This window comes from Nocardia albiluteola, from assembly GCF_018860155.1.
Lineage (GTDB): Bacteria > Actinomycetota > Actinomycetes > Mycobacteriales > Mycobacteriaceae > Nocardia > Nocardia albiluteola.
The window spans coordinates 686,753-743,387 of sequence record NZ_JAHKNI010000002.1; the positions used below are offsets into that span (position 1 = coordinate 686,753).

A 56,635-nucleotide genomic window follows, 5' to 3' on the forward strand; every position below is an offset into this window, starting at 1 on the left:
AGGCCCAGATGATGGCCTGGCTCACCTCGGCGGGCGTGCGCGAGGTGATCGACTCGGCCAGCCGCAGCCCGACCAGGGCGCCGTTGCTGTCGACCTCGACGCTCACCTGGCCGTCCTCGGTGGTGAACCGCCCGCGTACCTGCCCGAGCCCGTACAGCGCCGCCTCGAGCGCCTCGAGCTTGTCGGTCGCCGCCGCGACCAGGGCGTCCATTTCTGCGCTCATACTGGCCTCATCCAGCTAGTGGGTCCGGTGTCCTCGTCGTCCATGCGGTCCAGTTCGTCCACCGCGGCCTGGCGGGTGGGCAGGCCGAGCTTGTCCAGGATCTCGACCGGCATCCCGGATTCGGCCAGCACCTCGCGCCGACGGGCCTTGGCCACGATCGCCGAGCGCTTGGTCAGGCGCAGGATCTCCGCGGCCAGGGCCTGTGCGCCGTAGCGATACTCGCTGCGCTCGAACTTGATCTCGACCGGCATGCCCTGGTCGGTGGCCCGCACGCTGATGGTGCCCGAGCGGTTCGTGCTGGCGGCAACCGTGACGTTCGGTATCTGCTGCTGCTTGGGATCAGTCATGGGTGGGCCTGTAGAAGCCGTGGAAGTTCATATCCATGTTGGTAGTCCTTATCGGATCTATCTGGACCGGATCGCCGGCCTCGATCATCTTTCCGTTGCCGACGACCATCGCGACGTGGCCGTCCCAGATGGCCAGATCGCCGGGCTCCACATCGCCCGCGTTGATCTTCGTCGCGCCCTGGCTCTGATCGCACGCCAGGCGCGGCAGATCGACCCCGGCCTGGCCGTAGGCGTATTTCGTCAGCCCGCTGCAATCCAGCCCCTGGCCCGGGGTGTTGCCGCCCCAGACGTAGGGCGTGCCGAGGCACTTGATCGCCGACTTGACCGCCGTGGCGGCCTTCTGGTTGGGCGCCTCGACCTGGGTGCCGTCGGGCAGGGTGATCATGACGCCGCCGTGCTTACCGGGCTTGTCGCTGGTATTCGAGGCCGCTGCCACCTGGGTCGCCGACTTCGAGCCGTTGCTCGCCAGCGAGGTGAGGGCCGAGCCGCCGCTGGAGGCGACCCCGCTCAACAGCGAGGAGGCCGTGTCGACGCCGCTGCCGAGCTGGGAGACCAGCGAGGCGGTATTCACCGGGGTGCCGACCGTGGACGGGGTCGACGGTGCGGGGGTGAGCTGGGTCATCGCGGAAGTGTGCGTATCCAGATCCGAGCGCACCTGCCCGACCACGCCGACCGCCTGGCCGAAGTGGTCGATCGCGGTGCCGACCACCGTCGTCAGACCCATCGGGGTGGTGGCGGCGGGACCGAGCACGTTCACCTGGTGCACGAAGTCCTTCAGGATGCCGGCCAGCTTCTGCTGCCCGGTCTGCACCGTGGAGGCGGCCTGGGTGACCACGTCGGCCATGCTGTTGCCGCGATCGGAGATAGTGGCCGTGGACGTCTGCACCTGCATCGCCTTGTCCATGGCGGCATCGCCGGCACCGCCGTTCCAGGCGTTGGTCATCTGGTTGATGCCGGAACTGCCGGCCTTGTGGATGCCGTCCATCGTGTTGGAGGTCTGCCGCAGCGCATCGGACGGGCCGCCATTCGGCAGCACCCCGGTACCGAAGCTGGCCACCAGATCGACCAGCGGCTTCGCCAGCGCGTCGAGATCAATCCCCATCACGCTCATGCCTCCACCTCGCTGGCGCTCGGCTCCGGCATGAGCGTGATCACGGCTGCGTCTATCGGTCGCTCGCTCATGCCTGCAGCCTCTCCTGCGCCTTCTGCATCGCCGCGACGCGATCGGCATCGGATTCGGAGTAGCTGACCGCGGCGCCCGCGGCGGCGGTGCCGAGCGTGCCCATGACGGCGGACAGCTGGCTGATCGAGGCGACGTGCCCGGCATGGGCGGCGGAATATGCGGTGACGAAATCGCCGCCGACGAGGCCGAAGATGGGGCCCAGCAGCACCGGGTCCGCGGCGACCGCGGCGGCCGCTGCGGAAGCGAGCTCTCCGGCCAGGCCGCCGGCCGTCGCGCTGTAGGCGCCGACGCCCTCGGTGTCGACCGAGATCTTGGTCATCACTTCCCCCATCGTGCTCGTCTGCTGGCAGATTACGTCATCCGAGTACTTTGACGCAGGCACCGCGAGTACGGTTCCACCCCTCGGACGAGAAAATCATCCGCGGGTGCGGATTACGAACCCCTACAGACCTTATCGTTCCCTCATGCGAACGCACATCGTAGACCATCCGCTCGCCGCCGCCCTGCTGACGACCATGCGCGACGCGCGCACGCCCAACCCGGCGTTCCGCGGCGCCCTGCGCGATCTCACCGGAATCCTGATCTACGAGGCACTGCGGGAGGCGCCGCTGGCGACGTTCGAGGTCACCACGCCGGTCGCGATCACCCAGGGCGCGCGGCTGGCGCACCCGCCGCTGCTGGTGCCGGTGCTGCGGGCCGGGCTGGGCATGGTGGACGCGGCCAGCGAGCTGATCCCCGAATCGCGCGTGGGATTCGTCGGCATCGCCCGCGACGAGCAGACCCACCAGCCGGTCCCGTACATGGAGTCGCTGCCCGAAAGCCTCGCCGGGCTACCGGTTTTCGTGCTGGACCCGATGCTGGCCACGGGCGGCTCGATGCGGCACACGCTGGAGCTGCTGGCCGCGCGCGAGGCCACCGACATCACCGCGGTCTGTGTCGTCGCCGCGCCCGAGGGAGTGGCCGCGCTGGAACGGTCGGGGCTGCCGGTGCGCCTGGTTACCGCGGCCGTGGATGCCGGACTGAATGCGGACGCCTACATCGTCCCGGGTCTGGGGGACGCGGGCGATCGCCAGTTCGGGCCGCGCTGAGCGTTCCCGCCCCGAGGTGTCCGGTCCGGATGGACAGGCGGGCCGCCACGTGGCGATACGGGCTGCGTCCCGCAGCCGTGCGTCGGGAGGCACAGCGGCAGCTCAGAGGTTCTCGAAATACTTGCGGAGCTCCGATAAGCGCTGTGCGGCAATTCGTTTCGCCTCGGACAGCGCCTCCCGTGACGAAACCTGTTCCACCACTTCCAGATAGCACTTGAGCTTCGGCTCGGTGCCCGAGGGGCGGACCACGATCCGCTGTGCGGCCCCCTCGAAGATCAGTGCGTCCGTGCGCATCGCGCCGCGCACCTGCCCCATATCGGTGCAGGTGACCGGCTCACCGGCGATGCTCTCCGGCGGGGTCTGTCGCAGCCGCGCGACCACGGCCGCGGCGGCGGCCTGATCCGCCAGCCGCAGCGCGACCTGATCGCCCGCGTGCAGGCCGAATTCGAGGGCATAGTCGTCGAGCAGGTCCAGCGGGCCCCGGCCCTGCGCGCGCAGCCGGGCGACGAGCTCGGCGGCCGCGACGGCCGCGGAGATGCCGTCCTTGTCCCGCACCGCGGCCGGGTCGACGCAGTGGCCGATCGCCTCCTCGTACGCGTACACGAGCCCATCGCCCGCTCGCGCAAGCCATTTGAAGCCGGTGAGGGTTTCCGCGTAGCGGGCGCCGCGCGCCGGGGCCAGCTTGCTCAGCAGCCGCGACGAGACGATCGTCGTGGCCGCCAGCGCGTTCGCGGGCGCGCCGCGCAGCACGAAATCGCCCAGCAGCGTGCCGGTCTCGTCGCCGCGCAGCATCCGCCAGCCATGCGGGCCGCGCACGCCCAGCGCGCACCGGTCGGCATCGGGGTCCAGCGCGATCGCCAGGTCGGCCCCGGTCCGCTCGGCCAGCGCCAGCAGCAGATCCGACGCCCCGGGTTCCTCCGGATTCGGGAACGCGACCGTCGGAAAGTCCGGATCCGGCGCGAACTGCTCGCTCACCACGTGCACGTCCCCGAATCCGGCCGCGGCCAGCGCCGCCACGGCGAGCTCGCCGCCGACACCGTGCATCGCGGTGAGCGCGATCCTGAGATCGTTGCGCCGCACGGTCGCCTCCCGACCGCCCAGACGCTCGGGAAGCGAGGCGACGCGGGCGAGGTACCGGCGCACGATCTCCTCGCCGAGATCGTCCACGGAGGCATCGGCGGGCAGCGCGAGCGCGCTCGGAGCGGGCGCGGTGGGCAGGGGATCGGCGCGCGGAATCGGTTCGCGCACAGCCTCGATGCACTTCTCGATCTCGGCGTCGGCGGGCGGGATCAGCTGCGATCCGCCGTCGAGGTACACCTTGTATCCGTTATCGGTGGCGGGATTGTGCGAGGCGGTGATCTGCACCCCGGCCACCGCGCCCAGCTCGCGCACGGCGAACGCGACGACGGGTGTCGGCAGCGGGCGCGGCAGCGGCAGCACCGAGAATCCGGCCGCGGCAAGCACTTCCGCCGCGGCGTCGGCGAAATCCACCGAGCCGTGCCGGGCGTCGCGCCCGACGATCACCAGCCCCCCGCCCAGGCAACGTCCCCGCAGCCATTCGGCCAGCCCCGCGGTCGCCCGCGACACCGTCTCCACGTTCATCCCGTCCGGACCGTCCCGCAGCGGACCCCGCAGACCGGCTGTCCCGAATCGCAGCATCGGTATCTCCCTTCGACGAGAACAGCTTCCGGTGGTCGCATCCCAGCCGGAGATCCGCACCCGCGGAGTTCCGACGTCTCGCTCCGATGAGAACGCGGCCGGTCCGGACGACCTGGCGAACCGGACGCGCGTCGCGTCAGATGCGTTCCAGCACACCGCGCAGCAGCTTGCCCAGCCGCGGTGCGGCCGCGTGTCCCTCGGCGAGTACCTCCGCGTGCGAGAGGTGGGCGCCGGTGACCCCGGCGGCCAGGTTCGTGACCAGCGAGATGCCCAGCACCCGGGCGCCCAGGGCGCGGCAGGCGATCGCCTCGAGGACCGTGGACATGCCGACCAGATCTGCCCCCATGACGCCGAGCATGCGGATCTCGGCGGGCGTCTCGTACTGCGGTCCGGTCAGGCCCGCGTAGACGCCCTCGGTCAGCGCCGGGTCGACTTCCCGCGCGAGCGCGCGCAGTTCGGGATCCCACGCGTCGACCAGGTCGACGAAGGTCGCGCCGGTGAGCGGGGTGCGCCCGGTCAGATTGATGTGATCGCCGATCAGCACCGGCTCACCGACGCGCAGGCCGGGACGGATCCCTCCGGCCGCGTTGGTCAGCACCACGGTGTCCGCGCCGGCCGCGACGGCGGTGCGCACTCCATGCACCACCTGCGCCGGCTCATGACCCTCGTAGAGATGCTGACGGCCCATCATCAGCAATACGGGCGAATCGTCCACCGGCACCGAGTGCACAGTGCCCAGATGCCCCTGGGCGGTCGGCGTGTCGAAGCCCGGCAGCTCGGCCATCGGCACCGTCGCCACCGGATTGCCGATCTCGGCGGCCGCCTCCTGCCAGCCCGAGCCGAGCACCACCGCGATCCGGTGGCGTGCAACTCCCGTACGTTCGGCGATCGCCGCGGCGGCCTGTTCGGCAAGCATGCGGCCAACGATAGTGCGCCCGCGCCCGTCCCGCGCGCCCGGCCGACCCCGTGCACGGCTTACGACACGGCCGGCCTAGCGCCTGTGCACGGCTTACGACACGGCCCGGCCGAGCGTCCGTGCCGGGCCTGCGACACGCTCCGGCCGAGCACCCTCGCCCGGCCTACGACATGGGCCAGGCCGAGCACCCACGCCCGGCCTGCGGCATGGGCCAGGCCGAGCACCCGTGCCCGACCTGCGACTCTGCCCGGCTTGCGGCCGGGCCCGGCCGAGCGCCCGTGCCCGGCTTGCGGCACGGCCCGCCCGGCCGCGTGTCCGGCCTCCGACGCCGCCCGGCCGTGTGTCCGGCCTGCGACGCCGCCCGGCCGTGTGTCCGGCCTGCGACGCCGCCCGGCCGTGTGTCCGGCCTGCGACGCCGCCCGGCCGCGTGTCCGGCCTGCGACGCCGCCCGGCCGCGTGTCCGGCCTGTGGCACGGCCCGGCCGCGCGCCCGTGCCCGGCCTGCGACATAGCCCCGCCGCGCGCCCGTGCCCGGCCTGCGACATAGCCCCGCCGCGCGCCCGTGCCCGCCTGCGACACCGCGCGGCCGAGCGCCCGTGCGGTGTCGCAGGCCGGTTCGCGTCGCCCCGGCCTGGTACCGTCGCGCTGGCCCGGATGGACCGCGGGCGAAAGCACTACCGGAATGCGGGGGAGAACAATGAGATCGACACCCGCGCTACGGTGCACGGAGCGCGTCGTCCGGGCAGGGATGTCCGGCTCGGTCCGCATCGTGCGGGCGCTCCACCCCGGCGCGCGCCCGGCCGCCCGGCGTCGATCGGTCGCGCGCGGGAGCGACAGGTGAATGCGGCGCGAGAGCTCGTCGTGCTGGGAACGGCGAGCCAGGTGCCCACCCGCGAGCGCAACCACAACGGCTATCTGCTGCGCTGGGATTCGGAGGGGGTGCTGTTCGATCCCGGTGAGGGCACCCAGCGGCAGATGTCTTTCGCGGGCGTCGCCGCCAATTCCGTCACCCGGATCTGCCTGACCCACTTCCACGGCGATCACTGTCTCGGCCTGCCCGGGGTGCTCGCCAGGCTGAATCTGGATCAGGTCGCGCACCCGGTCGACGTGTGCTTCCCGGAGTCGGGCCGCGAGTTCTACCTTCGCCTTCGCGACGTGGTGCCGTGGTTTCCGGGCCTGCGGGAGGGGCCGGTCGCGGCCCCGGGCCCGATTCCGCTGCCCGGCATGCCGTTCGAGCTCGAGGCGGTGCGGCTCGATCACCGCATCGATACCTTCGGCTACCGGATCGTCGAACCGGACGGCCGCCGGATGCTGCCGCGCAGGCTCGCCGAATTCGGCATCGCCGGCCCGGATATCGGCCGCCTGCAACGCGAGGGCGCGCTGGTCGCTGGAGGCCGGACCATCACCCTCGACGACGTCTCCACCGTGCGCCGCGGCCAGCGCTTCGCCTTCGTGATGGATACCCGCATGTGCGGCGGCGTAGAGGAATTGGCGCAGGACGCGGACATGCTGGTGATCGAGGCGACCTTCCTGGACCGCGATGCCGGGCTGGCCCGGGACTACGGCCACCTCACCGCGGCCGAGGCCGCCCGGGCGGCGCAGGCCGCGGGCGTGCGCACCCTGGTGCTGACGCACTTCTCCCAGCGCTACGCCGACCTGGAGGGACACCGGCTCGAGGCCGCGAAATACTTCGACGGAGAGCTGGTGATCGCGCGGGATCTGATGCGCGTCCCGGTACCGACCCGTCGGTAACTTATCCTCGGGCTATGCCGCATTTGGAACGTGACGGGGACGTATTCGTCCTCTACCTCGGCAACGAGGGTCAGACCGACACCGAGAACCGCTTCCACCCCGACTGGATCGACACCTTCCACGCCCTGCTGGACGAGGCCGAGGCCAGCCAGGGCCCGGCCGCGCTGGTAACCGTCTCGACGGGCAAGTTCTACAGCAACGGCCTGGACACCGACTGGCTGTTCGGCAACTTCGACAGGAACTGCTGGTACCTGGACCGGGTGCACAGCATGTACAGCCGCCTGCTGACCTTCCCCATGGCGACCGTCGCCGCGGTGAACGGCCACGCCTTCGGGGCGGGTGCCATGCTGGCCACCTCGCACGACTTCCGGGTCATGCGCGCGGACCGCGGCTACTGGTGCCTGCCGGAGGTGCATCTGGGCATGCCCTTCACGGTCGCGATGAACGCGCTGGTCACCGAGCGCCTGACGAATCAGGTGGCGGTCGAGGCGATGACCACCGGCCGCCGCTACGCCGCGAACGACGCGATCGCCGCCGGCATCGTCGACGCGAAGGCGGACGCGGACGCGTTGCTGGGCACCGCGGTGGAGCGGGCCGCCGCGCTGGCGGCCAACCGCAAGCCGAACCTGCCGGTCATCAAGCGCGCCCTGCACGGCCGGGCGCTGGCGGGCCTGGCGGTGGAGACAACGCCGGAGAATCTCGCGTTCGCCCCCTGATCGCCCGCCGCCCTTCTCACCGTTTCCGGTGGTTGGTGCCAGACTAGGTGCCATGTCCAGCAACGGCGACGACCGACAGCCGGATCTCGCGGGTCCGCCGACAGGGGAGTCCGTCCGGGCGGCGGCCCCGGCGCTGACCGCCGCCGCCGACGCGGGAATCACCGCGGCCGCCGCGGAACTGATCGATCTGTCGCACTCGATTCACGCCGAGCCCGAACTCGCCTTCGCCGAGACCCGCAGCGCCGCCAAGGCCCTGGCGCCGCTGCGGGCGCGCGGCTTCGCGATCGAGGCGGGCATCGCGGGTCTGGACACCGCGTTCGTGGCGACCTACGGCAGCGGTGAGCTCGTGGTGGGAATCTGCGCCGAATACGACGCGTTGCCAGAGATAGGCCACGCCTGCGGGCACAACATCATCGCCGCCGCGGCGGTGGGCGCCGGACTGGGCCTAGCCGAGGTGGCCGATGCGTGCGGGATCACGGTGAAGGTGTTCGGCACACCAGCCGAGGAGAGCGGCGGAGGCAAGGTGCTCATGCTCGAGCGCGGCGTATTCGACGGGGTTGGGATGGCGATGATGGTCCATCCCGGCCCGTTCGACATCGTCGGCGCCCGCTCGCTGGCGCTGGCCGATCTGTCCATCACCTACCGCGGCCGCGCGGCGCACGCCAGCGCCGCCCCCGAGCAGGGCCGTAACGCGGGCGATGCGGTCACCGTCGCGCAGGTTGCCCTAGGATTGCTGCGTCAGCATCTCGCTCCCGGACAGCAGCTGCACGGTATAGTCAACTCCGGCGGCGTAGCCCCCAATATCGTGCCCGACCACGCGGAACTGCTGTATTACCTACGGGCAGCCGACTCCGCATCCCTCGGCGATCTGATGCAACGCGCATCGGCTTGTTTCGAGGCTGGAGCACTGGCGACCGGCACCACCCACGACATCCGGACGCTTGCGCCCACGTATACCGAGCTCACGCCGGATTCGGCGGTACTGTCTGCCTACCGGGAGCAAATCCAGGGCATCGGGCGAGTGCCGCTGTCCCCGGAGCTGGAGGCGGTTCGGCCGCTGGGCAGCACCGATATGGGTAACGTCACCAATGCCATTCCGGGCATCCACCCGGTTATCGGCATCGATGCCGCGGGAGCGGTCACTCATCAGCCGGAATTCGCCGCGGCATGCATTACCGCGTCGGCGGATCTGGCGGTGATCGACGGCGCGACGGCATTGGCTCGTACCGCAATACAGATCGCGGGCGATCAATTACAGAGGGAACGGTTGTTGGAACGCAGCGTTCAGCGACAGGAGGAATTTCGGTGAGTGCACAGGGCCGGGTCCCGGCGTCTTCCACGGAGGACGCCGCGGGTGAGCCGTCGCCGGAGGCGGCGGATACCGGGCGTAAGGCTGTGGAGGCGTGGCTTCGCGAGAATTCGGACGACCTCATCAGCTGGCGGCGCCACCTGCACGCCAACCCCGAGCTGTCCCGCATCGAGTTCGCGACGACGGAATTCGTCGAGACCTGGCTGGTCAAGGCCGGGCTGCAACCGCGCAAGCTCCCCACCGGCACCGGCCTGATCTGTGACATCGGTCCCGAGGGCCCGCGCATCGGGCTGCGCGCGGACATGGACGCGCTGCCGCTGCAGGAGTTCACCGGCCTCGAGTTCGCCTCGAACGTCCCGGGCGTGGCACACGCCTGCGGGCACGACGCGCACACCGCCGTGCTGCTCGGCACGGCCTCCGCGCTGGCGCAGGTGCCTGATCTGCCGGTCGGCGTGCGGCTGGTGTTCCAGCACGCCGAGGAGGTCATGCCCGGCGGCGCCATCGACATGGTCGCCGCGGGCGCGATGGAGGACGTGTCGCGGATGTTCGCGCTGCACTGCGACCCGCGGCTCGAGGTCGGCCGGGTCGGCGTGCGGGTGGGCGCCATCACCTCGGCCGCCGATACCGTGGAGCTGGTGCTGGATTCGCCGGGCGGGCACACCTCGCGCCCGCATCTGACCAGCGATCTGGTGTACGCCATCGGCACCGTCATCACCGGTCTGCCCGGCCTGCTGACCCGCCGGATCGATCCGCGCACCGGCACCGTCATGGTGTGGGGTGCGGTGTCGGCGGGCAAGGCGCCCAACGCGATTCCGCAGACCGGGATGCTCACCGGCACGATCCGCACCGGCGACCATGCCACCTGGTCGATGCTGGAGCCGCTGGTGCGCGAGATCGTCGAGGGTCTGCTCGCGCCGACCGGCGTGCGGTATCAGCTCAACTACAAGCGCGGCGTGCCCCCGGTGGTCAACGACGAGCACGCCACCCGCATGTTCGAGGATGCGATCCGGCTCCTGGGCCCCGACGCGCTGGCCGACACCCCGCAGTCCGGCGGCGGCGAGGACTTCTCCTGGTACCTGGAAGAGGTGCCGGGCGCGATGGCGCGCCTGGGCGTGTGGCCGGGCCGGGGCGATCAGCTCGACCTGCACCAGCCGACCTTCGACATCGACGAGCGCGCCCTCGCGACGGGCGTGCGCGTCATGACGAACCTGGTCCTGAACGCGCGCTAGTCCGAGTGTCAGGCGGCCGCATCCCTGGAGGTGCGGCCGCCGTTCTATCCCGCGCCAGGTCCGACGTTGCGGGAGTTGCGGGTACGCAGGGCGTGCACGTATTCGGCTGGGGCTCCGGCCTTTTCGGCGGCGTCGGCGATGACGCCGATGTACCGGGCCGAGGGCAGCCCGCCCTCGTAGGCGTCCAGCACGTACAGCCAGGCCAGCACCGGCTGGGTACCGGTACCCGAACCCGGGGTCACGCGCAGCCGGATCTTCTTGTGGATGCCGAAATCCGAGCCCTCCCAGCGGTCCAGGCTCACCTCGTCCTCGTCGGGCACGTCATACAGCACGACGAACACCCGGGCTCCGGGATCCTCGACCACCGTCGCCAGCGGTCCCTCCCAGCCGATGTCGTCTCCGGCGAAGGTCAGGCGCCAGCCTTCCAACCAACCGGTTCCATACACGGGGGAGTGCGGACAGCGCTTGAGCATCTGCTCCGGATCCATATTGGATCCGTAGGCGGCGTATATCGGCACCAGGCAAGAGTATCGAATGACCGCGCGGACTCACCCCCATCCCGCCCATTAGATGCGCAACACTCGGCGGAATGCCGCTTCACCGCCCGCGCGCGCCCTGGACAATCGGGTCCGACGCGATTCATCACGGCAATCCGGCACCGTTAGGCTTTGCCAGTACCGGAGATCCCGGTTCGACTGCATGACAGCGGAGGTATCCATGACCCGCATCGCAATCATCGGCGGCGGCCCGGCCGGGTACGAGGCCGCGCTGGTGGCCGCCCAGCACGGCGCGTCGGTCACCGTGATCGACAGCGACGGTGTCGGCGGTGCGTGCGTGCTGTGGGACTGTGTGCCGTCCAAGACCTTCATCGCCTCCACGGGTGTGCGCACCGACCTGCGCCGGGCCCGGGATCTGGGCATCACCCTGCATCAGGCCCAGGCGCAGGTGCGGCTGTCCGAGGTCAACTCCCGGGTGAAGGCGCTGGCGCATGCGCAGTCCTCCGATATCCGGTCCAAGCTGCAGGCCGCGGGTGTGGACATCCTCAACGGCACCGGTGAGCTGATCGACCAGATCCCCGGCCTGGCCACACATCTGGTGCGGGCCAAGCTGCACGACGGCGGCGAGCGGGTGCTCGAGGCCGAGGTGGTGCTGATCGCGACCGGCGCGAGCCCGCGCGTGTTGCCCGGCTCCGAGCCCGACGGTGAGCGCATTCTGAACTGGCGTCAGCTCTACGACCTCGAGAAGCTCCCGGAATCCCTGGTGGTCGTCGGTTCTGGCGTCACCGGCGCGGAATTCGTCTCCGCCTATACCGAGCTGGGCGTGAAGGTCAAGGTGCTCTCCAGCCGCGATCGCATCATGCCGAGCGAGGACGCCGACGCCGCGCTGGTGCTCGAGGATGCCCTCGCCGAGCGCGGTGTGGAACTGGTCAAGAAGGCGCGCGCGGACAAGGTGGAGCGCACCGCCGATGGCATCGTGGTCAAGCTGTCCGACGGACGCACGGTCACCGCCTCGCACGCCCTGATCACGGTCGGCGCCACGCCCAACACTCAGAACCTGGGCCTGGAGCGGGTCGGCATCGAACTGGACAAGGGCGGCTACCTGCGCGTGGACCGCGTCTCGCGCACCGCGGTGTCGGGCGTGTACGCCGCGGGCGACTGCACGGGCCTGCTGCCGCTGGCCTCGGTGGCGGCGATGCAGGGCCGCATCGCGATGTACCACGCACTCGGCGAGGGCGTGCAGCCCATCCGGCTCAAGACGGTGGCCTCGGCGGTGTTCACCCGTCCGGAGATCGCCACGGTCGGGGTGAGCCAGACCGCGATCGACGCCGGCGAGGTGCCCGCGCGCACGGTGATGCTGCCGCTGAACACCAATCCGCGCGCGAAGATGTCGGGGCTGCGTCGCGGCTTCGTGAAGATCTTCTGCCGCCCGGCCACCGGCGTGGTGATCGGCGGCGTCGTGGTCGCACCCATCGCCTCGGAGCTGATCCTGCCCATCGCGATGGCGGTGCAGAACAACCTGACCGTCAACGATCTCGCCCAGACCTTCTCGGTGTACCCGTCGCTGTCCGGTTCGATCACCGAGGCCGCGCGTCAGCTGATGCGGCACGACGACCTCGGGTAGCGGTGTGCGCCGAGGGGTGGAGCGTCACCACGCGGGCCCTCGGAACCTCGCCGTGAAATTGCCGCTCGAGCTGGACTGACCCGGGATTGCCCGCACTCTCGAACACAACCGTCCGGAACGCCGAGTATCGATGCGGCGGTGAGTATTCGATACGTGTTGCCTGAATCCTGTTCGTGTGGTTCACTTCCGGCAGAGATGCGAGTGGCGGGTGGTTGGTCGGTTTCGTGTGCGGGGGGATTTGCCTTTCCCGGACCGGAATTCGCTGACGGTCCGTCAGGGTCGTGAGTTCGACCCGGCATCGATGAGGGACAACTGGAGAGCGGCCGCCATCACACGATGCGTGGCGGTCGGGCTCGGGAAAGGGAACGAGCAGTGAAACATCGTCAGCCGAATCGTGTCCAGCGAGCGGTGGTCACCACATCGCTGCCGTTGGCCACCGCCGCCGCCGTCGCAACACTCCTGGCCGCGCCCGCGGGTGCCGCCCCGGTGCCGGTGGATGTGCCCACCACCCCCGCCGCGCCGCCCGCACAGGCGCCCGCGCCCGCCAACGACAACACCGGTCCCACCACCCAGAGCCCCGCTCCGGCCAAGCCGGGCAGCACGACGCAGCCCGGCGTCACCCAGGCCCAGCCCGGTGTCACCACCCCCAATACCGGTGCGCCGCAACCGGATCAGAACCTCGCCGGTCCCGTGCAGCCGGGTGTCACCTCTCCGCGCGTGGCGCCGCTGCCGGTGCCGGGTGAGGGTCCCGCCCAGCCGGTCATCATGCCGCAGCCGGGCCCGACCCCGAACCAGCCCGTCCCGCCACAGGCCGGCCCGGACGCCTCCCAGCCCGGCCAGGGCAACAACTCGCCGGCCCAGATGGGCACCGGCCCCGCCCAGCCGGTGCAGCCGACGCAACCGAGCTGGAGTTCGCCGAGCCTGCGGTCCGCGCCGGCCGCGCCGATCATCCACATGACCGGCCCGCACACCGAGGTCGGCGCGAACGTCGACGGCGGCCCGCTGGCGCCGGGCTACGTGGCGAACACGCACCACTTCAACAACGCCCAGGGCTACGTCGGCACCGTCGGCTACCGCACCCCCACGGGCACGGGCGATGCCGGTGTGTCGGTCGAGTACATCGAGCCCAACCGGATCAAGGTCACCACCTACACCCACACCACGGGCATCGATGACCTGAAGGCCAAGACCGGCTTCAACGACATCAAGAACACCACCTACGTCGACACCACTCAGGCCAATGCCGCCAAGGCGGCGGTCGAGGGCTGGATCCGGATGCAGCCGGGTGGTGTCGCCGCGCTCGATGCGGCCGCCCACGTTGGTAGGCTGCCTCAGGGGAACTACGCCCCGCAGACGGTGAATGTCGCCGGCGCCACCGCCCAGGTGAGTGGTTCGGTCCAGGGCTGAGTCGATTCGGAACCGATACGAATTCGGCGCTGGCGGACCCGATGCCGTCGGCACAGGCTGATTCGACGCGTGGGGCGGTCGTTGGAGACCGCCCCACGCGTGTGTCATGGGGAAGGATTGGGTGATGGCCTCCATGGACGATGCGAACCACGACGAATCCGGAGAGGCTGCGCCCTCGCACGGCGGATCGGACTTCGGTCCGCCGGTGTCCGAATTCGGTCCGCCGGTGGACGCATTCGGTCCGCCGACCGGGGAGAGCGGGCCGGTCGGCTGGCAGCCGGCGGATGCGTCGGATCGTCCGAGCGTCGGATGGCAGCCCGCCGATGCCCCGGACCGCCCGAGCGTGGGCTGGCAGCCCGCCGACGGTCAGGATCGCCCCAGCGTCGGGTGGCAGCCCGCGGATGCACCGGCGACTCCGGCCCCGCCCGCGCAGTACCGCGCCCCGGATTCGACGGGTTCGCGCGAGACGGTGCGCGCCCCGGCGCCCGACCCCCGGCGCGCCCCCGCGCCCGAGACGGTGCGGTACACCGATCAGGGGCAGCAGGGCTCGGATCAGGGGACGTGGTGGCAGCAGGGCGCCACACCGCAGGCGCCCGGCCAGCAGCCGCACGGACAGGCCTCCCAGGGGCATCAGCAGGTCTCGCAGCGCCCGCCGACCGGGCCGCGACCGGTCGCCGGACAGTCCACCGGCCCGCGCGAGACTCCTCGCTCCCTGTGGGACGACGACGATCTGGCCAAGAAACTGCAGGCGCCCCGGGAGCCCGCCCAGGCCGCGAAGGGGTCGCCCGGCGGTTCGCTGTGGGACGACGACGATCTGGCCGAACAGTTCGGCCCGGCGCGCACGGCGGCGCCGTCGTCCGATCGGGGCGGTCGCGGACGCGGTGTGCTGATCGGTGGCGTGATCGCAGTCGTGCTGGTCATCGCGGTGATCGCGGTCGTGGCGGTGCTCCTCACGCGCAAGGGCGGCAATCCGACGCCGACCGCGCAGAATCCGCCGAGCTCGGCGCCGAGCGCACTGAGCTGCCAGAACTACTCCAACGGGACCACGACCACCGGCAACGGTCCAGGGAACACCGCCAGCGGGTCGGGCGCGATTCTCGGCTTCGAGCACGCCTTCTACACCGACCGCAGCGCCGTGAAGGCGAAGAGCTTCGCGGTGCCCGGCAAGCTCGATGTCAGCCAGGACGTCATCGACAGCTATCCCGCCGGAACCACGTACTGCCTGAACATCACCCAGCTGACGCCGACCACCTACAACGTGACCATCACCGAACATCAGCCCAGCAAGCCGGGCATCGATTACACGGGTCTGATCGATGTCCAGAACGTCGACGGCAAGTTCCTGGTGGCGAGCCCGCAGCACAAGTAGCGTCCGCGGGATCGTCTCATAATATGGGATAGTAATTTCAGATCCTGGTTAACCTGTGCGATGGTGGGTTATTCGTGCCTGCTCCCGGAGGTGTCCATGTCGTCGATCGTTCCCTCGTTGTCGCACCGTCTCGACGGTCTGCAGAGCTCGGCGATTCGCGACCTGCTGAAGTTGACCGAGCGCCCGGACGTCATCGGCCTGGCCGGTGGCCTGCCCGACGAGCAGCTGATGCCGCGCGACCGGATCGCGTTGGCGGCCGAGGCGGCGCTCGCGGATCGCTCGCGGCTGCAGTACACGCAGTCCGCCGGCTGGGGTCCGTTGCGCGAGGTGCTGGCCGCGCGCGAGTCGGCGAGGCTGGGCCGCACGGTGCCGGTCGAGGAGGTCTTCGTCACCCACGGCTCGCAACAGGCGCTGTCGCTGCTGGGTGAGGTGTTGCTGGATCCGGGCGCGCTGGTCGTGGTCGAGGATCCGGCGTATGTGGGTGCGCTGCAGGTGTTCCGGGCTGCGGGCGCGCGAATCGTGGCGGTGCCCTTGGATGCCGAGGGGATGCGTGTCGAGGTGCTGCGCGAACTGCTCGATCGCGGCGAGCGTCCGGCGGTCGTGCATACGGTCAGCAACTTTCACAACCCGCGTGGGGTGACGATGAGTCCGGCGCGCCGCCGGGAGCTGGCCGAGCTCGCCGACCGGTACGGCTTCTGGGTGCTCGAGGACGACCCTTACGGCGAGCTGTGGTTCGACCGCCCGTCGCCCGATCCCGTTGCGACTTACTCACCCAACGTGATTCGGCTCTCCAGCGCCTCGAAGATCCTGGCCCCGTCGCTGCGCGCAGGCTGGATGGTCGCGCCCGGCGTGGTCTGCCGCGGCGTGGAACTGCTCAAGCAGGGTGCGGACCTGTGCGGCTCGGCGCTGACCCAGCAGATCACCGCCGAGTTGCTCGCCGACACGGATTGGCTTGCCGCACACGTGGACAAGGTGCGCCGCAGCTACGGCGAACGGGCCGGGGCCCTGGTGGGCGCCCTGCGGGAGCGCCTCGGGCATCGGGTGGTCAGCACCGAGGCCGCGGGCGGAATGTTCGTGTGGGCCGACTTCACCGATGGCACCCGCACCACCGAATTGCTGCCGCGCGCAGTCGATCACGGTGTCGCCTACGTCCCCGGCTCGGCATTCGCCGTCGGCGAGGACTACGGTCAGTCGATGCGCCTGTGCTTCACGACCTCCGACGGGCCCGTGCTGCGGGAAGCCGTCGACCGGCTCGCCCGGGCGGTCGGTGAATAGCGCACTGCAGCAGCCGCTTTCCGTCCGCACCGGACGATATTGCCGTTGTCCGAACTCGCCGTGTCCCGTAGCGTTTTCCGTGCGGGTGTAATGCTCGGTCGACTTTTGTAGCGCGATCGTCGATTCGTAGCGTTCGCGGCGGGCTCGGGTCCGCGCTGGGCCGCCGGGTGCTCTCGAGGGCAGGACCGATCCATTCGGTCGTCGGGGCGCTCGGTGGCCCTGCCGCACGGGGGAGTCGTTCGGCGGGTCGTTTATCTCGCCGATGTTAGGGCGGTGCATTACTGTGGCTGCTAGCTATTTATCAGCGTCACCAACGAGCGGTTCAGAGCCGGCCGGAGGAGTCGAGGATGACGGAGCAATCGCGAGTGCAGTCCCAGCCGTCCGGTGATCTGAGCCCGGAGCAGCGGGCCGCGGCCTGGGAGCGGCTCGGGCGGGATCATTTCGACGTCGTGGTCATCGGCGGCGGCGTGGTCGGTGCGGGCATCGCCCTGGACGCGGCGACCCGGGGGCTGGAGGTCGCCCTCGTCGAGGCGCGCGATCTGGCCTCGGGGACCTCGAGCCGCTCGTCGAAGATGTTCCACGGCGGCCTGCGGTATCTCGAGCAGCTCGATTTCGGGCTGGTGCGCGAGGCCCTGCGCGAGCGCGAGCTGAGCCTGAAAACCCTTGCGCCGCATCTGGTCAAGCCGCTGCGGTTTCTCTACCCGCTCACCCATCGGGTGTGGGAGCGGCCCTATGTCGCCTCGGGCCTGGTGCTGTACGACGGCATGGGTGGCGCGAAATCGGTACCGGGCCAACATCATCTGACCAGGTCGGCCGCGCTGCGACTGGCGCCGGGGCTGCGCCGCACCGCACTCGTCGGCGGGGTCACCTATTACGACACCGTCGTGGACGACGCCCGCCACACCATGACCGTGGCCCGCACGGCCGCACACTACGGCGCGGTCATCCGCACCTCCACCCAGGTCGTGGGGTTCGTGCGCGAGGCCGATCGGGTCGTCGGGGTGAGCGTGCGCGACAGCGAGGACGGGCGCACCACCGACGTCCGCGGCCACGTGGTGATCAATGCGACCGGGGTGTGGACCGACGAGATCCAGGCGCTCTCGCGCCAGCGCGGCCGCTTCCACGTGCGCGCGTCCAAGGGCGTGCACGTGGTCGTCCCGCGCGACCGCATCGCCAGCGACACCGCACTGATCCTGCGGACGCCGACCTCGGTGCTGTTCGTGATCCCCTGGGGCTCGAGCCACTGGATCATCGGCACCACCGACACCGACTGGAACCTGGATCTGGCCCATCCCGCCGCGACCAAGGCTGACATCGCCTACCTGCTGGAGCGGGTGAACCAGGTGCTGGTCACCCCGCTCACCCACGACGACATCCAGGGCGTCTACGCCGGGCTGCGCCCGCTGCTCGCGGGTGAGAGCGACGAGACCTCCAAGCTCTCGCGCGAGCATGCCGTCACGCGGATCGCGCCGGGCCTGGTGGCCATCGCGGGCGGCAAGTACACCACCTACCGGGTGATGGCCTACGACGCGGTCGACGCCGCGGCGCAGGACATCCCGCAGCGGGTGTCGCCCTCGATCACCGAGAAGGTGCCGCTGCTGGGTGCGGACGGCTACTTCGCCCTGCTCAATCAGGCCCAGCAGCTGGCGCAGAGCTACGGCGTGCATCCGTACCGGATCGAACATCTGCTCAACCGGTACGGCTCGCTGGTCACCGACGTGCTCGACCTGGCCGCGGGCAAACCCGAACTGCTGCAACCGATCACCGCCGCCCCCACCTATCTGCGGGTGGAGGCGGTCTACGCGGTCGCGGCCGAGGGTGCCCTGCACCTCGACGACGTCCTGGCCCGCCGCACCCGCATCTCCATCGAATATTCGCACCGCGGCGCGGGCTGTTCGGACGAGGTCGCGCGGCTGATCGCGCCGATCCTGGGCTGGAGCACCGAGCAGGCCGACTGGGAGGTCGCCACCTACAACGCCCGCGTCGACGCCGAAATCCACTCGCAGACACAGCCTGACGACATTTCGGCCGACGCCCTGCGGGTCGCCGCCCCGGAGCCGCGCCCGGAGATCCTGGAGCCGGTCCCGCTCGACTGATGCGGGCGCTGCACCGCACCCGATGCGGCGGAGGATCCTGTCGTTGTATCGCGGGCGTCCGACCACCACAGCGGACTTCGGGCTGGCCGCCCGCGCAACGGATTCGCTTCTGGGCTGAGCGGTCCGGCGATCCAACAGCGGCGGGCCCGAATCCACACGGGCTCCGATCGACGCGAGTTGTGGTCGGTGCGAGTGGCGGAAGGGTGTGCGCGGACCGCGACTACGGGTGCCGAACCGCCGGCCGGGTTCTCTACCGGGTCGAGTAGTGGTAGGCGCCGGAAGCGGGTGTGGCCGCAGGTGTGGTGCTGGTGACCGGTTCGGTGGTTCTGGTGACGGCGGTGTGCGGGGGTGTTGCCGGTGCGGGGCCGGACCAGGTGTGGAGCAGCAGGTAGCTCAGGACGACGGTGATCGCGGCGGCAACCAGCGCGTTCAGCAGTTGCCGGGCTATGCGCGGGAACCGGCGCATGGTGGTCGTCACCGTAGTCATCTGCCTGCTTCCTGCGCGTCGTGAACTGCCCTCGCAGGAGGAGTCGTTCGCGAGGGGCGCGATGTTAGCTATTGAGTGGCAAATTACATCGATTCATGCCTGGCAGCCGGTGCAGAAGTAGATTCCGCGCTCGCGGTCCGGCCCCTCGCCGATCAGCGTGAGCGTCACATTCGTGCCGCAGCGACGGCAGGGCCGGCGGTGCCGGCCATAGACGAAGGGGCGCCACGGCGGATTGTGCGCGGCGGAATGCAGCACCGTATGCGCGCGATCGACCAGCGCGTGCAGGTCAGGGACGGACCCGACCGGAACGCGCGGGTCCACCCGCTCGATGAAGCAGACCTCGCTGCGGAAGATGTTGCCGATTCCGGCCAGCGTGGTCTGATCGAGCAGCGCCAGCGCGATCGGCCGGTCCGGATCCGCGGCCAGGCGCCGCACCGCCTCGGCGGCATCCCAATTCGGCCCGAGCAGATCCGGGCCGAGGTGGTCGACGGCGGTGTGCTCCTGCTCGATCGGCAGCACCTCGACCGTGCCGAGGGAGAACCCGACGGCCTCGGCGTCGTCGGTGGCCAGGACCAGTCGCGCGGTGAACCCGGGCTTGCGCCACCGCTCGCCCGGCGCGTGCACCCGCCACTCACCCTCCATCTTCAGATGGGTGTGGATGCTGAGCGCGGGGGTGCGGACGAACAGGTGTTTGCCGTAACTGCCCACGCTCTCCACGGGCTGCCCGCTCAGGTCCAGCGTTGCATATCGCGGCACCCGAAAATCGCTGCGGGTCAGCGTCTTCCCGGCCAACGCCGCCCGCAGCCGGGCGGCGGTGCGGAATACCGTGTCACCCTCGGGCATGGGCCAACGGTAGTCCTCGGGCTCGCCCGCGCCGGTATCGGCCGTGATTCGCGCCCGCGGTCGTCATCACCGAGCCGGCGAGCCGGGCATTCAGCGCCGGTGCACCTCGAGCGAGGTGCGTAGTGTACGGCGCTCTCCAACACGCCCTCGATCCAGGCGGGCTCGAGGCTGGTGTGGTCGCCCGCGAAATGCACCCGGCCCTCGACCGATCGGGTCGCGGCGTGGTGCTCGTGCAGCTGGCCTGGGGTGGGGATGGCCGACGGCCGCGGTTCAGGCGCGAAAATGCAGCGTCCATTCGCCGCGATAGTTCAGGCGCGTGATGCCGACCGGGGGAATGTCGATGCGCCAGAACGATTTTGCCGGGGCGTCGAGGGTGAGCAGCAGGGCCGAGCGGATCACCGCGGGATGGGTGACCGCGATGGTCGGCAGGCCCTCCGCGGCGATGTCGACCAGCCACTGCCTGGTCCGATCGATCACATCGATGACCGCCTCGCCGCCGTGACCACGGAATTTCGGATCCGTGAGCCAGGCGTACAACTCCTCCTGCGGCACCGACATCAGCTCGCCGCCCCGCCAGGCGCCCGCGTCCAGGTCGCGCAGGCGATCGTCCTGCTCGCCCAGCAGGCCCAGCAGCGCCGCGGTCTCGACGGCGCGGCGCTCGGGCGCGGTCAGGACGCGGGCGGCGTGCAGGCGGCCGCACTCGGCGACCGCGCGGCGTCCGGCTTCGGTCAGGGGCTCGTCCACCGGGAATCGTGCCTTGCGCATCGCCTCGGTCATGCCATGGCTGACAAGGTCGAGTCGGAGCACCTTCTGCACGTTTCGAAGCCTACGGCGCGGCCTCGCTGGCTGTGTCGCGATTGCTCCGCCTTCGGTCGACACGCCCCGGCCAGCCCCGCCCGGTGTGCCCGGCATGAACCGTGCGTCCGGATTCGGGCGCAGGCGGTCCTGGACTTTCTGTCGGTGCCTCGGTGCAGACTGATGCTATGGACCAGTTCTCCCGCCCCACCCAGGAGTGGTTCGAGGGCGCGTTCCCCGCGCCGACGGCCGCCCAGTTGGGGGCGTGGGGTGCCATTGCGGCGGGTGAGCACACGCTGGTCATCGCGCCCACCGGATCGGGCAAGACGCTCTCGGCCTTCCTGTGGGCCATCGACCGGCTGGCCGCGCGCGGGCCGCGGAAAGCCCCGCCGGGCACGTCGGTGCTCTACGTCTCCCCGCTCAAGGCGCTGGCCGTGGATGTCGAGCGCAATCTGCGCGCACCGCTGGTCGGGGTCACGCAGACCGCCAAGCGGCTCGGGCTGCCCGCGCCGGATATCACCGTCGGCGTCCGGTCCGGGGATACGCCCGCGGCCGCGCGCAGAACGATGCAGCGCACCCCGCCCGACATTCTCATCACCACCCCCGAATCGCTGTTTCTCATGCTCACCTCGGCCGCGCGCGAAACGCTGCGCACGGTGCACACCGTCATCGTCGACGAGGTGCATGCCATTGCTGGATCCAAACGCGGTGCGCACCTTGCCCTTTCGCTGGCCCGGCTGGATGTGCTGGCGCAGACGCCCGGACTGGACGGGTCGATAGGGCAGGCACGGCCCGCGCAACGGATCGGACTGTCGGCCACGGTGCGTCCGCCCGAGGAGGTCGGCCGCTTCCTGGTGGGCGCGGCGCCCATCACCATCGTCGCCCCGCCCGCGCCGAAGACCTTCGATCTGTCGGTCCGGGTGCCGGTCGCGGATATGACAGAGCCCGATCCGGTGGGCGAATTCGACGAGGATCAGTCCCGCACGCCCTCCATCTGGCCGCATGTCGATGCGGCCATCGTGGATCTGGTTGTGCGGCACCGGTCCTCGATCGTCTTCGCCAATTCGCGGCGGCTGGCCGAGCGACTCACCGCCCGGCTGAACGAGGCGTATGCCGAGCGGCTGGGCGACTCGGTCGACCTCGATTCGGGTGACTCCGCCGCGCCGGGGGCGTCGGCGGTCGCGGAGGGCGACGGGCACTCCGCGGGGTCGGCGCTGGGCCGGCGGGTCGCCGAGTCCGAGGATCCGACACCGGCATTCGCGGGCCCGCCGCCGGTGTCGCCGGGCCGGACCCCCTCCGAGTACGGCGCGACCGGCGAGGTGAATCACGGCGCGGCGGCGCTGCTGGCCCGGGCCCACCACGGCTCGGTCAGCAAGGAGCAGCGCGCGATCATCGAGGACGACCTCAAGACCGGGCGGCTGCGATGCGTGGTGGCGACCAGCAGCCTCGAGCTCGGAATCGACATGGGCGCGGTCGATCTCGTGGTCCAGGTGGAGGCACCGCCGTCGGTGGCCAGCGGCCTGCAGCGGGTGGGCCGGGCCGGGCATCAGGTGGGTGAGATCTCCCGGGGGGTGATCTTCCCCAAGCATCGCACCGATGTGATCCACTGCGCGGTCGCGTCGATGCGCATGACCGCCGGGCAGATCGAGCGGTTGCGCATTCCCGCGCACCCACTCGACATCCTGGCTCAGCAGACCGTCGCTGCCTGCGCGCTCGAGCCGATCGATGCGGACGCCTGGTTCGAGACCGTCAGGGGTACGGGCAGTTACGCGGAGCTGCCGCGCTCGGCGTTCGAGGCGGTGCTGGACCTGCTGTCCGGGCGCTATCCGTCGGACGAGTTCGCCGAACTGCGGCCGCGCGTGGTGTGGGATCGCGATGCGGGCACGCTCACCGGGCGTCCCGGAGCGCAGCGGCTCGCGGTCACCTCGGGCGGGGCGATCCCCGACCGCGGGTTGTTCCCGGTGTTCATGGTGGGCGAGAAGGCCTCGCGCGTAGGCGAGCTCGACGAGGAGATGGTCTACGAGTCCCGCGTGGGTGATGTGTTCGCGCTCGGCGCCACGAGCTGGCGCATCGAGGACATCACGCACGACCGCGTGCTCGTCACACCGGCCTTCGGCCTGCCCGGGCGGCTTCCGTTCTGGCACGGGGATTCGCTCGGCCGCCCGGCCGAATTGGGTGCGGCGCTGGGAGAATTCGTCCGCACGGCCGGACAGGCGATCGAGCACGCACCGGCGGCGCAGCTCGATGCGCTGCTTCGCTCGGCGGAGTCGCCCGGATCGCGCGCGTCCGGGGATCTCGATGCAGCGCCGGACCCAGTCGGATCGACCGCATCCGAGGACTCCGATGCGGGCACGCCCCGGAGTCTTGCCGCGAGCTCCCGCGGCAGGCGCCGTAAATCCGGTGATTCCCTCGCCGCAGCCGCGGATGTGGCGACGTCCGCACCGGGGGAAAGCGCTGCGACGGTGTCGAAATCCGGCTCGGCGGCGAGCAAATCCCCGGCGGCAGGCACGCCCGCGTCGGCAGCCAGATCCGGTGCGGCCCGGCACAAGTCCGGCGGCGCCGCAACGGCTGGAGCCGAGCTCTCGGCGCTCGAGCAGATCGTGCACGCCGCGGGCCTGGACGACTTCGCGACCGCGAATCTCGTTGCGCTGCTGCGGGAGCAGAGCTCGGCGACGGGGCACCTGCCGACCGATCGGACGCTGCTGGTCGAGCGGTTTCGCGATGAGCTCGGCGACTGGCGGCTGGTGCTGCATTCGCCGTACGGTCAGCCGGTGCACGCGCCGTGGGCGCTCGCGGTGGGCGCGCGCCTGCGCGAGCGCTTCGGGGTCGACGCGGTGCCCACGGCCGCCGACGATGGGATCGTCGTGCGCCTGCCGGACACCACCGACGATCCGCCGGGTGCGGATCTGTTCGTCTTCGAACCCGACGAGATCGACGAGCTGGTGACCGAACAGGTCGGCGGCTCCGCGCTTTTCGCGTCCCGGTTCCGCGAGTGTTCCGCGCGCGCCCTATTGCTGCCGCGCCGCGATCCGGGCCGGCGGGCGCCGCTGTGGCAGCAGCGCCAGCGCGCGGCGCAGCTGCTGGATGTGGCGCGCAAGTTTCCCGACTTCCCGATGCTGCTCGAGACGGTGCGCGAATGCCTGCAGGACGTCTACGATCTGCCCGCGCTGCGCGAGCTCCAGTCCGGGATCGCCCGGCGCAAGCTGCGGCTGGTGGAGGTCGAGACGGCCACGCCGTCGCCCTTCGCCAATGCGCTGCTGTTCGACTACATCGGGCAGTTCATGTACGAGGGCGACAGCCCGCTGGCCGAACGCCGCGCCGCCGCGCTCTCGCTGGATTCGAGCCTGCTCGCCGAACTGCTCGGGCGGGTGGAGCTGCGCGAGCTGCTCGATCCTGCCGTGCTCGAGCTGACCCAGCGGGAACTGCAGCGCCTCACCGACGAACGCCACGCCCGCGACGCCGAGGGCCTGGCCGACCTGCTGCGCCTGCTGGGTCCGTTGACCGCGCAGGAGGCGGCCCAGCGCTGCACCGCCGATCCCGGCCCGTGGTTCGCCGAGCTCGCCGCGGCCCGCCGCGCGCTGGAGGTGTCCTTCGCCGGGCAGCGCTGGTGGGCCGCGGTCGAGGACGCGGCTCGTCTGCGCGACGCCCTGGGCGTGCCGCTGCCGATCGGGACGCCCGCGGCGTTCATCGAGCCGGTCGCGGACCCCCTCGGCGACCTGGTCGGGCGCTATGCCCGCACGCACGGCCCGTTCGGACTGGAGGCGCTGGCGCACCGGTTCGGCATCGGTACGGCGGTGGCCGCCACCGCGCTGCATCGCCTGGCCGCCGAAAAACGCGTCGTGGAGGGCGAATTCACCCCGGGTGCCGCGGGCGCGGAGTGGTGCGACACCCAGGTGCTGCGCCGATTGCGGCGGCGATCGCTGGCCGCGGCCCGCAAGGACGTCGAGCCGGTCGCTACCGCCGCCTTCGCCCGGTTCCTGCCCGCCTGGCAGCATGTCGGCACCGCCGAGCTACGCGGCGTGGACGGGGTCTTCGCGGTCGTGGAACAGCTTGCGGGCGTACCGATTCCGGCCTCGGCGTGGGAGACGCTCGTCCTGCCCGCCCGGGTACGCGACTACACCCCCGCAATGCTCGACGAGCTGATGGCCACGGGCGAGGTCGTCTGGTCCGGCCACGGATCCATCACCGCCAAGGACGGCTGGATCGCCCTGCACCCCGCCGACCAGGCCCCCCTGACCCTGCCCCCACCCGACGACATCGACCTCACCGAAACCCAGATCCAACTGCTGCTGGCGCTGGGCGCGACCGTTATTCCGACGTCGCCCGCAGTAGGGGATTCATCACCGCTCGCCGGTGCCGCCCGGTCTGCATCAGGGCCTGGCGCGGCCAAGTCACCGGCTGCCGGCAAGGCGGCTCGAGACCGGCAATCGCCGGACACGCCGACGGTGGGCGATGCCCCACGAGCCGTGGAAATACACAGTTGGGCAGCAGATTTCCCCGACTCGATCGGTACCCGAACATCCGATAGGGCCGTCCGGTCGGTCGATGCGGCTGAAGCGGCCGATACCGAGCGAGGCGAGCCGTGGGGCGATGCGGCCGAAGCGGCGGACGATGCCACACAGCGCGCGAAGGGTCCCCACCTGCAGGCAGATTCCGCGGCTACGCCCCTCGTCGGAATGGCCGGGTCGGGGGATTTCGCCACGACGGATGAGGGCGCGCATGGCGTAGCGCCGCCGGAGCCGGGGGCTACTGCCTCCGGGCGGGCCGATGCCTTGTCGTCCGGGGGCCCGGCCGATGGTAGCGACACCGTGGCAGGCGAGCCGAAAACCGCACGGGTGCAGGTGATTCCGTCGTCCGGGGGCGCATACTTCTTCCGGCAGCTGTCCGATTCCACCGGGCTGCTCGACGATGCGGCGGTCGCGGCGGCGTTGTGGGAGCTGGTGTGGGCCGGGTACGTCGGGGGCGACACCTTCGCGCCGGTGCGGGCGCTGCTGTCCGGGACGACGCGCACCACCACCGCGCATCGCTCGCCGCGGCGCACCCCGCGGGGGCGGGCTTATCTGCCGCGGCCGAACATGCCGGTCCGGTCGGGTCCGCCGACCGTGGCCGGGCGCTGGTCGCTGCTGCCGGAACGCGTGTCCGACAACACGATTCGCGCGCACGCGACCGCCGATCAGCTGCTGGAGCGGTACGGCGTCTTGACCCGGGGCGCCGTGCAGGGCGAGGGGATTCCGGGTGGATTCGCGCTGATGTACCGCGTGCTCACCGAATTCGAGGACCGCGGGCGTTGCCGCCGCGGCTATTTCATCGATTCCCTGGGCGGCGCCCAGTTCTCTACAACCGATGTCGTGGATCGGCTGCGGTCGTTCGACACCGATCGCGACGACCGGGTCATCGGTTCAGCGGTCGTCCTCGCGGCCTGCGATCCCGCCAACCCCTACGGTGCGGCGCTGCCCTGGCCGAAGGGTGCGGCCGAGGGCGCGGGCCATCGCCCGGGCCGCAAGGCGGGCGCGCTGGTCGTCCTCATCGACGGCGATCTCACCCTCTACCTCGAACGCGGCGGCAAGACCCTGCTCACCTTCACCGAGGATCCCGAACGCCGCACCCGGGCGGCCGCGGCCCTGGCCGCCCTGGTCCACGACCGTCGCGTCGACTCCCTGGTCGTCGAGCGCGTCGACGGCGACTCGGTGCACGGCAACACCTTCGCCACCTTCCTCACCGACGCGGGCTTCGCCCCCACCCCGCGCGGCTTCCGGCTGCGCGGCCGGCCGTAGGTCCGTGCGGACGGGTTCGACCGTCGGCGTCGGGAGTGGATCGGCACGGCGTTGGCCGGTTTCGTCCCGCTGGCGTCGATCCGGACGTCAGCGCGTGCTGCGGCCCCGGTGCGGTCAGCGACGCGGCCACCGTGATCGGACTATCCGACGCGGCGATGGGCACCGGGGCGATACCCATCGACCGCGTCCGTCGCACCCGCATCGCGACAGGCGATACGGGCGACGCGCGGACAACCGGCCCGGGCAGTCCTCAGGTCAGCTTGATCTGGCGGTTGACGTCCTTGTACAGCAGGTAGCGGAACTTGCCGGGGCCGCCCGCGTAGCAGGCCTGCGGGCAGAAGGCACGCAGCCAGAGGAAGTCGCCGGCCTGGACCTCGACCCAGTCGTCGTTGAGGCGGTACACCGCCTTGCCCTCGAGGATGTAGATCCCGTGCTCCATCACGTGCGTCTCCGCGAACGGGATCACCGCGCCCGGTTCGAAGGTCACGATGTTGACGTGCATATCGTGCGCGAGGTCGCTGGGGTCGACGAACCGGGTGGTGGCCCAGGCGCCGTCGGTGTCCGGCATCGGCGACGGATCGACGTCCTGCTCCTGCACGGCGAACGCCTTGGGTGCGGGCTGGCCGTCGACAGCCTCGTAGGCCTTGCGGACCCACGTGAAGGTGGCGGCCGAGTCCGACTCGTTGGCCACCGACCACTCGCTGCCCGCCGGGAGATAGGCATATCCACCGGGCGTCAGGGCGTGCGTGCTGCCCTCGATGACGACGGTCAGCGCGCCGCTCAGCAGGAACAGCACCGACTCCACGCCGCGTTCCGGCTCCGGTGCGGTGCTGCCGCCGCCGGGGGACACCTCGACGATGTACTGCGCGAAGGTGGTGGCGAATCCGGAAACCGGCTTGGCGAGAATCCACGAGCGGGTCTTCTTCCAGCCCGGCAGGTTGCTGGTGACGATGTCACGCAGCACACCGCGCGGGATGACCGTGTATGCCTCCTTCACGATGGCGCGGTCGGTCAGCAGCATGGTCTGCGACGGCAGCCCGCCGTCGGGTGCGTAATACGTCGGCTTGCTCAATGTTTGCAACTCCTGATCTGTGCTAGCCGTCTCAACCCGGCCATGCGGCACATGGCACCCGCTGACCGGATATTTCGAGAGATTACGCCGCCCGAATACTTTGCCAAACGATAGGAAATACCGATAACTGGTGGGTGCCTTCTCGCCGCCGGTATGGGGGCTCGTCCGATAGGACCCGGTTGGTGCCGGACGGGCCGGGCACGGGCCGGAGGCCCTGTGGGTCGCGTCGTTCGCGCGTCCGGCACCGACGCGGTTGGTCCCGAAGCACCGGGCACGGGTTGTGAGTCCCTTTGGCGCGCGCCGTCCGGGTACCGAACCGGTTGTTGCCGGACGAGCTGAGGGGCCGGGCACGGGCGCTGTTCGCGCGGTCGGCGGCGCGGGGTGATACCGGCTCGTGCGGCCCCGCAGCCTCAGCCGAACTGAATCCCCTGCGCGAGCGGCAGATCCGTGGAGTAGTTGACGGTGTTGGTGGCCCGGCGCATATACGCCTTCCAGGAGTCCGACCCCGATTCGCGGCCGCCGCCGGTCTGCTTCTCCCCGCCGAACGCGCCGCCGATCTCCGCCCCCGACGTGCCGATGTTCACGTTGGCGATGCCGCAGTCCGAGCCGTCCGCGGCCAGGAAGCGCTCGGCCTCGCGCTGGTCGCGGGTGAACACGGCCGAGGACAGGCCCTGGGGTACCGCATTGTGCAGGGCGATGGCCTCGTCGAAGTCGTCGTAGGTGAGCACGTACAGGATGGGGGCGAAGGTCTCTTCGCGGACGACCTCGGTCTGCGCGGGCATGCGGACCAGGGCCGGGTGCACGTAGTACGAATCCTCGCCGTGCACCATGACTCGCTCACCGCCACACAGCAATTCGCCGCCGTCGGCGACCGCGCGGGTCAGCGCCTCCTGCATCGCGGTGTAGGCCCGGCTGTTGATCAGCGGGCCGACCAGCACCCCGTCCTCGAGCGGACTGCCCACCCGAAGCTGGCGATACGCGGCCTCGATCCGGTCGGTCAGCGGACCGACGACGTCGGTGTGCGCGATCAGGCGGCGCAGCGAGGTGCAGCGCTGCCCGGCGGTACCGGCGGCCGCGAAAACCACACCGCGCGTGGCCAATTCGAGATCCGCCGAGGGGGTGACGATCGCCGCGTTGTTGCCGCCCAGCTCCAGCAGGCAGCGCCCGAACCGCGCGGCCACCCGTGGGCCCACGGTGCGGCCCATCCGCACCGATCCGGTCGCGCTGACCAGCGCGATGCGCTCGTCGTCGACCAGCCGTGCCCCGGCGTCCGCGGCGCCCTGGATCAGCTGGTGGATCTCCGGATCCGCACCGACCTCCGCCGCCGCGCGCCGCAGCAGGCCGTGACAGGCCAGCGCGGTCAAAGGCGTTGTCTCCGAGGGCTTCCAGACCACGGTGTCGCCGCACACCAGCGCGACCGCGGTGTTCCACGCCCACACCGCCACCGGGAAGTTGAACGCCGAGAGCACCCCGACGACGCCGAGCGGATGCCAGGTCTCCATCAGCCGATGCCCGGGCCGCTCCGAGGCCATGGTGCGCCCGTACAACTGCCGCGACAACCCCACCGCGAACTCGCAGATGTCGATCATCTCCTGCACCTCGCCGCGCGCCTCGGCGCCGATCTTGCCCGCCTCGAGGGTGACCAGCTCGCCGAGTTCGTGCTGATGTGCGGTCAGCAGCTCGCCCAGCCGTCGCACCACGGCGGCCCGCTGCGGCGCGGGCACCGTGCGCCAATCGCGGAATGCGGTGGCCGCCTTGCCGATCGCGGCGTCGATCTCCGCGTCCGAGCTCGGCGACAGGGTCGTCAGCTCGCCGCCGGTAATCGGGGTGCGTGCGGGCAGCAGCCCCGGCGCGGGCGGCGTGGCGCCCAGCGTGCGCAGCAACTGTTCGGCGCGGGCGGCCAGTTCGCGGGTGTCGGGGGCGGCAATGGTCATGGGTGTCTCCGTATCTGCTGGCTGGGACGGTTTCGGCCACGATGTCGGTCGGCTGCGTTAGCCTTCGCTGATGGCGGATGCACCGGCGAAACCCGTTCTGGACGACATCGATCGACTACTGATTCGCGAGCTGATGGACGATGGCCGGGCCACGCTGTCCAATCTCGCGGAGAAGGCGAATCTGTCGGTGTCCGCGGTGCAGTCGCGGGTGCGCAGGCTCGAGGCGCGGGGCGTGATCCGCGGGTACACCGCGCAGATCGATCCGGAAGCGCTGGGGCAACTGCTCTCGGCATTTGTCGCCATCACTCCTCTCGACCCGTCGCAGCCCGACGAGGCTCCGGCGCTCCTGCGGCACGTCCCCGGCATCGAAGCTTGCCATTCGGTGGCGGGCGAGGACAGCTACGTGCTGATGGTGCGCGTCGCCTCGCCGCGGCACCTGGAACAGTTGCTGCAGGAGATCCGCGTCACCGCAAATGTTCAGACGCGCAGCACCATCATCCTTCAGACATTCTATGACAAATGATGCCTGATCGTAACTTTGTTTGTAAAGGCGTAGAAAAAGCGTAAATGTTTGCGTAGCCTCATGGTGTGACCCTCGAAATGGAGCGCCCCGGGGTGATGGCAGATGCGCCGCAGGTCACCCCCGCCACGGTGCATGAGATTCTGTCCGCGAGCATCCTCGCCGACGGCTTCGATCTGGTGCTCGACCTAGCCAGATCTCGAGGCCGCCGGCTCGTCGACGCCCGCGACGGCACCCCGTATCTGGACATGTTCGGCTTCTTCGCCTCCTCGGCGCTGGGCATGAACCATCCGGACCTGGCCGGCGACGCGGAGTTCCGCGACGAGCTGGTGGTCGCGGCGCTGAACAAGCCCAGCAACTCCGACATCTACACCGTCGAGATGGCCCGCTTCGTGGAGACCTTCGCCCGCGTCCTGGGCGATCCCGCGCTGCCGCATCTGTTCTTCATCGACGGCGGCGCCCTCGCGGTGGAGAACGCGCTCAAGGCGGCCTTCGACTGGAAGAGCCGCCACAACGAAATGCACGGCCGCCCCGCCGAACTCGGCACCAAGGTGCTGCACCTGACCGGTGCCTTCCACGGCCGCAGCGGCTACACCCTGTCGCTGACGAACACCGATCCGGTCAAGACCGCCCGCTTCCCGAAATTCGACTGGCCGCGCATCGAAACGCCCTATCTGGCAAGCGAAGTCGACATCGAGGCCGCCGAGGCTCACGCCCTCGCGCAGGCCCGCGCAGCCTTCGCCGAAAACCCGCACGACATAGCATGTTTCATCGCCGAACCCATCCAGGGCGAGGGCGGCGACCGGCACCTGCGGCCGGAATTCCTGCGCGCGGTGCAGGCGCTGTGCCGCGAGCACGACGCGCTGTTCGTGCTCGACGAGGTGCAGACCGGCGTCGCCTCGACCGGCACCCGGTGGGCATACGAGCAGCTGGGCGTAGAGCCGGACATCGTTGCCTTCGGCAAGAAGACGCAGGTGTGCGGGATCATGGCGGGCGGGCGCCTCGACGAGGTGCCCGGCAACGTCTTCGCCGTGAGCTCGCGGCTGAACTCCACCTGGGGCGGCAACCTCGCGGACATGGTGCGCGCGCGGCGCATCCTCGAGGTGATCGAGCGCGACGAGCTGCCGGCCCGCGCCGCCGAGCTCGGCGCCCACCTGCTCGAGCGGCTCACGGACCTGGCCGCGCGGCATCCGGAGGTCACCGATCCGCGCGGGCGCGGGCTGTTCTGCGCGATCACGCTGGAATCGGCGGCCCTGCGGGACGCGGTGGTCACGGCCATGCGCGAACGCGAGCGGGTGCTGCTGCTGGGCACGGGCGAGCGGGGCATCCGGTTCCGCCCGCCGCTGACGGTCACCGTCGCGGAACTGGACGAGGCTATCGACGCGCTCGACCGCGTCCTGGGCTGAGCCGGCTCCGGGGGCGGGCCCGTCGGCCGCCCGCCCCGGATGCCGTCCGCCGCACATTTCGCACCAGGCTCGGAAGTGTCGGCCCGGTCCCGTGCCGCGCCACGGTCCGGCGCGCGATGCTGCGCCCGAATGCGGTGAAAGAACTTGTCGGAACTCGATATTCGCGGTGTCACGCACCGATTCCGGGTACCCGAGGCGACGCGGCGGCCACATGCCCGCCCGCGCCGGCCGCACCCGGCGCGGCCCGGCGCGCCGAAGTCCGTTCCCGACAGCGTTTTCCGGTCCGCCCGAGGCGGTTTCGGCTCGGCCGCATCGCATTTGACCAGCGCTTTTCTGCTGGCAAGGGGTCAATAGGGTACTTGCGAGTAGCCCCCTCGGAGGTTCCCCGTGTCCCTGCTACTGGTTACACTCCGGGCATGACGAGTGTCCAGCAGCAGCCAGTGCCGGGGTCGGCTGGCGCCCCCGATATCCACACCACCGCCGGCAAGCTGGCTGATCTGCGCAATCGGCTGGAAGAGGCCAAGCACCCGATGGGTGAGGCCGCCGTCGACAAGGTGCACGCCAAGGGCAAGATGACCGCGCGTGAGCGCATCCTGGCCCTGCTGGACGAGGGCTCGTTCGTCGAGATGGATGCGCTGGCCCGGCACCGCAGCGTGAATTTCGGCCTGGAGAACAACCGCCCGCTCGGTGACGGCGTGGTCACCGGCTACGGCACCATCGACGGCCGCGACGTGTGCATCTTCTCCCAGGACTCCACCGTCTTCGGCGGCAGCCTCGGCGAGGTGTACGGCGAGAAGATCGTCAAGGTCATGGATCTGGCGATCAAGACCGGCCGCCCGCTCATCGGCATCAACGACGGTGCGGGCGCGCGCATCCAGGAGGGCGTGGTCTCCCTCGGCCTGTACGGCGAGATCTTCCACCGCAACATCCAGGCCTCGGGCGTCATCCCGCAGATCTCGCTGATCCTGGGCGCGGCTGCGGGCGGGCACGTGTACTCCCCGGCGCTGACCGACTTCGTCATCATGGTCGACGAGACCAGCCAGATGTTCATCACCGGCCCGGACGTCATCAAGACCGTCACCGGCGAAGAGGTCACCATGGAGGAGTTGGGCGGCGCCCACACCCACATGGTGAAGTCCGGCACCGCGCACTACGTCGCCTCCGGCGAGCAGGACGCCCTGGACTACGTGCGCGATCTGCTGAGCTACCTGCCCAGCAACAACCGCGCCGAGGCCCCGCGCTTCCCCGCGACGGACCCGATCACCGGCTCGATCGAGGAGTCGCTGACCGAGGAGGACCGCGAGCTCGACTCGCTGATCCCGGACTCGGCGAACCAGCCGTACGACATGCACGAGGTGATCCGTCGCCTCGTCGACGACGACGAGTTCTTCGAGGTGCAGGCCGAGCGCGCGCGGAACATCATCATCGGCTTCGCCCGGATCGACGGTCGCAGTGTGGGATTCGTGGCCAACCAGCCCATGCAGTTCGCCGGCTGCCTGGACATCGACGCCTCGGAGAAGGCCGCGCGCTTCGTGCGCACCTGCGACGCGTTCAACATTCCGATCATCACCCTGGTGGACGTGCCGGGCTTCCTGCCGGGCACCGATCAGGAGTACAACGGCATCATCCGCCGCGGCGCCAAGCTGCTGTACGCGTACGGCGAGGCGACCGTGGGGAAGATCACCATCATCACCCGCAAGGCCTACGGCGGCGCCTACGACGTCATGGGCTCCAAGCACATGGGCGCGGATGTGAACCTGGCCTGGCCGACGGCGCAGATCGCGGTCATGGGCGCCTCGGGCGCGGTCGGCTTCGTCTACCGCAAGCAGCTCAAGGAGGCCGCCGCCGAGGGCGCCGACGTGGATGCGCTGCGCCTGGAGCTGCAGAACGAGTACGAGGACACCCTCGTGAACCCGTACGTGGCCGCCGAGCGCGGCTATGTCGACGCCGTCATCCCGCCCTCGCACACTCGCGGCCAGATCGTCTCGGCGCTGCGGCTGCTCGAGCGCAAGATGGTCAGCCTGCCGCCGAAGAAGCACGGCAACATTCCGCTCTGATTCAGCGATATTCCGCGTGTCGGGAGCTGACTCGAGTGTGACACCACAGACAGTTGCGCGCGAGAGTGCATGATCCGAGCGAAGATGGTAGGACGGCCTGAGTACTTCAGGGCCGTACGAAGACCGTTCGCGGGGTTCGTCGAAGACCCTGGGGACGCCGTGACCCACCGGGCCGCGGCACACGAACAGGAGGAACTGGCGCTGTGACGGCTGTAGCTGATGAAGAGGTACTGCGGGCCGCCGAGCTGGCGCTGTCGGTCGACGAACTCGTCGAGACGATGGAGCCGGTCGTGGCCGATGCCGAATCGACTGCCGGGCCGGTCATCCGGATCCTGAAGGGCTCTCCCACGGACGAGGAGATCGCCGCACTGGTGTGCGTGTTCGCGGCCGCGAGCGCGGGCGCCTCGGCCACCGCGTCCAGCGGGCCCGTGGATCTGTGGGGCATCCCGACCCTGATGCACCGCGGCGCGGCGCCGTTCTCCCCGTACGCATTCCCCTTCCTGTCGCACCTGCGCGACTGACGTGACGGGATTCGTACTCGGTTCCGCCTCACCCGCGCGCCTGCAGGTCCTGCGATCCGCGGGCCTGGCGCCCATCGTCCGGGTCTCCGACGTGGACGAGGACGCGGTGGCCGCGGCGCTGCCCGCCGGCACCCCACCCGAGGGGGTGGTCACCGCACTGGCGCGGGCCAAGGCGGAATCCGTCGCCGCCGCGCTGATCGCCGATGCCGCGCCGGTCGTGGCCGATTGCGTTGTGGTCGGCTGCGATTCGATGCTGCTGGTGGACGGGCAGCTGCAGGGCAAGCCGCACACCCCGGAGGTGGCCAAGGCGCGCTGGGCCGAGATGGCCGGGCGCAGCGCCGATCTGCTGACCGGACACTGCGTGCTGCGCCTGCGCGAGGGCCGGATCGTGGCCGCGGCCGCTGATTGCAGCAGCACCACCGTGCATTTCGCCGATCCCGGACCCGAGGAACTCGACGCCTACATCGCCTCGGGCGAGCCGCTGCAGGTCGCGGGCGCGTTCACCCTGGACGGGCGCGGCGGCTGGTTCGTGGACCGCATCGACGGCGATCCCTCGAGCGTCATCGGGATCGGGCTACCGCTGGTTCGTCGACTGCTTGGCGACGTGGGTGTCGGCATTGCGCAGCTGTGGGCCGTCGGAGCGCAGCTGGGGGCCGACGCGGCTCGCTGACGGCGCGGTCGCGGCTAATCGCGGCTCGGCGCCGTCCTGGGCCTGCGCGTCCGGCATGGTGCCCGGATCCGGCACGAGCGAACTCTTCAGGGCATCGAGCCGGGCCACGCACAGTTCGGGCTCCACGAACGGGTGCAGGCGCACATTCACCGTGTCCCGGCCGCCGCTGCGGTCCAGCGCCTCTCGCAGCAGCCCCAGATGCACGCCGCACACCACCTCCGAATGGGTGCGTGCCAAATCGCGCAGCGGGCACGCCGTCAGCCGGATCAGCGCCTGCTCGTCGGTCTCGGAGGCGGGATCGCGCTCGGGTGCGAAACCCAGCTCCGACATCATCGTGACGGTCAGGTCGCGCGCGTCGTCCAGGCTCTCGATCTGCTGCTCGAACGCCTCGATCTTGGCGCCCCAGGCCCGTCCGGCCGCGACCGCGGCCTCGGAGCGGCGCCGCGGGTCACTGCCGAGCTGATCGGCGAGCACCTGCGCGAGGTCCTGATAGCCGACCGATCGCTGGACGGCGCTGTACCCGATGCGCGGGCGGCCTCGCCCGCGCGGCGGCTGCTGGAACTGCCGCACCAGCGACTCCCGGGTGAGCACGTCCAAGTGGAATCGCACCGTGGTGACGTGCTGCCCGGTCACTCTGGCGAGTTGCTGGGCATCGAGAGGCTCGCTGGCGCCGCGCAGGATCGCGAGCAGGCGCCGTCGCGGCCAAGAATCGGACATAGCTCACCCCTCCTCCCGGGAGACTTTATCGGATGAGGCTGCGACTTATTCGCTCATTCATCCGATTCATGAATTCATGATCTGCAACCAGTTGCTGTAAGGATTCGCCCCTACCATCGGAGTGGAACCGTCGACCACCGTCTATCACGCGTGAAGGACCAACTACCGTGCCCGTCGCTCCGGACCCTCATCCTTCGTTCGGCTCCCACGCAGACCCTCACCGACTAGTAACCACGGAGTGGCTGTCGGCAAACATCGGCGCTCCCGGCCTCAAGATTGTCGAGTCCGACGACGATGTTCTGTTGTACGACATCGGGCACATACCCGGCGCCATCAAGATCGACTGGCGCGCCGAGCTTACCGACCCGCTGTCCCGGGACGTTGTCGACGGCACGCGTTTCGCCGAACTGATGCGGGCGAAAGGTATTTTGCGCGACGATACCGTGGTTGTCTACGGAGACAAGGCGAACGGCACGGCCGCGGCCACCCTGTGGGTGTTCCGGTTGTTCGGTCATCGCGACGTGCGCTTGCTGGACGGGGGCCGCGAGGCATGGATCTCCGAGGCGCGCGACACCGCGTTCGAGGTGCCCGATGCGGGCCTGGGGGAGTATCCGGTGGTCGAGCGCGACGACTCGCAGTCGCGGGCCTTCCTGGACGAGGTGCGTGCTCACCTGGGGCGGCCGCTGATCGATGTGCGCACACCCGAGGAGTATTCCGGGGAGCAGGACAGGATCCTCGACCGGCCGGACGAACAGTCCCTGCGCGCCGGGCACATCCCCACGGCGGTGAACATCCCGTGGACCGCGGCGGTCGGCGCCGGCGGGCGCTTCCGCTCGCGCGCGGAGCTGGACCGGATCTACGAGGCGATTCCGCCCGCCGCCGAGACGATCGTCTACTGCCGGGTCGGCGAGCGGGCCGCGCACACCTGGTTCGTGCTCACCGCGCTGCTGGGTCACGAGCGAGTGCGCGTCTACGACGGCTCGTGGACCGAGTGGGGGAATTCGGTTCGGACTCCCATGGTCAAGGGGACTGAACCGGGCGCGGCGATAGCGTCGCAGGGCCCGGCCGCGATACCTGCGGTGTGAGTGGCGAAACCCGCTCCGGGAACGCCCCTCCTACCCCTCGGTAAGCGTGGCCGGGTTCGGGTTCTATTGGCAGACTGCCTACACTCGCCGGAGAAGTAAGAATTCAGAGCACAGGAGGCTCAGTGCCCAACCATGCCAACGCGCAGATCACGAAGGTCCTCGTAGCCAACCGAGGCGAGATCGCCGTGCGCGTGATCCGGGCCGCCAAGGATGCCGGTATCGCCAGTGTGGCCGTGTACGCGGAGCCGGACGCGGATGCGCCCTTCGTGAAGCTGGCCGATGAGGCGTTCGCCCTGGGTGGGCAGACCTCGGCGGAGTCGTATCTGGTGTTCGACAAGATTTTGGATGCCGCGCGCAAGGCGGGCGCGGACGCGATCCACCCGGGGTACGGGTTCCTGTCCGAGAACGCGGACTTCGCGCAGGCCGTGCTCGACGCCAAGCTGATCTGGATCGGTCCCTCGCCGCAGTCGATCCGGGATCTGGGTGACAAGGTCACCGCTCGGCACATCGCCCAGCGCGCCGACGCGCCGATGGCCGCGGGCACCAAGGATCCGGTCAAGAACGCCGAGGAGGTCGTGGCGTTCGCGAAGCAGTACGGGGTTCCGGTCGCGATCAAGGCCGCGTTCGGTGGTGGCGGTCGCGGCATGAAGGTCGCGCACACCATCGAGGAGATCCCGGAGCTGTTCGAGTCCGCCACCCGCGAGGCGGTTTCCGCCTTCGGTCGCGGTGAGTGCTTCGTGGAGCAGTACCTGGACAAGGCCCGCCACGTCGAGGCGCAGGTCATCGCGGACAAGCACGGCAACGTGGTCGTCGCGGGCACCCGCGACTGCTCGCTGCAGCGCCGCTTCCAGAAGCTCGTCGAGGAGGCCCCCGCGCCGTTCCTGTCCGACGAGGTGCGCGCGAAGATCCACGAGTCCGCCAAGCGGATCTGCCGGGAGGCCGGATACTACGGCGCCGGCACGGTGGAGTACCTCGTGCAGGGCGAGACGGTGTCGTTCCTCGAGGTGAACACCCGCCTGCAGGTCGAGCACCCGGTGACCGAGGAGACCGCGGGCATCGACCTGGTGCGCCAGCAGTTCCGCATCGCCGAGGGCCACGAGCTGTCGATCACCGAGGATCCCACCCCGCGCGGCCACGCGTTCGAGTTCCGGATCAACGGCGAGGACGCGGGCCGCAACTTCCTGCCCGCCCCCGGACCGGTCGTGGTCTACCGCGAGCCCGCGGGCCCGGGTGTGCGTGTGGATTCCGGCGTGGTCGAGGGCTCGGTGATCGGCGGTCAGTTCGATTCGATGCTGGCCAAGCTGATCGTGTACGGGGAGAACCGCGAGCAGGCCCTGCAGCGCGCCGCGCGCGCCCTGGCCGAATACCAGATCGAGGGCCTGGCCACCGTGCTGCCGTTCCACCGGCACATCGTGGAGAACCCGGCGTTCATCGGCGACGGTGAGAAGTTCGACGTCTACACCAAGTGGATCGAGAACGAGTGGGACAACCCGATCGAGCCGTACACCGGCGGACAGCCGATCGAGGGTGAGGACGAGCCGCGCCAGAAGGTCGTGGTCGAGGTCGGCGGACGCCGCGTCGAGGTGTCGCTGCCCGGACAGTTCACCGTCGGCGCCGGGGTCGCGGGCGTGGCTGGAAACGGCACGGGCGTGGTCCGCAAGAAGCCCAAGCCGCGCACGCGTGGCGGTGGCGCCGGGGCCGCGGCCTCGGGCGATTCGGTGACGGCGCCGATGCAGGGCACCGTGGTCAAGGTCGCCGTCACCGAGGGCCAGACCGTGGAGGCCGGTGACCTGATCGTGGTCCTCGAGGCCATGAAGATGGAGAACCCGGTCAACGCCCACAAGTCCGGCGTGGTGACCGGCCTGGCGGTGGAGGCCGGTGCGGCCATCACCCAGGGCACCGTGCTCGCCGAAATCAAGTAGGCTCAGCGCTTTTCACCGAGGTCCCGCCCGCTCATGGTGAGCGAGCGGGACCTCGGCGTTCCGGCCGGCCGCGCCTCAGCGGAGGGGCACTCTCGATCCGGTGCCCCAGCTGTTCGTCAGCAGATGATCGGGGCTACTGACCGAGCCGCTGGTCGGCGTAGACAACCATCGCGTCTCGCTGATACTCGGCCAGGCCCTCGGCGATCTTCAGGTAGCTCGCCTTGTACCGCTCGTCGTCCACGAACATCTGGCCCATGCACTTGTACGCATCCCGGTTCGGGGTCCAGAACCGGCATATGCCCTGGTAGTGAGTGTGGATCTCGGCCTGTACCGCCGAGTTGCCGACTGGTGCGCCCGCGGCCATGAACTCGGCCATGCGGATCATCGCAGCGGTCGCTTCCCGCTGCATGCGCTCGACGTCCTCGGGAGTTATGTTCGCGGCGTTGCGCTGGGACTGCTCGAACTCCTCCGGCCAGCGTTCGCGGGCCTCATCGTCGTACTGCGAGTGGTCGAACCCCTCGAACAGGTTCTCCGGGCGGTTGATCTTGACTGCCATCTCTGTCTTCCCTTCGAGTTCGGCGATGGTGCGCGCCACCGTGTTCGCCATCCGGTCCAGGCGATTGCGCTCGGTGAGCAGACGGACGTGATGCCGCCGGAGAGCCGCGAGCGTGTCCGGCTCGGAATCGACCGACTCGGCGATCTCGGCGAGACTCAGGCCCAGCTCACGCAGGACGAGGATCTGCTGCAGGCGCAGCAGTTGCTCCTCCTCGTAGTAGCGATAGCTGTTGGCACCCACCCATGCCGGCTCGAGCAGCCCGACCTGGTCGTAGTGCCGCAGAGTGCGGGCAGTGACGCCCGACATCCTCGCCACTTCCGCGATCGACCAGCTCATAGCGCTCTCCACCATTTCCGTTGAGCCGGTCCATCCGACTTCGCCTTCGACCGTAGAAGTTGCCGTTACGGCAAGGTCAAGCGCAAACGCGAGTCATACGCCGGGGCCGGAGCGCCGGGCGGGCTCATTGGTTGCCCGGTGCGGGCGGGATGCTCATGCCCGAGGGGACCGGGATCTGGAACGTCAGGGTGAAGCCCGGCGCGACCGGGATGCTCAGCGGCGCCTGGCTCAGTCCCGGCGGAGTAGATTCGGTTGTCGGCGTGGGGGTTTCGGTGGTGGTCGGCGCCGCCGATATCGTGGTCGTCACCTCGGGCTGCGTCGGGGCCTGGCCGCCGCTGGACAGCAGCGCCGTGAAGGCCGCCACGACCACGAAGACGAGGATCGCCAGGATGATCGCTCCGGCGACAATCCCGAGGGCCCGGGCGGTCAGCATCGGATGGCGCCGGGCGGCGGCGGGCGCTGAGACCAGGACCGCGGGGGCTCCGGTCGGGGGCGGCGGATCCGGGTTCGCGAGCACCCGTGTCGGGAGTGGGCCCGCCTGCCAGGGGTGCGCGCGGGCCGGAGCGGGTCCCCGTGGCATCGGCCCGTCCATGACGGTCATGGTCCTCGTTCGTGCCGGCCCGGCTGCGGGAGGGACGGTCTGGTTCGGCTGCGCCCCCGGCGAGCCGGTATCCGGCTCGGCTTCCACGGGGTATCCGGTGGCGGCCGCGGCCCGGCCGGTCGCCGCGGTGGCCGGCAGTCTCCGCGTCGCCGATGGTTGCTCGAGTACCGGCGGTGTGCGCGAAATCGGTTGCGCCATACCGATGGCGGCCAGGGCCGCGGCGGCCAGCTCGCCGGCGCTGCGGTACCGATCGGCGGGCTGCTTGGCCATGCCGCGCGCGATCACGTCGTTCAGCGCCGCGGGGGCCGAATCCGCCCGCGGCGGATCCTCCTTCAGGTGGGCATGCAGTTGCTGCACCGGGTCCGTATCGCCGAACGGCCTTTGCGCGGTGAGGCATTCGTACAGCACGCAGGCGAGCGAATAGATGTCCGAGCGGGCGTCGGCACTGCCGGTGAACCGTTCGGGCGCCATGTACGCCATCGTGCCGACCGTGAAACCCGTTGCGGTGATATTGGTTTGGTTCGAGACGTGCGCGATTCCGAAGTCGATCAGGTACGCGAAACCGCTCGCGTGCACAATGATGTTGGCGGGCTTGACATCCCGGTGCACGAGCCCGGCCGCGTGCGCGGCGTCCAGTGCCTGCGCGACCTGTGCGACGAGATCCACCGCCCGCGCCGCATCCATCGGGCCGACGCGCAGCCGCCCGGCCACGTCCACCCCGGGAATGTGGGCCATGTCCAGGAACAGCCGCCCGTCGACCTCACCGTAGGTGTGGATCGGCACCACATGGGGATTGTCCAGCCGCGCGCCGATCGCGGCCTCGCGCTCGAACCGCCGCCGATAATCCGGATCCTGACCAGCGGTCACCGACAGAATCTTCAACGCCACCGAGCGCCCGGCCACGGTGTCCTGCGCCAGCCACACCTCACCGGCCGACCCCCGCCCGATGAGCCGATCGAGCCGGTACGTGCCGAACCGCTGCCCGGTCATCGGACCACCCCCACCGGACGCGCGATGTCGCCACGACGTGATGCGGCGGATCCGATCGCCGCGCGTGCCGAACCCGACGCGCGAGCGGTCCTGTTGCCGCATTGCCGGAACATATCCCGACCCTAGACCGAGCGGGCGAGTGGGAGCCAGTGAGCTCGACGACAGGCGCGCGCCGAATCCGATGCGCGAGCGTTCCTGATGTCGCGCTGCCGGAACATATCCCGACCCTGTACCGAGCGGGCGAGTCGGAGCCAGTGGGCTCGACGACAGGTGCGGGGTTAATCTCGTCCTATGGCCGATTCACCCGACATCCGCATCGGTACCGCGGAGCGTGAGGACGCCATTCGGCGTCTCTCGGATCATTTCGCCGCCGGGCGGCTCTCGGTCGCCGAGTTCGACGAGCGCAGCGCGCGGGTCGCGGCGGCGATGACGCGCGGGGACCTGACGCCGGTGTTCGCCGACCTGCCCGAGCCGGTCGCGGCGGACGCACCCGCCGCGCCGGCCGAGCATCGCGGACGCAGGCCCGAGGTCGGCGGTTCCGTGATGGGGCTGGTCGTCATCGCGGCGCTGGTGCTGTTCTTCCTGACGCACACCTGGCTGTGGTTCCTGATGATCCCGGCGGCGGGGATCCTGTTCGGCGCGGCCGGGCAGGGCGGGCGGAGTGGCCGCCGGCGCGATCGCCGCATCGAGCGGCGCGACCGGCGGCGGGGGCGGTAGATGGAGCCGATCGAGATCAACGCGGGTTCCTGGTACCTGCGCGCGCTGCGCGCCGACGACCGCATCGACGACCGCCCGGCCCTGACCGATGGCGGCATCGCCGATCCGGACTACATCGCCCGCCGCACAGCGGACTGGAGCGCCGAGACGGGATATTCGTGGGCGGTCTGCGAGCCGACCACCGCCGAACTCGTTGCCGAGATCGTCGTGACGCCCAATGCCGATGGCACGGCGGATATTTCGGGCTGGGCCCGCGAGGGCTACACGGCCGCACTGGAAACCGGGATCACCGCGGTGCGGCGATTCGTCTCCGGCGCACTGGGCCTGCGGCCGGTCTGAGCCGCGCTCGCCGAAAGCAGCGAAATGGGCTGCGCGGCAACCGGATCGAGTCCGCACACGGCTGTGACGAAGAATATTCGCTTTCATTCGGAGATATTTTCGCGCTACGGTTGGCTCCCTGAAATCGAGCACCGGGGAGGCGAGATATGTGGGAGTGGAGTAGAACCGTCGCCGAAAGGGCCGCGGCGGCCACCTGGCAGAGCGTGCGGGTGGTGGAGCCGAGGCCGACCGTCACCGATCCGCAGCCGTGGGCAGTGGCCGCGGTCGCGGAGCCCGAGGAGTCCGAGGGTGCCAGGGCATCCGCCGACTACTGCCTCGCGGGCTGATCGCTCCGGGACAACCTGCTCGACGGGCGCCGCGACCCATCGGGGTCGCGGCGCTGTTGCCTATCGGGGCCGTGTGCGACTCTCCGGCGGATCGTGGTGACGGTCCGGAGCGGACCCGGCGCCGGGGTAGCCTGCGAGGGTGCACAGGCCCCCCTTGGACGCCGCCGGACTGCGGCGCAGCATCGCCGAAACGCCGGAACTCTCGTACTTCTCGGGCATCGAGGTGGTGGAGTCCACCGGATCCACCAATGCCGACCTGATCGCCCGGGCGGCCGATCCACAGGCCGACCGTCAGGTCCTGATCGCCGAGACACAGGACCATGCCCGCGGCCGGTACGACCGCGCCTGGTCGAGCCCGCCGCGCGCGCAGATCTCGATGTCGATCCTGGTGCGACTGCACGACATCGATCCCGAGGTGCTCGGCTGGCTGCCGCTGCTGACCGGTGTCGCGGTCGTGGACGCCGTGCGCGCGACCACGGGAGTGAACGCAAAACTCAAGTGGCCCAACGATGTTCTCGTCGACGGCGGCAAGCTGGCGGGCATCCTGGCGGAGATCGCGGCCGTCGGCGCGGCGCCCGCGGTGGTGGTCGGCATCGGTCTCAATGTCAGCCTCACCCAGGACGAACTGCCCGTCCCGCACGCCACCTCGCTGACCCTGGCCGGTGCTCCCGACGTCGACCGCACCGCCCTGGTGCAATCCATGCTGCGTGAATTCGCGCGCCAGGTCACCCGCTGGCAGGCCGCGAACTGGGATGTCACCGCCCTGGCCGGGGAATATCGCGAACGCTGCACCACACTCGGCGCCCAGGTTCGTGCGGAACTGCCCGGCGGCGAGATCCTCGCCGGAACCGCCACGGATATCGACGGCAGCGGCCGCCTGCTCATCGACGGCCGCGCGGTCTCCGCAGGGGATGTAACCCACCTGCGCCCGGCGCGGTAAACCTGCCCGGAAACCCCGGCGCGGACCGCCGGGGTTCCTTCGCACGGCGCCGGTCGCCGCCATCCGTTCCGCGATCTTCACGCGGTAGGGTGCGGAATATGGGTTATCCGGAGGGGCTGCTCGCGCCGGACGAGCAATTACTCTTACACCGTCATCCGCACTGGAAGATGTTGTTCTGGCCTGCGGTCACCTTCATCCTGGCAACCGCGGTGGCCGGATTCGTCGCCGGGCTGGCCTCGCGGCGCACCGAGGGCACCGCGCAGAACGCGGCGCTGCTCGCCATCGCGGCGGTCTGGCTGATCCTGCTGCTGTGGCGCTGTGTGGGGCCGGTGCTGCGCTGGCGTACAACGCATTTCATCGTCACCGATCGCCGGGTGCTGGTGCGCGACGGGGTATTCACCCACACCGGCATCGACATTCCGCTCAATCGCATTGCGAGCGTGCAGTTCCGGAACGGCCTGTTCGATCGGATGCTCGGCACCGGCACCCTCATCATCGACGCGGCCTCCGGCGATCCCCTGGAGTACCACGACATTCCGCAGGTGGAACAGGTGCACGGCCTGCTGTACCACGAGGTGTTCGACACCCCTCGCAGCGATCCGCCGAACCGCGGTGACGACCGCCGCGCGCCGGGATACCGCTGATCCGTACACGGTCCGCGAGATCATCGACGTAGTCTTGTGCGGTGACAGCCGTATTGCTCGCCGAAGATGACGAGGCCATCGCCGCCCCGCTGTCGCGGGCGCTGGGGCGCGAGGGTTACTCCGTGACCGTGGAGAGTTTCGGCCCCGCCGTCCTCGAGCGTGCGCTGCACGGCGAGCACGATCTGCTGATCCTGGATCTCGGCCTACCGGGTATGGACGGGCTGGAGGTGTGCCGTCAGGTGCGCGCGAGCGGCGCCGATCTCGCGGTGCTGATGCTGACCGCGCGCACCGACGAGGTCGATTTCGTGGTCGGCCTCGACGCGGGCGCGGATGACTATGTCGGCAAGCCGTTCCGCCTGGCCGAGTTGCTGGCGCGGGTGCGGGCGCTGTTGCGGCGCAGCGGAATCGGCGACGAGGCCGTCGAGATCGGCGGCGTCCGGCTCGAGCCGCAGGCGCGCCGGGTGCTGGTCAACGGCCACGAGGTGAACCTGGCCAACAAGGAGTACGAGCTGCTGAAGGTCCTGATCGACAAGGCCGGTCAGGTCGTCTCGCGCGAGGCGATCCTGCGCGAGGTCTGGGGCGATGCCGATCTGCGCGGCTCCAAGACCCTCGACATGCACATGTCCTGGCTGCGCCGCAAGATCGGTGACGAGGGCCCCGTGGCCGAGCGCCGCATCGTCACCGTCCGGGGCGTCGGGTTCCGCTTCAACACCGACTGATGCGCCGCCGAATTCTCCGATCGATGCTGGCCGCGCTGCTCTTCACCACGGTCGTGCTGGGCGTACCGCTGGCCTTCACGGCCTGGCAGTGGGTCGCCGACCTGACCCAGAACGACCTGCAGGACCGGCTGGACCGGATGTCGCTGGAGTTGCGGGCGCAGGAGCAGCCCGACGGGCTGGTGCACGGCACCCTGGACCTGCATCTGGTGCAGGCGCTGATTCCGCAGGGCGGCAAGCTGACCATCATCTACCCGACCCCGGAGGACGCCGCGCTCAGCGTCACCGCCGGGGCGTCGCAGGTGAGCGATCCGGTGGTCCGTTCGCTGTCGATGGGCACCTTCGGCTCGCTGCGCATGGAGGCGCCCTCGGGCCGGATGCACGAGATGCAGTGGCAGGCCGTCGGGGGCGTGGCGCTGCTGGCGCTGGCGTCGATGTCCTCGGGTGTGGCGGTGGCGATGGTGACCGCGCGGCGGGTGGCCGACCCGCTGCGCGATGTCGCCGCGCGCGCGGCCCGGCTGGCGCTGGGTGACTTCCGGCTGGAGACCCGGCGGCACCGCATCACCGAACTCGACCGGGTCTCGGACGTGCTCGATGCGGCCGCGGTCGAGATCGCCGGACGGCTGCAGCGCGAACATGCGCTGGTGGCCGACGTCTCCCACCAGCTGCGCAGTCGCCTCACCGCGGTGCGGCTTCGACTGGACGAGCTGTCCGAGCATCCCGATCCGGCCGTGGTGCACGAGGCCGAGGAGGCGATGGCGCAGGTCGATCGGCTCACCGCGGCCATCGACGAGCTGGTGCGCGCCTCCCGGGACGAGAACGCGTCGGATCGCGATCCGGTCGCGGTGGTCGAGGAGCTGCGCGGGGTGGTGACCGAGTGGCGCCATCCGTTCGCCGAGGCGGGCCGTTCGCTGATCCTGTCGGGCGATCCGACGCTCCGCGCCCCCGTGACGGGGTCGCGGCTGCGCGAGGCGCTGGCGGTGCTCGTGGACAACGCGCTCATGCACGGCGCGGGCGACTGCACGGTCTCGGTCCGCACCGTCTACGGCGGCCCGGATCGCGAGCCGCTGGTCGCGGTGGAGGTGGCCGACGAGGGCGACGGCGTGAGCGACGAGTTGGCCCCGCACATCTTCGACCGCGGCTTCTCCGGCGCCGGATCCACCGGTGTGGGGCTCGCACTCGCCAGGGCGCTGATCGAGGCCGACGGCGGCCGTCTGGAGCTGCAGCGCCGCCGCCCGGCCCTGTTCGCGGTCTTCCTGGCCAAGCCGATGCCCGCGCGCTCGGGGATCGGGGCTACGACGGAACCGCGATGAGAACTCGCCCCGTCGTCCCGGCGCGCTCGTCGCCGGGACCGGCTACCTGAGGGCCGAAGACCTGCCGGAACGGCGGAGGTCAGGACTGGCCGAGCTGCTGCTCTTCCTCGTAGAGCTCCTCGAACTCGTCGACCAGGGCGTCGATCTCGTCCGGGAAGACCCAGCGCTTCATCGTCCAGAACCGGAACACCATCTGCAGGATGTTGCCGATGATGAAGGCGCTGAAGAAGTCGGCGATGTTCTCGGTGGTGAGGCTCACATGCGGGGTGCGCAGCTGGAACACGTAGCTCGACACCCACAGCGGCATCATGCTCAGCAGCACGCCGATGCCGCTGACCACGAAGAACAGCAGCGCCTCGTGGTGGCGCTCCCGCCCGCCGCGGCCCTTGAACGACCACTCCCGGTTCAGGATGTAGGACGCGATGACCGCGATCACACCCGAGATGATCTTCGCGGTGACCGGTTTGGGCGCCAGCACCGTGAGCTTGAGGGCGTAGAAGATCCCGCTGTCGATGAGGAAGGTAGTGGCGCCGACGATCGCGAACTTGATCAGCTCATGGTGGCGCAATGCGAGGTCCCGCAGGGTTTTGGGCAGGACGTTGACGGCACCGTCGACGAATGACACGTGATGAGTCTACGTGCGTCCCCAAGTGGGCAACCAACCCGCTCGCGATCGCCGGGAAGTGCCCATGACACCATTATGGCTCGTGACGTCCCGTTCCTTCGACAATTCGGGCATGCCGACCGTGACCATGATCGGTGGTGGCCAACTCGCGCGCATGACGCATCAGGCCGCGATCGCGCTGGGTCAGCGGCTGCGGGTGCTGGCCGAACGCCCCGACGACCCGGCCGCGCAGGTGAGTCCCGACACCGTGCTGGGCTCGCACACCGATCTGACGGCGCTGCGCAAGGCCGCGGTCGGATCGCACGTGCTGACCTTCGATCACGAGCACGTGCCGACCGAGCACCTCGAGGCGCTGATCGCCGAGGGGGTGAACGTGCAGCCGCCGCCGACCGCGCTGATCTACGCGCAGGACAAGCTGGCGATGCGGCGCAGGCTGGCCGAGTTCGGCGAGCCGATTCCCGCCTTCACCGAGGTGGAATCGGTCGCCGACGCCGTGCGGTTCGGTGACGAGCACGGCTGGCCGGTGGTGATCAAGGCCGTGCGCGGCGGGTACGACGGCCGCGGCGTGTGGATGGCCGATACCGCCGCCGAGGTCGAGCCCGTCGTGAAAGATCAGCTGGCGCACGGGGTTTCGCTGCTGGCCGAGCAGAAGGTGCGGCTGCGCCGGGAGCTCTCGGCGATGGTCGCGCGCTCGCCCTTCGGACAGGCCGCGGTGTGGCCGGTGGTGGAGACGGTGCAGCGCGACGGGCAGTGCGCGGTGGTGATCGCCCCGGCCCCGGACCTGTCACAAGAGCTGGCCACGCGCGCGGAATCGCTGGCGCTGCGGTTGGCCGCGGAGCTGGGCGTCACCGGCGTGATGGCGGTCGAGCTGTTCGAGACCGACGACGGCGAACTGCTGATCAACGAGCTCGCGATGCGCCCGCACAACTCCGGGCACTGGGGAATGGACGGCGCGGTCACCGGTCAGTTCGAGCAGCATCTGCGGGCCGTGCTGGACTATCCGCTCGGCGACACGAGCCCGCTCGCGCCGGTGACGGTGATGGCGAACATTCTCGGCGCGCCGGTGGCCCCGGACATGTCGATGGACGAGCGGCTGCATCATCTGTTCGCCCGGATGCCCGAGGCCCGGGTGCACCTGTACGGCAAGGGTGAGCGTCCGCACCGGAAGATCGGCCACATCAACGTCCTCGGCGACGACGTGGCACAGGTGCGGGAGAAGGCCGAGCGCGCGGCGCACTGGATGTCGCACGCGGTATGGACCGACGGATGGGATCCCCACGGTGAGCACTGAGGTTTCGAACACCGGCGCCGGGCCGCAGGTCGGCCTGATCATGGGCAGCGACTCCGACTGGCCGACGATGGAGGCTGCGGCGGAAGCGTTGGCGGAGTTCGGAATTCGCTTCGAGGTCGGTGTCGTCTCCGCGCACCGCACCCCGCAGCGGATGCTCGACTACGCCCGCGGCGCGGCCGGGCGCGGCATCCAGGTGATCATCGCGGGCGCCGGCGGCGCGGCGCACCTGCCGGGCATGGTCGCCTCGGCCACCGCCCTTCCGGTGATCGGCGTGCCGGTCCCGCTGAAGTATCTCGACGGCATGGACTCGCTGTTGTCGATCGTGCAGATGCCCGCGGGCGTCCCGGTCGCGACGGTCTCCATCGGCGGCGCCCGCAACGCGGGACTGCTGGCCGTGCGCATCCTCGCCGCGGCCGACCCGGCGCTGCGCACCCACATGGAACAGTTCCAGGCCGGGCTGGAGAACATGGTCCTGGAAAAGGACGCCACCCTGCGCGCCCGCCTGATGGGCTGAGGGGGTAGCTACGCGCCCGGGTGGGCAGTAGGCAGACCAAGCGTTTCGGCGGCAGCAAGCAGTCGTTTGTCGTAGGTGATGAATGCGGTCAGGACGTTTCCGAGCGCGGCGTGGGCGGTCGCCAAGTGGATCGCATCCGACGAACGCAGCATCACCTCCGGATAGGCTGCCGCCGTGGCGCGGACGAGACTGTCGATCTCGTACAGGGCAATTCGTCCCAGCACCCCCGGTACCGCCGCTAACAGTCCGGGTTCGGTGCGGCGCAGCGCGCGGGGCAGTTCGACCTCGGCCAGGGTGGAGGAGACCAGCATGGTTCCTCGGCGTTCCTCGATCCAATCGAATAGGTCGTCGGTCTCTTGCTCGTGTCGGACGAGCTTGACCAACGCCGCCGTATCGAGGTAGATCATCAGTAGCGTTCCTCGTCGCGAAGCTCTTCCAGCAGCGCGCCAGCCTCATTGTCTATGCGAACCGGCCCGCGCGGACGTGGAATCGGGCCTTCTGCAGTCGGCAGTCGTAGCGTGCCCGCCGCAATGCGGTCCGCAAGTGGATGCGGTGCCGCGGGCACGATGCGGGCGACAATCACCCCGCGCTCGCTGACGTCGATTTCCTCGCCGCGCTTGACACGCGCTAACACACCCGCGGTGTCCTGATTCAACATGCGAACGGCTACTTCGGCCATACGGCAACTGTACTACATATTTGTAGTACAAGGGCTCGAATTGTTCGAACCAATGTGCGTGATCATCGCTAGAGCTGTGCCGCTCGCTACCGTTGAACGGTGCCTGCAGACGATGTGACCCGCGCCAGATCAGACGACGACAATGCCAGATTCCGCCTGGCCGTCGTCGATCACGCGCTGCGGCTGTTCGCCGACAAGGGGTACGAGGCGACGACGGTGGACGAGATCGCCGAGGCGGCGGGGATCTCGCGACGGACCTTCTTCCGGCAGTTCCGGGCCAAGGAGGATGTCGTATTCGCCGATCACGAGGCGCAATTGGCGCAGGCTCGGGCGGATCTGGACGCCGCGCAGGGGGATCCGTGGGACGCGGTGTGTGAGGCCATCGTCGGTATCTTCGAGAGATTCACGCGGACAAGGGAATTGGCTGCGCGGCGGTATCGGGTGGTGCGGCAGGTGCCCGCGCTGCGGGATCGGGAGATCGTCACGGTGTTCCGGTACGAGCGGCTGTTCACCGACTATCTGCGCGAGGCGCTGCCGCAGGAGAACGATCTGGTGCTGATCCAGTTCTCGGCGTCGGTCACCGCGACCCACAACTATCTGCTGCGGCGCATGGTCCGCGGCCGGGCCGAGGCGGGGACGGCGGATTTGCGCGCGGCGCTGGCGGGGATCGCGCGCGGGGGCCGCGCGGGCGGCGATCCGGCCGGGGAGATGGTCGTCGCGGTCTTCCCGCGGCAGCTGCCGCCCGGGCAGGTTGCCGATCTGATCGCGCATCGTCTCGGTAGTCTGTGAGGTCGGACACATTTCAGTCGATGACACTCGGTGCCACGTGAAAGACGGCACATCCGGGCACGTAGGCGCGAACTGGCGCTGTATACTCGATAATGACTGGCACTGAGTGCCGTGGAGCTGGAGATTCGCGAAACAGGCGATCCCGACCGACGACCAGGAGAAGACCCATGGCGGGTAATCCCGATTTCGATCTGTTCAAGCTGGACGATGTCCACAACGAGCTGCGGGAGGCGATCCGCGGCCTGGCCGAGAAGGAAATCTCCCCGCACGCCAAGGATGTCGACGAGCACTCCCGGTTCCCGCAGGAGGCCCTCGACGCGCTCAACGCGGCCGGTTTCAACGCCGTGCACGTGCCCGACGCCTACGGCGGCCAGGGTGCGGATTCGGTCGCGACCTGCATCGTTATCGAGGAGGTCGCCCGGGTCTGCGGTTCGTCCTCGCTGATCCCGGCGGTCAACAAGCTGGGCACCATGGGCCTGATCCTCAAGGGCTCCGAGGAGCTCAAGAAGCAGGTGCTGCCCGACATCGTCGACGGGAAGATGGCCTCCTACGCGCTGTCCGAGCGCGAGGCGGGCTCCGACGCGGCCGGCATGCGCACCCGCGCCCGCCGCGACGGCGACGACTGGGTGATCAACGGCTCCAAGTGCTGGATCACCAACGGCGGCAAGTCCAGCTGGTACACCGTGATGGCCGTGACCGACCCCGAGAAGGGCGCCAACGGCATCTCCGCGTTCATGGTCCACCTCGACGACGAGGGCTTCGTCGTCGGCCCGCTGGAGCACAAGCTGGGCATCAAGGGCTCGCCCACCGCGGAACTGTATTTCGAGAACTGCCGCATCCCCGGCGACCGCATGATCGGCGCGGAGGGCACCGGCTTCAAGACCGCGCTCGAGACCCTCGACCACACCCGCCCGACCATCGGCGCGCAGGCTGTCGGCCTCGCCCAGGGCGCCCTGGACGCCGCGATCGCCTACACCAAGGATCGCAAGCAGTTCGGCAAGTCCATCGCCGACTTCCAGAACACCCAGTTCATGCTCGCGGACATGGCGATGAAGGTGGAGGCCGCGCGCCTGATGGTCTACACCTCCGCCGCGCGCGCCGAGCGGGGCGAGAAGAACCTCGGGTTCATTTCCGCGGCCGCCAAATGTTTCGCGTCGGATGTGGCGATGGAGGTCACCACCAATGCCGTGCAGTTGTTCGGCGGCGCCGGGTACACCACCGACTTCCCGGTGGAACGGATGATGCGTGACGCGAAGATCACGCAGATCTACGAGGGCACGAACCAGATTCAGCGACTTGTGATGTCGCGGGCCCTGCTGCGCTGAGAACTGAAAAGTAGCTCCCTTCTGGCCGGTCCGTAAAGGGGCCGGCCAGATGTGTTCTTGCATATGCGAATACAGTCGCAATCGGGCGAATTCGGGTCTATCAAACCGGGCTCGCACGGAGCACTATTAAGGCATGGCCGGAGTCGAGATCAACGACATGTTCGTCCGGCGCACGTTGGACAACGGACGTGTCGAAGAGGTGCTCTGGCGTGAGCTCTGCGAGGTCCGCGTCATCACCACGGCGGACGGGCCGTTCGCCGAGGCGATGTTCTTCGTGCTGATCGGGACGAAGGGAAACGGTTGTGTGGTGCCCTATTCGGCGGCGAATCCCGCACTGCTACCGCGGCTGCGTGCGCTACCGGATTTCGACGACCGGAGGGTGACCCAGGCCCTGGCCAGCACCAGCGACTGCCAGTTCTCGGTCTGGCGCCGCACCCCCTGGCGGACCGTCAGCGGACCAGATCGCTGTATTCGCGATGCTCGGCGATGAACTTCTCCACGTACCAGCACGTGGGGACGATGGAGAAGCCCGCTTCCCGGGAGTCCCGCAGGGCGTATTCGACGACCTGCGCGGCCACCCCGCGGCCGCGGAATTCCGGAAACGTCAGGGTGTGCTGGAAATCGCGGGTCCGCCGGCCGCCGGTGACACGCTCGCTGTAGTCGGCGTATCCGGCGAGGGTGTCGTCCAGATAGATCTCGTAGCGGGTGTCGGCAACGTTGTGCTCGAACCTGGGTGACGGCGCGACGGTACGTTCGGCCGGGCGGGGTGATTCCGTCGTCATACGAGGTGAAACTCCTTGCCGATAGGGGTTGTTCCGGATCGGGCGAGGGTATTTCGGAATTGCTGAAATGTACCCGGCCGCATGTGCCTGGCTACAGCACCGCGCCGGGGTTGAGGATGCCGTGCGGATCCAGGGCGTCCTTGATGCGCCGCGTCAGCGCCATCACGTCGGGGCCGAGCTGATCGGGCAGCCAGGCCTTCTTCAGGCGCCCCACGCCGTGCTCGCCGGTGATGGTGCCGCCCAGCGCGATCGCCAGCTCCATCACCTCCCTGAAGGCCAGGTGGGCGCGCGCGGTCTCGTCGGCGTCCTGCGGATCGTGCACGATCAGCGGATGGGTGTTGCCGTCCCCGGCGTGCGCGATCACCGAGATCAGCACCTCGCGCCGCGCGGCGATATCGGCTATGCCGGAAACCAATTCGCCCAGGCGCGGCAGCGGGACGCCGACGTCCTCGAGCAGCAGGGTGCCCTTGCGCTCGACGGCCGGAATGGCGAACCGCCGTGCGGCGGTGAAGGCCTCGCCCTCCTCGGGATCCTCGGTGCTGAATACCTCACGGGCTCCGGCGTTCTCGCAGGCGGCCACCATCAACGCGGCCTCGGCGACGGCGTATTCGCCGGGCGCGTCGGAGCGGGCGACAAGCATGGCGGCGGCGGTGCGGTCCAGGTCCATGCGCAGCTCGTCCTCGACGGCGTTGATGGCCACCGCATCCATGAATTCCAGCATCGAGGGCCGCAGCCGCGCGGTGATGGCCAGAATCGCCGCGATGGCCGCCTCGAGTGTGGCGAACGTAGCCACGACCGTGCTCTGGCGCGGCTGCGCGGGCAGCAGGCGCAGGGTGAGCTCGGTGATGATGCCCAGGGTGCCCTCGCTGCCGACGAACAGCTTGGTCAGCGAGAGCCCGGCCGAATCCTTCAGGCGCGGCCCGCCCAGGCGTACCACCGTGCCGTCGGCCAGCACCACCTCCATGCCGAGCACGTAATCGTTTGTGACGCCGTACTTCACGCAGCACAGCCCGCCGGCGTTGGTGGCCGCGTTGCCACCGATCGAGCAGATCTCGAACGAGGACGGGTCGGGCGGATACCACAGGTCGTGCTCGGCGGCCGCGCGCTTGACCTCCGCGTTCAGCAGGCCCGGCTGGGTGATCGCTGTTCGGGTGACCGGATCCACGGTGATCGCGCGCATCCGCTCGGTGCTCAGCAGCAGCGCGCCGTCCTGGGCGGTGGCTCCGCCGGACAGCCCCGTGCCCGCGCCCCGCGGCACCACCGGCACCCGCCGCTCGTGCGCCCAGCGCAGCACGGTGGAGACCTGCTCGGTGGTGGTGGGACGGACCAGCGCCAGGGCCGTTCCCGCGTCGGGATCCAGGGCCCGGTCCTGGCGGTAGCCCGCCAGAATGTCGGGATCGGTGACCAGGGTGCCGTCGGGGAGCAGTGCTGCGAGGGTGTTCATGTCCACCTCACGAAACTACGCGGCCCGCACGACGCCCACACCAGCGAGTGGCGAAGGTGAGCAGCCGTCATCCGGCGGCCCGACGAGCAACCTTGGTGGTAAGCAGCGGCACGCTGAAGTCGCGGGGAGGCGGAACAGCTAGACTCCGCGGGTGTCCGAATCGAAGCTCGAGATCCAGATGCTGCACGACCGGGTGATGGTGCGTGAGACCCCGGAGTCTGGGGAGCGGCGCAGTAGCGGCGGCATTCTGATTCCGGCGACCGCGCAGGTGGCCAAGCGGCTCACCTGGGGTGAGGTGTGTGGCGTCGGGTCGCACGTGCGCAGCGTCGAGGTGGGCGATCGGGTGCTGTACAGCCCCGACGAGCAGTTCGAGGTCGAGGTACAGGGGCAGGCGTATCTGGTCATGCGCGAACGCGACCTGCATGCGGTGGCCAACGAGCGCACCGAGCACGGCACCGGGCTGTATCTGTAGGACACACGCACGCCGGGTGGTTGCTGAACCGACGGCCGCCGATGCAAGCGGCGTGGCGCCGTCCGGTGCGATGCGGGCCGCCATCCGGCGGCCCGACGAGCAAGTCTCCGGGCAGGCAACGTCACGCTGAAGTCGCGGGGAGGCGGGTTGCTGCCCATATCGCGATCACCAGCACCACGACGCCGACCAGCGCGGCGGCCTGCATCGCGGCCACGTAGTCCCCGCGTCCCGTCCCCGAGCCCAGCGCCGCGAAGAAGGTCGTGCCGAGAATCGTTGCGCCGATGGCGTTTCCGAACTGCTGCGAGGTGGTCAGCGCCCCGGCCGCCATTCCGGCCTGTCGTGGCGCGATGCCCGAGGACAGCACCGCGCCGATCACCGACGGCAGGGTCAGCCCGTTGCCGGTGCCGACGATCATCATGCCCGGAATGAGCTCCAGCACAGACACATTGCGGCCGAAGACGGTCAGCACGGCCAGGATCACCAGGCAGCCCAGCAGTCCCGCGCCGACCCCGGCCACCATGACCCGGTTGCCGATCCGGTCGGACACGCGGCGGGCCAGGAAGAACGAGCTGCCCGCGAAGCACAGGCCCAGCGGCGCGAACGCCAATCCCGCACGCAGCGGTGACAATCCGAGCCCGTCCTGCAGCAGCAGGGTCAGGCACAGCATGAATCCGGCGAAGAACGTCAGGTAGCCGCCGCCGATGAGCATTCCCGAGCGGAACACGCGCCCGCGCACCATCTCCATGTCCAGCACCGGTTCGCCGCCCCGGCGGGCCAGCAGCGTCTCGTAGCGCAGGGTGAGCAGTAGTACCGGCGCGGCCGCGGCCATGCAGAGCCAGGTCCACAGCGGCCAGCCCTCGGGGCGGCCGACGGTCACGGGCACCAGAATCAGCGCCAGCGCGGCCGAGATGCCGAGTGCACCAACGGGATCCAGCTTAGGACGGGACGTGACCTCGTGCCCGGGCAGCCAGCGTGCGGCCAGCGCGGCGGCGGCCAGCCCGACGGGGACATTGATGTAGAAGATGGTCCGCCAGCCCCATCCGAACAGGTTCGCATCGAGCAGCACTCCGCCGCCCACCTGTCCCGCGACCGCACCCAGGCCGATGGTCGCGCCGTAGGCCGCCATCGCGCGGGGCCGCTCGGCGACCGGGAACAGCGTGTTGATCAGCGCCAGCAGCTGCGGCACCATCAGCGCCGCGGTGCCGCCCTGCAGGATGCGGAAGGCCACCAGCGACCAGGAATTCGGGGCCAGGCCGCACAGCAGCGAGGCCGCGCCGAACGCGAGCATGCCCAGGATGAACATCCGGCGGTGTCCGTGCAGGTCGCCGAGGCGCCCGCCGGTGATCAGGGCCGAGGCGAAGGCGAAGCCGTAGCCGCCGACGATCAGTTCGAGCGCCGACTGGCCGGTGTGCAGGTCGTGCTGCAGCGAGGAGGCCGCGACATTGACCACGAACCAGTCGAACATCGCCATGAACATGGCGCTGAGCACGACGGGAAGCACGCGCCAGCGGGCGGCGAACGGCTCAGGTTCGCCGACGTGCGTGGTGGACCGTGCCGCGTTGCCGGGGGTGGTGGAAGGTGTTGGGACGGTGGGACTTTCGATCGTCGACACGTCGAGCTCCAGGAATCGGCGGAATTGTTCGGCGCCGCGCTGCGCCATGGGGGCGGAGGGTTGCGCCCTCGCGAAGTCTGTAACTAACCGGTTGGTTGAAACTATTCCGCCCCGCTCGGGACTTGTCAACCATTCGGTTGGTTAGAATCGAGCGCATGGCAGCCGCACGCGATCCCGAGGCCACCAAGGCCCGCATCTTCGACGCGGCCATCAGCGAGTTCGCCGCGTACGGCATCGCCGGCGCCCGGGTCGACCGCATCGCCCGCAACGCCAGCGCCAACAAGCAGCTGATCTACGCCTACTTCGGCGACAAGCAGCAGTTGTTCCGGCAGGTGCTGGAGAAGGTGATGCTCGACGTCGCCGACGCGGTGCCCGTCGACATGGACGATGTCGACGCCTGGGTCGATGCCCACCTGGACTACCACCGCGACCACCCCGAATTCCTGCGCCTGCAGATGTGGGAGGCGCTGGAGATGGGCCCGGAAGAGATCGCGGCCGGCGCGGCCCGCGCGGGCCGCTACCGGGACAAGGTCGGCGCGATGGACGACGCGCAGCGCCGGGGCGTCGTACGCGACGACATCCCGCCCGCCTATCTGCTGGCGCTGATGACCTCGATGATCAACTACAAGGAGGCGATGTCGCAGTACGGGCGCTTCATGCTCGGCGAAGACGCCGATCCCGAGGTGTGGCGCACGTGGCTCAAGTCCGCGATGCATCGGCTCTCGGCCAAGGAACCGCCTGCCGCGCAGCAGGATTGAGCGCGTAGCGGGAAGGTTCGGAAGCGACGCGTGATCACGCGGTCGTGTGGAATGCGCGGCGATACTGGGTAGGTGTCACACCCAGGTGGACGCTGAAGTGGCGGCGCAGGTTCGCCGCCGAGCCCAGCCCGCTGCGCTCGCTGATCTGTTCCACCGTCAGATCGGTGGATTCGAGCAGGTTTCGTGCATAGATGACACGTTGGGCGAGCAACCACTGCAGCGGGGTCGTGGCCGTCGCATCGTGGAACCGCCGCACGAAGGTCCGGGCGCTCAACCCGGCTCGGCGTGCCAGGATATCCACGGTCAGCGGCTGTGCGAGATGCTCTGCGGCCCAATGCAGCAGCGGGCCCAGTCCGGCGTCGTCGGTCTCGGGA

The 56,635-nt window shown here is 69.8% G+C and carries 54 protein-coding genes (2 of these 54 cut by a window edge); 32 read left to right on the forward strand and 22 right to left on the reverse strand.

The window, feature by feature from the left end; all coding sequences use genetic code 11:
- From KO481_RS09015 to KO481_RS09030, 4 genes are all read right to left on the reverse strand, one after another.
- Positions 1-223 carry the 5' portion of a YbaB/EbfC family nucleoid-associated protein gene (locus KO481_RS09015; RefSeq protein ID WP_215916512.1) on the reverse strand. 110 nt of this gene lie to the left of the window's left edge, so the window shows 223 of its 333 coding nt (coding positions 1-223); the start codon lies at positions 221-223; its stop codon lies off the left edge, out of view.
- Positions 220-570 (reverse strand): hypothetical protein, encoded by a 351-nt coding sequence (locus tag KO481_RS09020; protein WP_215916513.1) that lies wholly within the window; start codon positions 568-570, stop codon positions 220-222. Before KO481_RS09020 ends, KO481_RS09015 begins: the two co-directional genes overlap by 4 nt.
- Entirely contained in the window at positions 563-1,681 is a 1,119-nt protein-coding gene (locus tag KO481_RS09025) for a bifunctional WXG100 family type VII secretion target/C40 family peptidase (protein ID WP_215916514.1), read from the reverse strand. Before KO481_RS09025 ends, KO481_RS09020 begins: the two co-directional genes overlap by 8 nt.
- 67 nt (positions 1,682-1,748) lie before the next feature.
- Positions 1,749-2,072, reverse strand: coding sequence for a DUF2563 family protein (locus KO481_RS09030; protein WP_215916712.1), 324 nt, complete (start codon positions 2,070-2,072; stop codon positions 1,749-1,751).
- A gap of 145 nt (positions 2,073-2,217) precedes the next feature.
- On the opposite strand from KO481_RS09030, the gene upp reads away from it, so the two are divergent.
- Positions 2,218-2,841, forward strand: a complete 624-nt coding sequence (gene upp, locus KO481_RS09035) for a uracil phosphoribosyltransferase (RefSeq protein WP_215916515.1) — start codon at positions 2,218-2,220, stop codon at positions 2,839-2,841.
- Between the two features lie 102 nt (positions 2,842-2,943).
- Here upp and KO481_RS09040 read toward each other — a convergent pair whose 3' ends face one another.
- Together KO481_RS09040 and KO481_RS09045 are read right to left on the reverse strand one after the other, a co-directional pair.
- The gene (locus KO481_RS09040) at positions 2,944-4,500 is read right to left on the reverse strand and encodes a phospho-sugar mutase (RefSeq protein WP_215916516.1); all 1,557 of its coding nucleotides are present in this window, start codon (positions 4,498-4,500) and stop codon (positions 2,944-2,946) included.
- Between the two features lie 136 nt (positions 4,501-4,636).
- Positions 4,637-5,416, reverse strand: coding sequence for a purine-nucleoside phosphorylase (locus KO481_RS09045; protein WP_215916517.1), 780 nt, complete (start codon positions 5,414-5,416; stop codon positions 4,637-4,639).
- An 836-nt stretch (positions 5,417-6,252) separates the two neighbouring features.
- Between KO481_RS09045 and KO481_RS09050 the strand changes: the two genes are divergently transcribed.
- The 4 genes from KO481_RS09050 (at position 6,253) to KO481_RS09065 (ending at position 10,421) form a co-directional block, all read left to right on the forward strand.
- Entirely contained in the window at positions 6,253-7,167 is a 915-nt protein-coding gene (locus KO481_RS09050; RefSeq protein WP_308166440.1) for a ribonuclease Z, read from the forward strand.
- A gap of 14 nt (positions 7,168-7,181) precedes the next feature.
- Positions 7,182-7,883, forward strand: a complete 702-nt coding sequence (locus KO481_RS09055; protein WP_215916519.1) for an enoyl-CoA hydratase-related protein — start codon at positions 7,182-7,184, stop codon at positions 7,881-7,883.
- 133 nt (positions 7,884-8,016) lie between these two features.
- Complete coding sequence (locus tag KO481_RS09060; protein WP_245400694.1) at positions 8,017-9,192, forward strand: M20 family metallopeptidase; 1,176 nt, start codon at positions 8,017-8,019, stop codon at positions 9,190-9,192.
- A gap of 86 nt (positions 9,193-9,278) precedes the next feature.
- A complete protein-coding gene (locus tag KO481_RS09065; RefSeq protein WP_215916713.1) occupies positions 9,279-10,421 on the forward strand; it encodes a M20 family metallopeptidase in 1,143 nt (380 codons plus the stop codon).
- A 44-nt stretch (positions 10,422-10,465) separates the two neighbouring features.
- Here KO481_RS09065 and KO481_RS09070 read toward each other — a convergent pair whose 3' ends face one another.
- On the reverse strand, positions 10,466-10,939 hold the full coding sequence (locus KO481_RS09070) for a gamma-glutamylcyclotransferase family protein (RefSeq protein WP_215916521.1): 474 nt from the start codon (positions 10,937-10,939) through the stop codon (positions 10,466-10,468).
- 199 nt (positions 10,940-11,138) lie between these two features.
- Between KO481_RS09070 and KO481_RS09075 the strand changes: the two genes are divergently transcribed.
- The 5 genes from KO481_RS09075 to glpD all read left to right on the forward strand — a co-directional run bounded on the left by KO481_RS09075 (position 11,139) and on the right by glpD (position 18,689).
- A complete protein-coding gene (locus tag KO481_RS09075; RefSeq protein WP_215916522.1) occupies positions 11,139-12,542 on the forward strand; it encodes an NAD(P)H-quinone dehydrogenase in 1,404 nt (467 codons plus the stop codon).
- Positions 12,543-12,914: 372 nt separating this feature from the next.
- Positions 12,915-13,949: a hypothetical protein gene (locus KO481_RS09080; RefSeq protein WP_308166441.1), complete on the forward strand. Its 1,035-nt coding sequence runs from the start codon at positions 12,915-12,917 to the stop codon at positions 13,947-13,949.
- Positions 13,950-14,073: 124 nt separating this feature from the next.
- Positions 14,074-15,318 (forward strand): DUF8176 domain-containing protein, encoded by a 1,245-nt coding sequence (locus tag KO481_RS09085; protein WP_215916523.1) that lies wholly within the window; start codon positions 14,074-14,076, stop codon positions 15,316-15,318.
- A 96-nt stretch (positions 15,319-15,414) separates the two neighbouring features.
- Positions 15,415-16,593, forward strand: coding sequence for an aminotransferase-like domain-containing protein (locus KO481_RS09090; RefSeq protein WP_215916524.1), 1,179 nt, complete (start codon positions 15,415-15,417; stop codon positions 16,591-16,593).
- 347 nt (positions 16,594-16,940) lie between these two features.
- Positions 16,941-18,689 carry a glycerol-3-phosphate dehydrogenase gene (gene glpD / locus KO481_RS09095; RefSeq protein WP_215916525.1) on the forward strand — a complete coding sequence of 583 codons (1,749 nt, stop codon included), beginning with the start codon at positions 16,941-16,943 and terminating at the stop codon, positions 18,687-18,689.
- A gap of 250 nt (positions 18,690-18,939) precedes the next feature.
- Here the strand turns inward: glpD and KO481_RS09100 are convergent, their stop codons facing one another.
- The 3 genes from KO481_RS09100 to KO481_RS09110 all read right to left on the reverse strand — a co-directional run bounded on the left by KO481_RS09100 (position 18,940) and on the right by KO481_RS09110 (position 20,835).
- On the reverse strand, positions 18,940-19,176 hold the full coding sequence (locus KO481_RS09100) for a hypothetical protein (protein ID WP_215916526.1): 237 nt from the start codon (positions 19,174-19,176) through the stop codon (positions 18,940-18,942).
- A gap of 93 nt (positions 19,177-19,269) precedes the next feature.
- Positions 19,270-20,019, reverse strand: a complete 750-nt coding sequence (locus tag KO481_RS09105; protein WP_215916527.1) for a DNA-formamidopyrimidine glycosylase family protein — start codon at positions 20,017-20,019, stop codon at positions 19,270-19,272.
- Positions 20,020-20,289: 270 nt separating this feature from the next.
- On the reverse strand, positions 20,290-20,835 hold the full coding sequence (locus KO481_RS09110; RefSeq protein WP_308166443.1) for a histidine phosphatase family protein: 546 nt from the start codon (positions 20,833-20,835) through the stop codon (positions 20,290-20,292).
- Positions 20,836-21,002: 167 nt separating this feature from the next.
- On the opposite strand from KO481_RS09110, the gene KO481_RS42870 reads away from it, so the two are divergent.
- Positions 21,003-26,588, forward strand: a complete 5,586-nt coding sequence (locus tag KO481_RS42870) for an Lhr family ATP-dependent helicase (protein ID WP_245400560.1) — start codon at positions 21,003-21,005, stop codon at positions 26,586-26,588.
- 250 nt (positions 26,589-26,838) lie between these two features.
- Here the strand turns inward: KO481_RS42870 and KO481_RS09130 are convergent, their stop codons facing one another.
- Together KO481_RS09130 and amaB are read right to left on the reverse strand one after the other, a co-directional pair.
- Complete coding sequence (locus tag KO481_RS09130; protein ID WP_215916528.1) at positions 26,839-27,660, reverse strand: bifunctional allantoicase/(S)-ureidoglycine aminohydrolase; 822 nt, start codon at positions 27,658-27,660, stop codon at positions 26,839-26,841.
- Positions 27,661-28,070: 410 nt separating this feature from the next.
- Positions 28,071-29,594, reverse strand: coding sequence for an L-piperidine-6-carboxylate dehydrogenase (gene amaB / locus KO481_RS09135; protein ID WP_215916529.1), 1,524 nt, complete (start codon positions 29,592-29,594; stop codon positions 28,071-28,073).
- 70 nt (positions 29,595-29,664) lie between these two features.
- Between amaB and KO481_RS09140 the strand changes: the two genes are divergently transcribed.
- The 5 genes from KO481_RS09140 (at position 29,665) to KO481_RS09160 (ending at position 34,768) form a co-directional block, all read left to right on the forward strand.
- Positions 29,665-30,117: an Lrp/AsnC family transcriptional regulator gene (locus KO481_RS09140; RefSeq protein WP_215916530.1), complete on the forward strand. Its 453-nt coding sequence runs from the start codon at positions 29,665-29,667 to the stop codon at positions 30,115-30,117.
- 95 nt (positions 30,118-30,212) lie between these two features.
- Entirely contained in the window at positions 30,213-31,520 is a 1,308-nt protein-coding gene (gene lat / locus KO481_RS09145) for an L-lysine 6-transaminase (protein ID WP_245400698.1), read from the forward strand.
- A gap of 416 nt (positions 31,521-31,936) precedes the next feature.
- Complete coding sequence (locus KO481_RS09150) at positions 31,937-33,577, forward strand: acyl-CoA carboxylase subunit beta (RefSeq protein ID WP_215916531.1); 1,641 nt, start codon at positions 31,937-31,939, stop codon at positions 33,575-33,577.
- A gap of 203 nt (positions 33,578-33,780) precedes the next feature.
- Positions 33,781-34,098, forward strand: a complete 318-nt coding sequence (locus tag KO481_RS09155; RefSeq protein ID WP_308166446.1) for an acyl-CoA carboxylase subunit epsilon — start codon at positions 33,781-33,783, stop codon at positions 34,096-34,098.
- 1 nt (position 34,099) lies between these two features.
- Positions 34,100-34,768, forward strand: a complete 669-nt coding sequence (locus KO481_RS09160; RefSeq protein WP_215916532.1) for a Maf family protein — start codon at positions 34,100-34,102, stop codon at positions 34,766-34,768.
- On the opposite strand, the gene KO481_RS09165 is transcribed toward KO481_RS09160, so the two are convergent.
- Positions 34,673-35,485, reverse strand: a complete 813-nt coding sequence (locus KO481_RS09165) for a helix-turn-helix transcriptional regulator (protein ID WP_215916533.1) — start codon at positions 35,483-35,485, stop codon at positions 34,673-34,675. The two genes, KO481_RS09160 and KO481_RS09165, sit on opposite strands and share 96 nt — an antisense overlap.
- A gap of 167 nt (positions 35,486-35,652) precedes the next feature.
- Here KO481_RS09165 and KO481_RS09170 point away from each other — a divergent pair, with 167 nt between their 5' ends.
- Both KO481_RS09170 and KO481_RS09175 read left to right on the forward strand, forming a co-directional pair.
- The gene (locus tag KO481_RS09170) at positions 35,653-36,570 is read left to right on the forward strand and encodes a sulfurtransferase (protein ID WP_215916534.1); all 918 of its coding nucleotides are present in this window, start codon (positions 35,653-35,655) and stop codon (positions 36,568-36,570) included.
- 122 nt (positions 36,571-36,692) lie between these two features.
- A complete protein-coding gene (locus KO481_RS09175) occupies positions 36,693-38,492 on the forward strand; it encodes an acetyl/propionyl/methylcrotonyl-CoA carboxylase subunit alpha (RefSeq protein WP_215916535.1) in 1,800 nt (599 codons plus the stop codon).
- A 133-nt stretch (positions 38,493-38,625) separates the two neighbouring features.
- Here KO481_RS09175 and KO481_RS09180 read toward each other — a convergent pair whose 3' ends face one another.
- Positions 38,626-39,384, reverse strand: coding sequence for a MerR family transcriptional regulator (locus KO481_RS09180; RefSeq protein WP_215916536.1), 759 nt, complete (start codon positions 39,382-39,384; stop codon positions 38,626-38,628).
- 124 nt (positions 39,385-39,508) lie between these two features.
- On the reverse strand, positions 39,509-40,975 hold the full coding sequence (locus KO481_RS09185) for a serine/threonine-protein kinase (protein ID WP_215916537.1): 1,467 nt from the start codon (positions 40,973-40,975) through the stop codon (positions 39,509-39,511).
- Positions 40,976-41,266: 291 nt separating this feature from the next.
- Between KO481_RS09185 and KO481_RS09190 the strand changes: the two genes are divergently transcribed.
- The 7 genes from KO481_RS09190 to KO481_RS09220 all read left to right on the forward strand — a co-directional run bounded on the left by KO481_RS09190 (position 41,267) and on the right by KO481_RS09220 (position 45,970).
- A complete protein-coding gene (locus tag KO481_RS09190; protein WP_215916538.1) occupies positions 41,267-41,692 on the forward strand; it encodes a DUF1707 SHOCT-like domain-containing protein in 426 nt (141 codons plus the stop codon).
- Positions 41,693-42,031 (forward strand): hypothetical protein, encoded by a 339-nt coding sequence (locus tag KO481_RS09195; protein WP_215916539.1) that lies wholly within the window; start codon positions 41,693-41,695, stop codon positions 42,029-42,031.
- Positions 42,032-42,177: 146 nt separating this feature from the next.
- Positions 42,178-42,357 (forward strand): hypothetical protein, encoded by a 180-nt coding sequence (locus KO481_RS09200; RefSeq protein ID WP_215916540.1) that lies wholly within the window; start codon positions 42,178-42,180, stop codon positions 42,355-42,357.
- Positions 42,358-42,496: 139 nt separating this feature from the next.
- The gene (locus KO481_RS09205; protein ID WP_308166448.1) at positions 42,497-43,297 is read left to right on the forward strand and encodes a biotin--[acetyl-CoA-carboxylase] ligase; all 801 of its coding nucleotides are present in this window, start codon (positions 42,497-42,499) and stop codon (positions 43,295-43,297) included.
- Between the two features lie 98 nt (positions 43,298-43,395).
- Entirely contained in the window at positions 43,396-43,941 is a 546-nt protein-coding gene (locus KO481_RS09210) for a PH domain-containing protein (protein WP_215916541.1), read from the forward strand.
- 41 nt (positions 43,942-43,982) lie between these two features.
- Entirely contained in the window at positions 43,983-44,660 is a 678-nt protein-coding gene (locus KO481_RS09215; protein WP_215916542.1) for a response regulator transcription factor, read from the forward strand.
- On the forward strand, positions 44,660-45,970 hold the full coding sequence (locus KO481_RS09220) for a sensor histidine kinase (RefSeq protein ID WP_215916543.1): 1,311 nt from the start codon (positions 44,660-44,662) through the stop codon (positions 45,968-45,970). Before KO481_RS09215 ends, KO481_RS09220 begins: the two co-directional genes overlap by 1 nt.
- A 79-nt stretch (positions 45,971-46,049) precedes the next feature.
- On the opposite strand, the gene KO481_RS09225 is transcribed toward KO481_RS09220, so the two are convergent.
- Complete coding sequence (locus tag KO481_RS09225; protein ID WP_215916544.1) at positions 46,050-46,595, reverse strand: GtrA family protein; 546 nt, start codon at positions 46,593-46,595, stop codon at positions 46,050-46,052.
- A 64-nt stretch (positions 46,596-46,659) separates the two neighbouring features.
- On the opposite strand from KO481_RS09225, the gene KO481_RS09230 reads away from it, so the two are divergent.
- Together KO481_RS09230 and purE are read left to right on the forward strand one after the other, a co-directional pair.
- Positions 46,660-47,886, forward strand: a complete 1,227-nt coding sequence (locus tag KO481_RS09230; RefSeq protein ID WP_281066036.1) for a 5-(carboxyamino)imidazole ribonucleotide synthase — start codon at positions 46,660-46,662, stop codon at positions 47,884-47,886.
- Entirely contained in the window at positions 47,876-48,400 is a 525-nt protein-coding gene (gene purE / locus KO481_RS09235; RefSeq protein ID WP_308166450.1) for a 5-(carboxyamino)imidazole ribonucleotide mutase, read from the forward strand. The genes KO481_RS09230 and purE overlap by 11 nt, the downstream gene beginning before the upstream one ends.
- Before the next feature lie 8 nt (positions 48,401-48,408).
- On the opposite strand, the gene KO481_RS09240 is transcribed toward purE, so the two are convergent.
- Together KO481_RS09240 and KO481_RS09245 are read right to left on the reverse strand one after the other, a co-directional pair.
- Complete coding sequence (locus KO481_RS09240; protein WP_215916546.1) at positions 48,409-48,807, reverse strand: type II toxin-antitoxin system VapC family toxin; 399 nt, start codon at positions 48,805-48,807, stop codon at positions 48,409-48,411.
- Entirely contained in the window at positions 48,807-49,079 is a 273-nt protein-coding gene (locus tag KO481_RS09245) for a type II toxin-antitoxin system Phd/YefM family antitoxin (protein ID WP_215916547.1), read from the reverse strand. Before KO481_RS09245 ends, KO481_RS09240 begins: the two co-directional genes overlap by 1 nt.
- A 99-nt stretch (positions 49,080-49,178) precedes the next feature.
- On the opposite strand from KO481_RS09245, the gene KO481_RS09250 reads away from it, so the two are divergent.
- The 3 genes from KO481_RS09250 to KO481_RS09260 all read left to right on the forward strand — a co-directional run bounded on the left by KO481_RS09250 (position 49,179) and on the right by KO481_RS09260 (position 51,683).
- Complete coding sequence (locus KO481_RS09250; protein WP_308166451.1) at positions 49,179-49,868, forward strand: TetR family transcriptional regulator; 690 nt, start codon at positions 49,179-49,181, stop codon at positions 49,866-49,868.
- A gap of 167 nt (positions 49,869-50,035) precedes the next feature.
- Positions 50,036-51,193 carry an acyl-CoA dehydrogenase gene (locus KO481_RS09255; RefSeq protein WP_215916548.1) on the forward strand — a complete coding sequence of 386 codons (1,158 nt, stop codon included), beginning with the start codon at positions 50,036-50,038 and terminating at the stop codon, positions 51,191-51,193.
- Between the two features lie 133 nt (positions 51,194-51,326).
- Positions 51,327-51,683 carry a hypothetical protein gene (locus KO481_RS09260; protein ID WP_215916549.1) on the forward strand — a complete coding sequence of 119 codons (357 nt, stop codon included), beginning with the start codon at positions 51,327-51,329 and terminating at the stop codon, positions 51,681-51,683.
- Here the strand turns inward: KO481_RS09260 and KO481_RS09265 are convergent.
- Together KO481_RS09265 and KO481_RS09270 are read right to left on the reverse strand one after the other, a co-directional pair.
- A complete protein-coding gene (locus KO481_RS09265; protein WP_215916550.1) occupies positions 51,643-51,975 on the reverse strand; it encodes a GNAT family N-acetyltransferase in 333 nt (110 codons plus the stop codon). The two genes, KO481_RS09260 and KO481_RS09265, sit on opposite strands and share 41 nt — an antisense overlap.
- Before the next feature lie 91 nt (positions 51,976-52,066).
- A complete protein-coding gene (locus KO481_RS09270) occupies positions 52,067-53,419 on the reverse strand; it encodes an FAD-binding oxidoreductase (protein WP_215916551.1) in 1,353 nt (450 codons plus the stop codon).
- Positions 53,420-53,570: 151 nt separating this feature from the next.
- Between KO481_RS09270 and KO481_RS09275 the strand changes: the two genes are divergently transcribed.
- On the forward strand, positions 53,571-53,891 hold the full coding sequence (locus KO481_RS09275) for a GroES family chaperonin (RefSeq protein ID WP_308166453.1): 321 nt from the start codon (positions 53,571-53,573) through the stop codon (positions 53,889-53,891).
- Positions 53,892-54,012: 121 nt separating this feature from the next.
- Here KO481_RS09275 and KO481_RS09280 read toward each other — a convergent pair whose 3' ends face one another.
- Positions 54,013-55,551 carry an MFS transporter gene (locus KO481_RS09280; RefSeq protein ID WP_215916552.1) on the reverse strand — a complete coding sequence of 513 codons (1,539 nt, stop codon included), beginning with the start codon at positions 55,549-55,551 and terminating at the stop codon, positions 54,013-54,015.
- A gap of 107 nt (positions 55,552-55,658) precedes the next feature.
- On the opposite strand from KO481_RS09280, the gene KO481_RS09285 reads away from it, so the two are divergent.
- Positions 55,659-56,261, forward strand: a complete 603-nt coding sequence (locus tag KO481_RS09285) for a TetR/AcrR family transcriptional regulator (protein ID WP_215916553.1) — start codon at positions 55,659-55,661, stop codon at positions 56,259-56,261.
- Between the two features lie 34 nt (positions 56,262-56,295).
- Here the strand turns inward: KO481_RS09285 and KO481_RS09290 are convergent, their stop codons facing one another.
- A protein-coding gene (locus KO481_RS09290) for a helix-turn-helix domain-containing protein (RefSeq protein ID WP_215916722.1) crosses the window boundary here: on the reverse strand, positions 56,296-56,635 show its 3' portion. Its footprint extends 602 nt past the window's final position; 340 of the gene's 942 nt are visible here — the last part of the coding sequence; its start codon lies off the right edge, out of view; its stop codon occupies positions 56,296-56,298.

What these genes read in the sequence shown, in the direction of transcription:
- KO481_RS09085 (WP_215916523.1), top strand. Translation starts at nt 14,074, where the DNA reads ATGGCCTCCATGGACGATGCGAACCACGACGAATCCGGAGAGGCTGCG.
- KO481_RS09045 (WP_215916517.1), bottom strand. Translation starts at nt 5,416, where the DNA reads ATGCTTGCCGAACAGGCCGCCGCGGCGATCGCCGAACGTACGGGAGTT.
- upp (WP_215916515.1), top strand. Translation starts at nt 2,218, where the DNA reads ATGCGAACGCACATCGTAGACCATCCGCTCGCCGCCGCCCTGCTGACG.
- lat (WP_245400698.1), top strand. Translation starts at nt 30,213, where the DNA reads ATGGCAGATGCGCCGCAGGTCACCCCCGCCACGGTGCATGAGATTCTG.
- KO481_RS09140 (WP_215916530.1), top strand. Translation starts at nt 29,665, where the DNA reads ATGGCGGATGCACCGGCGAAACCCGTTCTGGACGACATCGATCGACTA.
- KO481_RS09240 (WP_215916546.1), bottom strand. Translation starts at nt 48,807, where the DNA reads ATGATCTACCTCGATACGGCGGCGTTGGTCAAGCTCGTCCGACACGAG.
- KO481_RS09055 (WP_215916519.1), top strand. Translation starts at nt 7,182, where the DNA reads ATGCCGCATTTGGAACGTGACGGGGACGTATTCGTCCTCTACCTCGGC.
- KO481_RS09185 (WP_215916537.1), bottom strand. Translation starts at nt 40,975, where the DNA reads ATGACCGGGCAGCGGTTCGGCACGTACCGGCTCGATCGGCTCATCGGG.
- KO481_RS09100 (WP_215916526.1), bottom strand. Translation starts at nt 19,176, where the DNA reads ATGACTACGGTGACGACCACCATGCGCCGGTTCCCGCGCATAGCCCGG.
- KO481_RS09040 (WP_215916516.1), bottom strand. Translation starts at nt 4,500, where the DNA reads ATGCTGCGATTCGGGACAGCCGGTCTGCGGGGTCCGCTGCGGGACGGT.
- KO481_RS09195 (WP_215916539.1), top strand. Translation starts at nt 41,693, where the DNA reads ATGGAGCCGATCGAGATCAACGCGGGTTCCTGGTACCTGCGCGCGCTG.
- KO481_RS09165 (WP_215916533.1), bottom strand. Translation starts at nt 35,485, where the DNA reads ATGTCCGATTCTTGGCCGCGACGGCGCCTGCTCGCGATCCTGCGCGGC.
- KO481_RS09105 (WP_215916527.1), bottom strand. Translation starts at nt 20,019, where the DNA reads ATGCCCGAGGGTGACACGGTATTCCGCACCGCCGCCCGGCTGCGGGCG.
- KO481_RS09270 (WP_215916551.1), bottom strand. Translation starts at nt 53,419, where the DNA reads ATGAACACCCTCGCAGCACTGCTCCCCGACGGCACCCTGGTCACCGAT.
- KO481_RS09265 (WP_215916550.1), bottom strand. Translation starts at nt 51,975, where the DNA reads ATGACGACGGAATCACCCCGCCCGGCCGAACGTACCGTCGCGCCGTCA.
- KO481_RS09245 (WP_215916547.1), bottom strand. Translation starts at nt 49,079, where the DNA reads ATGGCCGAAGTAGCCGTTCGCATGTTGAATCAGGACACCGCGGGTGTG.
- KO481_RS09255 (WP_215916548.1), top strand. Translation starts at nt 50,036, where the DNA reads ATGGCGGGTAATCCCGATTTCGATCTGTTCAAGCTGGACGATGTCCAC.
- KO481_RS09090 (WP_215916524.1), top strand. Translation starts at nt 15,415, where the DNA reads ATGTCGTCGATCGTTCCCTCGTTGTCGCACCGTCTCGACGGTCTGCAG.
- KO481_RS09220 (WP_215916543.1), top strand. Translation starts at nt 44,660, where the DNA reads ATGCGCCGCCGAATTCTCCGATCGATGCTGGCCGCGCTGCTCTTCACC.
- KO481_RS09200 (WP_215916540.1), top strand. Translation starts at nt 42,178, where the DNA reads ATGTGGGAGTGGAGTAGAACCGTCGCCGAAAGGGCCGCGGCGGCCACC.
- KO481_RS09020 (WP_215916513.1), bottom strand. Translation starts at nt 570, where the DNA reads ATGACTGATCCCAAGCAGCAGCAGATACCGAACGTCACGGTTGCCGCC.
- KO481_RS09280 (WP_215916552.1), bottom strand. Translation starts at nt 55,551, where the DNA reads ATGGCGCAGCGCGGCGCCGAACAATTCCGCCGATTCCTGGAGCTCGAC.
- amaB (WP_215916529.1), bottom strand. Translation starts at nt 29,594, where the DNA reads ATGACCATTGCCGCCCCCGACACCCGCGAACTGGCCGCCCGCGCCGAA.
- KO481_RS09025 (WP_215916514.1), bottom strand. Translation starts at nt 1,681, where the DNA reads ATGAGCGTGATGGGGATTGATCTCGACGCGCTGGCGAAGCCGCTGGTC.
- KO481_RS09180 (WP_215916536.1), bottom strand. Translation starts at nt 39,384, where the DNA reads ATGAGCTGGTCGATCGCGGAAGTGGCGAGGATGTCGGGCGTCACTGCC.
- KO481_RS09030 (WP_215916712.1), bottom strand. Translation starts at nt 2,072, where the DNA reads ATGACCAAGATCTCGGTCGACACCGAGGGCGTCGGCGCCTACAGCGCG.
- KO481_RS09190 (WP_215916538.1), top strand. Translation starts at nt 41,267, where the DNA reads ATGGCCGATTCACCCGACATCCGCATCGGTACCGCGGAGCGTGAGGAC.
- glpD (WP_215916525.1), top strand. Translation starts at nt 16,941, where the DNA reads ATGACGGAGCAATCGCGAGTGCAGTCCCAGCCGTCCGGTGATCTGAGC.
- KO481_RS09260 (WP_215916549.1), top strand. Translation starts at nt 51,327, where the DNA reads ATGGCCGGAGTCGAGATCAACGACATGTTCGTCCGGCGCACGTTGGAC.
- KO481_RS09210 (WP_215916541.1), top strand. Translation starts at nt 43,396, where the DNA reads ATGGGTTATCCGGAGGGGCTGCTCGCGCCGGACGAGCAATTACTCTTA.
- KO481_RS09150 (WP_215916531.1), top strand. Translation starts at nt 31,937, where the DNA reads ATGACGAGTGTCCAGCAGCAGCCAGTGCCGGGGTCGGCTGGCGCCCCC.
- KO481_RS09230 (WP_281066036.1), top strand. Translation starts at nt 46,660, where the DNA reads ATGACACCATTATGGCTCGTGACGTCCCGTTCCTTCGACAATTCGGGC.
- KO481_RS09075 (WP_215916522.1), top strand. Translation starts at nt 11,139, where the DNA reads ATGACCCGCATCGCAATCATCGGCGGCGGCCCGGCCGGGTACGAGGCC.
- KO481_RS09285 (WP_215916553.1), top strand. Translation starts at nt 55,659, where the DNA reads ATGGCAGCCGCACGCGATCCCGAGGCCACCAAGGCCCGCATCTTCGAC.
- KO481_RS42870 (WP_245400560.1), top strand. Translation starts at nt 21,003, where the DNA reads ATGGACCAGTTCTCCCGCCCCACCCAGGAGTGGTTCGAGGGCGCGTTC.